35 protein-coding genes and 2 other RNA genes are annotated in these 57,671 nt (G+C 65.0%); 26 read left to right on the plus strand and 11 right to left on the minus strand.

Translation table 11 applies throughout. From position 1 onward, the window contains the following. A partial coding sequence (locus RQH86_RS09140) for an SgcJ/EcaC family oxidoreductase (protein WP_311238896.1) occupies positions 1 to 324 on the minus strand: 324 nt, incomplete at its 3' end. Between the two features lie 452 nt (positions 325 to 776). Here RQH86_RS09140 and gap point away from each other — a divergent pair. The 8 genes from gap (at position 777) to RQH86_RS09180 (ending at position 11,936) form a co-directional block, all read left to right on the plus strand. After that, entirely contained in the window at positions 777 to 1,778 is a 1,002-nt protein-coding gene (gene gap, locus RQH86_RS09145; RefSeq protein WP_005988872.1) for a type I glyceraldehyde-3-phosphate dehydrogenase, read from the plus strand. A 325-nt stretch (positions 1,779 to 2,103) separates the two neighbouring features. Then, positions 2,104 to 4,917 (plus strand): DUF2339 domain-containing protein, encoded by a 2,814-nt coding sequence (locus tag RQH86_RS09150; RefSeq protein WP_311238897.1) that lies wholly within the window; start codon positions 2,104 to 2,106, stop codon positions 4,915 to 4,917. Beyond that, positions 4,914 to 6,260 carry a DUF3999 domain-containing protein gene (locus RQH86_RS09155; RefSeq protein WP_311238898.1) on the plus strand — a complete coding sequence of 449 codons (1,347 nt, stop codon included), beginning with the start codon at positions 4,914 to 4,916 and terminating at the stop codon, positions 6,258 to 6,260. Before RQH86_RS09150 ends, RQH86_RS09155 begins: the two co-directional genes overlap by 4 nt. Before the next feature lie 435 nt (positions 6,261 to 6,695). Continuing rightward, entirely contained in the window at positions 6,696 to 7,871 is a 1,176-nt protein-coding gene (locus tag RQH86_RS09160) for a phosphoglycerate kinase (protein WP_311238899.1), read from the plus strand. After that, positions 7,868 to 8,515 carry an HAD family hydrolase gene (locus RQH86_RS09165; RefSeq protein ID WP_311238900.1) on the plus strand — a complete coding sequence of 216 codons (648 nt, stop codon included), beginning with the start codon at positions 7,868 to 7,870 and terminating at the stop codon, positions 8,513 to 8,515. The genes RQH86_RS09160 and RQH86_RS09165 overlap by 4 nt, the downstream gene beginning before the upstream one ends. A 256-nt stretch (positions 8,516 to 8,771) precedes the next feature. Further along, positions 8,772 to 10,238, plus strand: a complete 1,467-nt coding sequence (pyk, locus tag RQH86_RS09170; protein WP_055848745.1) for a pyruvate kinase — start codon at positions 8,772 to 8,774, stop codon at positions 10,236 to 10,238. 158 nt (positions 10,239 to 10,396) lie between these two features. After that, the gene (locus RQH86_RS09175) at positions 10,397 to 10,723 is read left to right on the plus strand and encodes a hypothetical protein (RefSeq protein WP_311238901.1); all 327 of its coding nucleotides are present in this window, start codon (positions 10,397 to 10,399) and stop codon (positions 10,721 to 10,723) included. A 208-nt stretch (positions 10,724 to 10,931) separates the two neighbouring features. Continuing rightward, positions 10,932 to 11,936 carry a class I fructose-bisphosphate aldolase gene (locus RQH86_RS09180; RefSeq protein ID WP_055848751.1) on the plus strand — a complete coding sequence of 335 codons (1,005 nt, stop codon included), beginning with the start codon at positions 10,932 to 10,934 and terminating at the stop codon, positions 11,934 to 11,936. Between the two features lie 430 nt (positions 11,937 to 12,366). Here RQH86_RS09180 and RQH86_RS09185 read toward each other — a convergent pair whose 3' ends face one another. The 4 genes from RQH86_RS09185 to cobA all read right to left on the minus strand — a co-directional run bounded on the left by RQH86_RS09185 (position 12,367) and on the right by cobA (position 16,545). Beyond that, positions 12,367 to 12,906, minus strand: a complete 540-nt coding sequence (locus tag RQH86_RS09185) for an O-acetyl-ADP-ribose deacetylase (RefSeq protein WP_311238902.1) — start codon at positions 12,904 to 12,906, stop codon at positions 12,367 to 12,369. A gap of 269 nt (positions 12,907 to 13,175) precedes the next feature. Then, complete coding sequence (locus RQH86_RS09190; protein ID WP_055850303.1) at positions 13,176 to 13,682, minus strand: isoprenylcysteine carboxylmethyltransferase family protein; 507 nt, start codon at positions 13,680 to 13,682, stop codon at positions 13,176 to 13,178. Between the two features lie 684 nt (positions 13,683 to 14,366). Further along, positions 14,367 to 15,326: a cysteine synthase A gene (gene cysK / locus RQH86_RS09195; RefSeq protein ID WP_055848757.1), complete on the minus strand. Its 960-nt coding sequence runs from the start codon at positions 15,324 to 15,326 to the stop codon at positions 14,367 to 14,369. Positions 15,327 to 15,342: 16 nt separating this feature from the next. Further along, on the minus strand, positions 15,343 to 16,545 hold the full coding sequence (gene cobA / locus RQH86_RS09200) for a uroporphyrinogen-III C-methyltransferase (protein ID WP_311238903.1): 1,203 nt from the start codon (positions 16,543 to 16,545) through the stop codon (positions 15,343 to 15,345). Between the two features lie 162 nt (positions 16,546 to 16,707). Here cobA and RQH86_RS09205 point away from each other — a divergent pair, with 162 nt between their 5' ends. Beyond that, the gene (locus RQH86_RS09205) at positions 16,708 to 17,688 is read left to right on the plus strand and encodes a LysR family transcriptional regulator (protein ID WP_055848759.1); all 981 of its coding nucleotides are present in this window, start codon (positions 16,708 to 16,710) and stop codon (positions 17,686 to 17,688) included. 10 nt (positions 17,689 to 17,698) lie between these two features. Next, positions 17,699 to 17,983, plus strand: a complete 285-nt coding sequence (locus RQH86_RS09210) for a hypothetical protein (protein ID WP_311238904.1) — start codon at positions 17,699 to 17,701, stop codon at positions 17,981 to 17,983. Between the two features lie 667 nt (positions 17,984 to 18,650). Here the strand turns inward: RQH86_RS09210 and RQH86_RS09215 are convergent. Then, positions 18,651 to 19,847, minus strand: a complete 1,197-nt coding sequence (locus RQH86_RS09215; protein ID WP_055848764.1) for a GAF domain-containing sensor histidine kinase — start codon at positions 19,845 to 19,847, stop codon at positions 18,651 to 18,653. Between the two features lie 304 nt (positions 19,848 to 20,151). Between RQH86_RS09215 and RQH86_RS09220 the strand changes: the two genes are divergently transcribed. The 3 genes from RQH86_RS09220 (at position 20,152) to RQH86_RS09230 (ending at position 24,519) form a co-directional block, all read left to right on the plus strand. Continuing rightward, positions 20,152 to 20,586, plus strand: a complete 435-nt coding sequence (locus RQH86_RS09220; protein ID WP_311238937.1) for a DUF2946 family protein — start codon at positions 20,152 to 20,154, stop codon at positions 20,584 to 20,586. A 190-nt stretch (positions 20,587 to 20,776) separates the two neighbouring features. Further along, complete coding sequence (locus RQH86_RS09225) at positions 20,777 to 22,780, plus strand: TonB-dependent receptor (protein ID WP_311238938.1); 2,004 nt, start codon at positions 20,777 to 20,779, stop codon at positions 22,778 to 22,780. Continuing rightward, positions 22,780 to 24,519, plus strand: coding sequence for a PepSY domain-containing protein (locus RQH86_RS09230; protein WP_311238905.1), 1,740 nt, complete (start codon positions 22,780 to 22,782; stop codon positions 24,517 to 24,519). The genes RQH86_RS09225 and RQH86_RS09230 overlap by 1 nt, the downstream gene beginning before the upstream one ends. A 315-nt stretch (positions 24,520 to 24,834) precedes the next feature. On the opposite strand, the gene RQH86_RS09235 is transcribed toward RQH86_RS09230, so the two are convergent. The 3 genes from RQH86_RS09235 to RQH86_RS09245 all read right to left on the minus strand — a co-directional run bounded on the left by RQH86_RS09235 (position 24,835) and on the right by RQH86_RS09245 (position 29,219). Then, a complete protein-coding gene (locus RQH86_RS09235; RefSeq protein WP_055848769.1) occupies positions 24,835 to 25,560 on the minus strand; it encodes a phosphoadenylyl-sulfate reductase in 726 nt (241 codons plus the stop codon). Continuing rightward, on the minus strand, positions 25,557 to 27,263 hold the full coding sequence (cysI, locus tag RQH86_RS09240; protein WP_311238906.1) for an assimilatory sulfite reductase (NADPH) hemoprotein subunit: 1,707 nt from the start codon (positions 27,261 to 27,263) through the stop codon (positions 25,557 to 25,559). The genes RQH86_RS09235 and cysI overlap by 4 nt, the downstream gene beginning before the upstream one ends. A gap of 108 nt (positions 27,264 to 27,371) precedes the next feature. After that, on the minus strand, positions 27,372 to 29,219 hold the full coding sequence (locus tag RQH86_RS09245) for an assimilatory sulfite reductase (NADPH) flavoprotein subunit (RefSeq protein ID WP_311238907.1): 1,848 nt from the start codon (positions 29,217 to 29,219) through the stop codon (positions 27,372 to 27,374). A 180-nt stretch (positions 29,220 to 29,399) separates the two neighbouring features. Here RQH86_RS09245 and cysD point away from each other — a divergent pair, with 180 nt between their 5' ends. The 10 genes from cysD (at position 29,400) to RQH86_RS09295 (ending at position 44,153) form a co-directional block, all read left to right on the plus strand. Next, positions 29,400 to 30,308: a sulfate adenylyltransferase subunit CysD gene (gene cysD / locus RQH86_RS09250; protein WP_311238908.1), complete on the plus strand. Its 909-nt coding sequence runs from the start codon at positions 29,400 to 29,402 to the stop codon at positions 30,306 to 30,308. A gap of 62 nt (positions 30,309 to 30,370) precedes the next feature. Beyond that, positions 30,371 to 32,284 (plus strand): sulfate adenylyltransferase subunit CysN, encoded by a 1,914-nt coding sequence (cysN, locus tag RQH86_RS09255; protein ID WP_311238939.1) that lies wholly within the window; start codon positions 30,371 to 30,373, stop codon positions 32,282 to 32,284. A gap of 252 nt (positions 32,285 to 32,536) precedes the next feature. Then, positions 32,537 to 33,607, plus strand: a complete 1,071-nt coding sequence (locus RQH86_RS09260) for an efflux RND transporter periplasmic adaptor subunit (RefSeq protein ID WP_055848782.1) — start codon at positions 32,537 to 32,539, stop codon at positions 33,605 to 33,607. Continuing rightward, the gene (locus RQH86_RS09265) at positions 33,604 to 36,729 is read left to right on the plus strand and encodes an efflux RND transporter permease subunit (protein ID WP_311238909.1); all 3,126 of its coding nucleotides are present in this window, start codon (positions 33,604 to 33,606) and stop codon (positions 36,727 to 36,729) included. The genes RQH86_RS09260 and RQH86_RS09265 overlap by 4 nt, the downstream gene beginning before the upstream one ends. A gap of 62 nt (positions 36,730 to 36,791) precedes the next feature. Continuing rightward, positions 36,792 to 36,867, plus strand: a non-coding RNA gene (locus tag RQH86_RS09270) — sX9 sRNA. A gap of 336 nt (positions 36,868 to 37,203) precedes the next feature. Continuing rightward, on the plus strand, positions 37,204 to 39,879 hold the full coding sequence (locus RQH86_RS09275; RefSeq protein WP_311238910.1) for a M1 family metallopeptidase: 2,676 nt from the start codon (positions 37,204 to 37,206) through the stop codon (positions 39,877 to 39,879). Between the two features lie 68 nt (positions 39,880 to 39,947). Then, positions 39,948 to 40,030: non-coding RNA, sX9 sRNA (locus RQH86_RS09280), on the plus strand. 216 nt (positions 40,031 to 40,246) lie between these two features. Continuing rightward, positions 40,247 to 41,740, plus strand: a complete 1,494-nt coding sequence (locus tag RQH86_RS09285) for an alanine/glycine:cation symporter family protein (protein ID WP_055848793.1) — start codon at positions 40,247 to 40,249, stop codon at positions 41,738 to 41,740. Further along, positions 41,737 to 42,642: a TrmH family RNA methyltransferase gene (locus RQH86_RS09290; protein ID WP_311238911.1), complete on the plus strand. Its 906-nt coding sequence runs from the start codon at positions 41,737 to 41,739 to the stop codon at positions 42,640 to 42,642. The genes RQH86_RS09285 and RQH86_RS09290 overlap by 4 nt, the downstream gene beginning before the upstream one ends. After that, a complete protein-coding gene (locus RQH86_RS09295; protein WP_311238912.1) occupies positions 42,639 to 44,153 on the plus strand; it encodes a carboxylesterase family protein in 1,515 nt (504 codons plus the stop codon). Before RQH86_RS09290 ends, RQH86_RS09295 begins: the two co-directional genes overlap by 4 nt. Positions 44,154 to 44,426: 273 nt before the next feature. Here RQH86_RS09295 and RQH86_RS09300 read toward each other — a convergent pair whose 3' ends face one another. After that, entirely contained in the window at positions 44,427 to 45,917 is a 1,491-nt protein-coding gene (locus RQH86_RS09300) for a neprosin family prolyl endopeptidase (protein ID WP_311238913.1), read from the minus strand. Positions 45,918 to 46,369: 452 nt separating this feature from the next. After that, positions 46,370 to 48,334: a glycoside hydrolase family 97 protein gene (locus RQH86_RS09305; protein ID WP_311238914.1), complete on the minus strand. Its 1,965-nt coding sequence runs from the start codon at positions 48,332 to 48,334 to the stop codon at positions 46,370 to 46,372. Between the two features lie 217 nt (positions 48,335 to 48,551). Here RQH86_RS09305 and RQH86_RS09310 point away from each other — a divergent pair, with 217 nt between their 5' ends. The 3 genes from RQH86_RS09310 to RQH86_RS09320 all read left to right on the plus strand — a co-directional run bounded on the left by RQH86_RS09310 (position 48,552) and on the right by RQH86_RS09320 (position 57,492). After that, positions 48,552 to 52,022, plus strand: coding sequence for a LamG-like jellyroll fold domain-containing protein (locus tag RQH86_RS09310; RefSeq protein ID WP_311238915.1), 3,471 nt, complete (start codon positions 48,552 to 48,554; stop codon positions 52,020 to 52,022). A 141-nt stretch (positions 52,023 to 52,163) separates the two neighbouring features. Further along, positions 52,164 to 55,100 (plus strand): TonB-dependent receptor, encoded by a 2,937-nt coding sequence (locus RQH86_RS09315; RefSeq protein ID WP_311238916.1) that lies wholly within the window; start codon positions 52,164 to 52,166, stop codon positions 55,098 to 55,100. 748 nt (positions 55,101 to 55,848) lie between these two features. Then, positions 55,849 to 57,492: a glycoside hydrolase family 6 protein gene (locus tag RQH86_RS09320; protein ID WP_311238940.1), complete on the plus strand. Its 1,644-nt coding sequence runs from the start codon at positions 55,849 to 55,851 to the stop codon at positions 57,490 to 57,492. Positions 57,493 to 57,671 lie beyond the last annotated feature (179 nt).

The raw sequence follows: 57,671 nt of genomic DNA on the forward strand, positions 1-57,671 counted from the left end.
AAGCACACGTACGGTGCGGTAATTGATCACGCCCTTGGGCTTTTTGGTCAGGAACATTTCGAAGTAGTTTTCGATCTGCTCGCGCGAGGCGCGCACCTCGTTGGAGACCGTCGGCAGCAGCACGCCGTCCGGTGCATACAGGTCGGCCACCTTGTGCGGGTTGCCTGTCGCCAGTGCAGCGTTCCAGGTGTCGAACAGCGCGGCGACTTCGCGTGCTTCACCGTCGACGGGCAGCGCTGCCTTTTCGGTGTAATGCATCACGCCAGCGGCCAGCGCCGGGGTGGCAGCCAGAGCCAAAGCCAGAGAGAACAGGGTGCGACGCATGGGAATCTCCGTGTAGTTGATTGGGTGCCTCAGCAGGCAGAGCCAGTATCGAAATCCACGGAGCGCCGAAATGCTGCTGTTCGGCATATGCATGAATACGCTTCTCGGCGTATTTAGTTGAATTGTAAGTATTTGGAAAATAAAGCGTATGCGTTGATTCGGTGCGTTGGATGACGCTTGGCCCCGATGACGCGATTTGCGCGTGGGACGCTGCAGGGGGGGATCAGTGGACAAGGTCGGCGAGCAAGTCGCGACATCAAGCGCAACCCAGAACGCCGTGCGCCGGCGTCCGCCGAACTGGACAAGGGGCGCCGCGGACGGGTTGAAGGCAGGCAATGACCCGGCCCGAACCCCCGCCCACACGCAACAGCACGGCCGTCCAGGGAGGACGCTGTTAGAATGTCATCCCCTTTCCATCCGCCGCGCTGTCGCGGCCGCAGGAGCTAGTGAACATGGCAATCAAGGTTGGCATCAACGGATTCGGTCGCATCGGACGCAACGTGCTGCGCTCTGCGGTGCAGAACTTCGCCAATGACATCGAGATCGTGGCCATCAATGACCTGCTCGAGCCCGACTACCTGGCCTACATGCTGCAGTACGACTCGGTGCACGGCCGCTTCAAGGCCGAGGTGTCGGTCGACGGCAACACGCTGATCGTCAACGGCAAGAAGATCCGCCTGACCCAGGAGCGCGACCCGGCCAACCTCAAGTGGGATGCCGTGGGCGCCGACGTGGTGATCGAGTCCACCGGCCTGTTCCTGACCAAGGAAACCGCGCAGAAGCATATCGACGCGGGCGCCAAGAAGGTGATCCTGTCGGCTCCGTCCAAGGACGACACACCGATGTTCGTCTACGGCGTTAACGACAAGACCTACAAGGGTGAGGCGATCGTCTCCAACGCCTCGTGCACCACCAACTGCCTGGCGCCGTTGGCCAAGGTCATCAACGACAAATGGGGCATCAAGCGCGGCCTGATGACCACCGTGCACGCGGCCACGGCCACGCAGAAGACCGTGGACGGCCCGTCGAACAAAGACTGGCGCGGTGGGCGCGGCATTCTGGAAAACATCATTCCGTCCTCCACCGGCGCTGCCAAGGCTGTGGGCGTGGTGATCCCGGAGCTCAACAAGAAGCTCACCGGCATGAGCTTCCGCGTCCCGACCTCGGACGTCTCGGTGGTCGACCTCACGGTCGAACTGGAAAAGCCGGCCACCTACGCCGAGATCTGCGCCGAAGTGAAGGCACAGAGCGAAGGCGCGCTGAAGGGCATCCTGGGTTACACCGAAGACAAGGTCGTGGCCACCGATTTCCGCGGCGAGACCTGCACCTCGGTGTTCGACGCCGACGCCGGCATCGCGCTGGACTCGACGTTCGTCAAGCTGGTGTCCTGGTACGACAACGAGTGGGGCTACTCCAACAAGTGCCTGGAAATGGTGCGCGTTGTTGCGAAGTAAGTTCTGACGTCGTGCAAAAAACCCCGGTTAGTCCGGGGTTTTTTTATGGGCGTTTCGCTCGTTCCGGTGGCAGGGCGGGTGGGCGTGGATATAAAGCCACAGGTGTCCCGAGATGTGTTGTCCGCCCCATGGCATGCGCAAGCTGCGCGGCTGGCTTTACTGCAAGACGCAGGCACCCGGTATGCGAGCCACCTGCTTTACCGTCCAGGTCGTCTTGGGGGCAGTGTCTTGTCGGGCGCTTATGCGCGGCGATGCCGACTTTCGTGCGTACGCCGAGTAGCATGGCGGCGCTAGAGTCGGCCGGATGCCGGCTAGGGGATAGGCGTTGGAAACGATAATCGTGCTGGTGGCCCTGGTGCTGCTCGCAGTGCCGGTGGGCGTGGTGATCGCGCTGGTGTGGATTGCCGGGCTGCGGCGGCGGGTGGATGCGCTGGAACAGCGGCTTGCGCACTGGCAGGCGGGGAATGTGCCTGCGGATGCAGCAGCGCGTGCGGCCGAGAGGCAGGCCTCTGCGCCGACGGACGCCTGGGCGCAGCCGGGCGACACGTCCGCATTGAACACCTCCACTTCCGACGCGGCGGTGCCTGACGCATTCGATTTGCCGAGTGCGTCGAGTCGCATTTCGCCGTCTGCGTCTGTGATGCAGACGCCGCCAACACTGCCCGCAGACGCGCCTGCAGCGTCGGTAACCAGTCCAACAGCGGAAGATGCGTCTGCGTCCAGCTGGCAAGCGCAATCGTCGCCGTCGGAGCCGCAAGGACTGCCACAGCAAGCGCAGGAATTGCCTGCGCTGCCAGCGCAACCGGACCCGATCACGCGCGCCATCGGCGCGGTGAAGCGCTGGTTCACCGAAGGCAATGTGCCGGTCAAGGTCGGCATGCTGGTATTGCTGGCCGGCGTGGCGTCGTTGTTGAAGTACGCAAGCGATCAGGGCTGGATGCGCATGCCGGTCGAGCTGCGGTTGGCCGGCATCAGCGTGCTGGCGCTTGCCGGTCTGGTATTCGGCTGGAAGCAGCGGTTGCAGCGGCCCGGGTTTGCGTTGGCGTTGCAGGGAGGTGCCATCGGCGGCTTGTTGCTGACGGTGTTTGCGGCATTCAAGTTGTACAGCTTGCTGGGCGCTGGCCTGGCGATGGGCATCAGCGTAGTGCTGATTGCCGGCATGTGCGTGCTGGCGGTGGTGCAGGACTCGCGCACGTTGGCGGTGTTGGGTGTGCTGGCCGGGTTTCTTGCGCCAATCTGGCTGTCCACCGGCAGCGGCAATCATGTCGGGCTGTTTTCGTATTACGCCGTGCTCAACGCCGGCATCGTGGCGATTGCGTGGACGCGGCCGTGGCGGGTGCTCAACCTGCTTGGATTCGCCTTTACCTTCGGCATCGGTACGCTGTGGGGCGCGCTGCAGTACACCCCCGCAAAGTTCGCCAGCACCGAGCCGTTCTTGTTGCTGTTCTTCGCCATGTATGTCGCGATTCCGGTGCTGCATGCGCGGCGCGGCGATGGCAGCGCGGGCAAGCTCATCGATGGCAGCCTGTTGTTCGGCACGCCTTTGGTCGCCTTTGCGTTGCAGGCGCGTTTGCTGGAAGGCGATCGCCTGCCGTTGGCGTTGTGCGCCGTCGCCGTGGCGGCGTTGTATGCCGGTCTTGCGAGCTGGTTGCTGCGGCGTGCCTCCACACGTTTGCTGGGCCAGGCGCACGCGATGCTGGCCGTCGGCTTTGCAACGCTGGCAGTGCCGTTGGCGTTGTCGGCGCGTGCCACCGCCAGCGTGTTCGCGCTGGAAGGCGTGGGGTTGTTGTGGCTGGGCGTGCGTCAGCAGCGACGCATCCCGCAGATCAGCGGCGTGGCCTTGCAGCTGCTTGCGGCGGTGGGTGTGGCCTTCGGTGTGGATGCGTGGCGTTACGACAGCGTGGCGGTGGCCAATGCCACCTGCATGAGCAGCTTGCTGATCGCCATTGCTGGTTGGGCCAGTGGCTGGTTCCTGCGTGATGCGGGTCATCGGCGGAGCGCGCTGGTGGCGTATCTGTGGGGGCTGGGCTGGTGGACCATGTGCGGGGTACACGAAATCCTGCGCTTTGCCGGTGATCTGCGCAGCGAGCCGGATCTGCTGCTGGGCTTTGTCGCGTTCAGCGTGTGGCTGGCGGCCGAGGTGCACCGCCGTCGCCCTGCCGCAGCATTGGTGTGGACGGTCATGGCGGGTCTGGCGCTGGCCGCGCCGTTGGCGCTGTGGCAGAACCATGCGCATACGCAGCCCTTCGCGCATTGGGGTGCTCTGGCCTGGCTGGCGTTTGCGCTGGCAGGCACGCGGGCGTTGTGGTGCCTGCGAATGCAGCCTGGCGCTGGCGCCGTGGTCGCGCAGTTCATCTGGTGGCTGTTGTGGCCGTCGGTGGTGTCGTTGGGTGCGGCCTGGCTGGCCGATGCGTTCGCGCTTGCCAACGGCTGGCGCTGTGCCTTGCTGGCGGTGCCGTGGCTTGCCGTGGCGACCGTGGGCTTGCTGCGCTGGCCGTGGCTGACCTGGCCGCAGGGAGTGCGCTTCGATCCTGCGCGCAGCGGGTTGCTGAGTTGCGTGTTCGCGGTATTGGGTATCGGTTGGCTACTCGCATTGCTGGATCCGGTCAGCGCCGCGCCATTGCCCTGGGTGCCCTTGCTCAATCCGGCCGAACTGGCGCAGCTGGCGGTGCTTGCCTTGGTCGCGCGCTGGGCGTGGTCGACGCACGCGCCGGCGATCCTGCAAGGTCGGCGCGTCACTGCGCTCGGTGTGCTGGGCTGGGTGTTGATCACCGGCAGCACCTTGCACAGCGTGCATCACTGGGGCGATGTGCCGTGGAATGCCGCATTGGTGGGCGCGACGGTGTCGCAGACCAGCCTGACCATCGTCTGGAGCGTGCTGGGTGTGCTGGGTTGGGTGGTCGGCTCGCGTCGCGGGCAGCGCGGACTGTGGCTGGGCGGTGCCCTGCTGATGGGCCTGGTGCTGGCCAAGTTGGTGCTGGTCGATCGCCAGCATCTGGGCAATCTGCTCGGCATCGGCTCGTTCATGGCCTACGGCCTGTTGTGTACGGTGGTGGGGTATCTGGCGCCGGCGCCGCCGCGTCCGGCGATTGAAGAGCGCGCTGTCGACGACGATGGCGCGGCAAAGGATCAGGCATGAGTACGAAACATTGTGGATGGGTGCTGCTGGTGCCGCTGATGGCGCAGGCGGCCGATGTGCGGCAGGACTATCGGCAGCAGTGGCCGCTGCAGGTGGCCGGCTCCGACGCCGGTATGTATCAGCTGACCTTGAACGAAGCGGTCCATCGCAGCGCAGTCGATGCGGAATTAGGCGATGTCACGGTGATCGACGCGCGTGGCGAAGAGATGCCCACCGCGCCGCTGCCCGTCGCCGCTGTGCCATCCGCATCGCGTCTGCAGCGGTTACCGTTGTTCGCATTGCCTGAAGGCGCTGCGCCGGCCAACGGCGATCTGCAGTTGATCGCCGAGCGCGATGCCAGCGGGGCAGTGCGGCGGCTGGAAGGCCGCTTTGCAACCGGTGCACCCGCAGCGCCCGGCGTCGGCGGCAGCTGGTTGATCGACGCCAGCGCATTGCGCGATCGCCCGCGTGCGTTGTTGCTGGACTGGGAGGGCAATACGCCGGTGCAGGCGCAGCTGCGTGTGGAGGGCAGCGACGATCTGCGCGACTGGCGTGTGCTCGCTTCCGATGCAACAGTCATGGCCTTGGACAATCAGGCGCAGCGGCTGCAGCAACGCCGCGTCGCGCTAGACGATGGCGCAAAGTACCTGCGCATCGTGCCGGTATCGGGCAGCTTGCCGACGCTGCGTGCGGTCGATGCGGAAGTGGATGGCGTTGTCGCGCCCACCCAACTGTCCTGGCTGGACTTGCAGGGCACTGCCCAAGACACCGGCGTGACCTATGTCGTGCCGGGTCGCTTCCCGATCACGCAGCTGGATGTGGGCGGCGGTCTGGCCGAAGCGGTGGAATGGATCGTGGAAAGCCGCGATGCCGACGACGCACCGTGGTCGCGTCGCGCCGGGCCATGGTTGGCGTATCGGCTTGGCAATGGCGCCTCGCCACCGCAGCTGTTGTCCGCGCCCGTGCGCGATCGCCAGTGGCGATTGGTGGCTGCCCAGGGCCGCAGCACCGCGGTGCCGACCTTGCGCGCGGGGTATCAACCGGAGCGATTGATGTTTCTTGCGCAGGGGCAGCCGCCGTATGCGCTCGTCGCTGGCAGCGCGCGCGTGCAACGTGGCGACGCGCCATTGGCCTCGATGCTGCAGGCGCTGCGGCAGGAGCGCGGGATGCAGTGGCAGCCTGTGCAGGCCAGCATGGCCGCGCAGGCACAGTCGCTTGCCGGCGATGCGGCACTGCAGCCGGCCGCCACGCCGCGCGACTGGAAACAATGGCTGCTCTGGGCGCTGCTGGTCGGTGGCGCCTTGCTGGTGGGCGGTTTCGCGGTCAGTCTGCTGCGCAAATCCGGCACGGACCGGCCGCTGTAACGCCGCGCTGTCGCGCTGTCGCCAGCGGTGTGCAGGTGATGCGGGTTTGCCGCTTTGCTGCGAAGGCCGGACAATGGGTATCCCCCGTCGCCGAGGCAGCTGCATTGCCCGTCGTGTTCGACCGATCACAGTTGGCGCCATCCGCATGTGCGGCAGCGCCCGTCCAGCGCACTGCCTTGTTGCGGTACGGCGCGCCGATCCCGACTCCTGATGACCCAATCCCCGCCGCCAAGGCGGTCGCATTGCGCGTCGTCTCCGGTCGACTGCCGCTCGTGTCGGCCGCAGTTGCAATGGCGGCATCTTTGCAAGGCGCTGCCCCGTCAAGGCGGCGCAGTAGCGTGATTTCCTCCGCGCACAGAGCGTGCACGCACGCGTCCAACGCAGGCGCGGCGCCGTGTACCAATCCCTAATCCCCAGACTTAGCGAGCCAAGCCCATGTCCATTGTCCGTATGACCGACCTCGATCTCTCCGGCAAGCGCGTGCTGATCCGCCAGGATCTCAACGTGCCGATCGACAACGGCCAGATCACCTCCGAGCAGCGCATCACCGCCTCGGTGCCCACCCTCAAGCTGGCGCTGGAAAAAGGCGCGGCGGTGATGGTCACCTCGCACCTGGGCCGCCCGAAGGAAGGCAGCTGGAGCGAAGAAGATTCGCTGGCGCCGGTCGCTGCGCGGCTGACCACCTTGCTGGGTGTCGAAGTCACCCTGGTGCGCGATTGGGTGGACGGTGTGGAGGTCGCGCCGGGCCAGGTGGTGCTGTTGGAAAATTGCCGCATGAATGTCGGCGAGGGCAAGGACGACGAGACCCTGGCACGCAAATATGCCGCGCTGTGCGATGTGTTCGTCATGGATGCCTTTGGCACCGCGCATCGCGCGCAGGCGTCCACGCATGGTGTGATCCGCTTCGCGCCGGTGGCCGCCGGTGGCCCGCTGCTGATGGCCGAACTCGATGCGCTGGCAAAGGCGCTGGACAACCCGGCCAAGCCGCTGCTGGCGATCGTGGCCGGCAGCAAGGTCTCGACCAAGCTGGAGCTGCTCTCCAACCTGGTCAACAAGGTCGACCAGCTGATCGTCGGTGGCGGTATCGCCAACACCTTCATCGCCGCTGCCGGGCATGACGTGGGCAAGTCCTTGAACGAGCCGGATCTGATTCCGACCGCCAACCAGATCGTGGCCGATGCCAAAACGCGCGGCGCCGAGATTCCGCTGCCCACCGACGTGGTCGTCGCCAAGCAGTTCCTGCCCGATGCGCAAGCCACGGTGAAGTCGCTTGATGCCGTGGAGGCGGACGATCTGATTCTCGACATCGGCCCGCAGACCGCGCAGCACTATGCCGAGATGATCGCCAATGCCGGCACGGTGGTGTGGAACGGCCCGGTCGGTGTGTTCGAATTCGAGCCCTTCAGCCACGGCACCGAAACCCTGGCACGCGCGATCGCCGCATCCAAGGCGTTTTCCATCGCCGGTGGCGGCGACACCCTGGCTGCGGTGGACAAGTACGACATCGCCAAGGACGTCACCTACATCTCCACCGGTGGCGGTGCGTTCCTGGAATTTCTGGAAGGCAAGACCTTGCCGGCCGTGGCCGCACTCGAGGCCCGCGGCAAGTGAGTGCAGCCACGCTGTTCTTCGATCTGGACGGCACGCTGGTGGATTCGGAACCGGGCATCGTCGCCAGCATCGTGCATGCCTTCGATGCCGTGGGCCAGCCGCGTCCATCGCCGCAGACCTTGCGTGCCTGGATCGGCCCGCCGTTGCGCGACAGCTTCACCGAGTGTTTTCCGCAGGATCCGGAGCTGGTGCAGCGCGCGCTGGGTCTCTACCGCGAGCGCTACGACGCGGTGGGCTGGACCGAACTCAGCGTGTTCGATGGCATCGGCGAGGTGGTCACCGGCCTGCAACGCGCCGGCCATCGCCTGGCCGTGGTCACCTCCAAGAACGAGCGTTACGCACGCCGTATCGTCGAGCACCTGCCGTTCGGTGCGTGCTTCGAGAATGTGATCGGTGCCAGCGAAGATGGCGAACGCCGCTTCAAGCCGGACCTGATCGCCGAAGCACTGCGCCGCCTTGAGATCGACAAGACCGGCTGCGTGATGATCGGCGACCGTCGCATGGATATCGATGGCGCCAATCACCACGGCATCCACAGCATCGGTGTGTTGTGGGGCTTTGGCGACGAGGCCGAACTGCGCACCGCAGGCGCCGGCGCGATTGCACACACCCCGGCGCAACTGACCCAGTTTATCCACGCATGAGCGCTGCGCATCGGCCGTTGCGCTCGCTTGGCCGCCGCCGGCGCGCTGCGCAACGTGATGCAACAGATTGCTCTTCACTGCCACCGGGTTAGGGTGGCGACCGCATCGCGTTGCCCAGTGCAACGCGTGCGTAAACGGACGTACTGTCCCGCACTGTCTGTAAGACATGCCGGAATAAGAGGGTGGCTATGCCGCAATGCCATCCTCGGTACGTGACGTGTGTGTTAAGTTTCGCGGCTTTTACAGGGAGGCCATCATGAAAGAACGTCAACGCCGCACCAAGATCCTCGCCACCCTCGGACCGGCAACGGACGCGCCCGGTGTGCTGGACGCTTTGTTCAAGGCGGGCGTCAACGTGGTGCGCCTCAACTTCAGCCACGGCGACCCGTCGGGCCAGGCCAAGCGCGCCGCCGAAGTACGTGCCGCCGCTGCGCGCGCCGGTGCCGAAGTGGGCATCCTGGCCGACCTGCCGGGCCCGAAGATCCGTATCGAACGCTTTGCCGAAGGCAAGATCAAGCTGACCATGGGCGCGCGCTTCGACCTGGTGGCCGATGTCAATGCGCCGGCCGGCGACCAGAATCAGGTGGGCGTGAGCTACCTGGGTCTGCCGCAGGACGTGGTGGCCGGCGACGTGCTGCTGCTCGACGACGGCCTGGTGCAGTTGCAGGTCACCGACGTGCAGGGCGCGCGCATCGTCACCACCGTGCTCAACGATGGTGTGCTGTCCGACCGCAAGGGCTTGAACAAGCAGGGCGGCGGCCTGTCGCTGGGCGCGCTGACCGAGCGCGACAAGGAGCTGATCGGCATCGTCGCCAAGATCGGCGTGGACTTCATCGCGGTGTCGTTCTGCCGCAATGCGCAGGACATGCACGACGCGCGTCAGATCGCCCAGCAGCACGGCTGCGATGCGCAGCTGGTGTCCAAGATCGAGCGCACCGAAGCGATCGAAAATCTGGTCGAAATCGTCGAAGCCTCCGATGTGGTGATGGTGGCGCGCGGCGATCTGGGCGTGGAAATCGGCGATGCCGAATTGCCGGGTCTGCAGAAGAAGATCATTCGCGAGTCGCTGGCGCAGAACAAGGTGGTGATCACCGCCACGCAGATGCTGCAGTCGATGGTCGAAAGCCCGATCCCGACCCGCGCCGAAGTGCTGGACGTGGCCAACGCGGTCATCGACGGTACCGACGCGGTGATGTTGTCGGCCGAAACCGCCGCCGGCGCCTATCCGGTGCGCGCGGTGGAAGCAATGGCACGTATCTGCCTGGGTGCCGAGCACCAGTTCGAATTCGACACCGACTTCGAAGCGGCGCAACGCAACCTGCAGCGCGCCGATCAGGCGATCGCCATGGCGACCATGTTCCTGTCCGAGCACATCGGCCTGGGCGGCGTGGTGGCGTTGACCGAATCCGGCGGCACGCCGCGCTTCCTGTCGCGCTTTCGCTCCAACATGCCGATCTACGCCTTCACCCGTCACGATGGCGCGCGTCGCCAGATGGCGATGATGCGCGGCGTGTTCCCGATCAGCTTCGACAGCCGCGGCCTGACCCCGCGCGAAGCCGCACGTGCGGCCATCCGCCTGCTGGTGGAAAACGAGCGCATGGGCCCGGGCGACCGCGTGGTGTTCACCAGCGGCGAGCACATGGAAATGCACGGCGCCACCAACACGCTGCGTCTGCTGGAAGTGGGCGAAGACGGCCGCGCCACCGGTCTGGGCGAGCTGTAACGCACTGCCGGCCATTCGCGGACGTCGATTGACGTCCCCTGTGTGTTGAACAGCGCGCATCCTGCACAGCGGCGGCCTTCGGGTCGCCGTTGTGCTGTGTGCGGTTCGGTTTGCAGTACTGCACTGCATTGGCCTGCGCTGTGCCACGCGGCGTCTGTATGGCTGGTGCGTTGCATGTCGCTCACCACATCACGCATTCCATCGTGCATGGCGTGATTCAACAGGCCTGGATCGTTGGTGGCATCTGCTTGGCCGCGATCGCGCTCCAGGTGACGACGATGCTGCCGGAAATGCGGTTGTCGCGGCATGTCTTCGCAGGGACGTTCCCTTGGGCCTGCCCGCGTGTGGGCGTAATCGATCAACGTTGCACAACCGCGATGCCGGCACGTTCGACGCACACGATTGTGCATGCAGATCGGATGTTCTACGCGCGCTGCTGCGGTGATCGCGGCGCAAGTGCAGGGCTGCCTGCAATACAGCAGTAATGCATGCCGACGCGATGGCCGCATGCGCTTGTGCAAGCGTTGGCAACCACACACCACAGCGATGGCGCCTTGTGCAACGCGATGCGAGCGGCGCCACACATCCTGTCACGCAGGCAAGGTGTAATCGGTTGCAGGCATTCCGTGAAGGAATGTGTACGACTTTCGTCGCTATACTTTCGTTCTCCCCCGCAGCTGCCACAGGAACTACATGAGCATCGAACAGCTTGCCGAAACCGCCCAGGCCATGGTCGCCCCGGGCAAGGGCATCATCGCCATCGACGAGTCGACCAGCACAATCGCAAAGCGTTTTGCCAGCGTCGGCATCGAGAACATCGAAGAAAACCGCCGCGCTTACCGCGAACTGCTGCTGACCACGCCCAAGCTGAGCGATTACATCTCCGGCGCCATCCTGTTCGACGAGACCATCCGTCAGAAGACCAAGGACGGCGTGCCGTTCGCCAAGTACATGGCCGAGCACGGCATCATCCCGGGCATCAAGGTCGACAAGGGCGCGCAGCCGCTGGCCGGCATGCCGGGCGAACTGGTCACCGAAGGTCTGGACGGCCTGCGTGCACGTCTGGAGGAGTACTACACGCTGGGCGCGCGTTTCGCCAAGTGGCGTGCGGTCATCAACATCGGCGAAGACATCCCGTCCGGCACCTGCATCGAGGCCAACTCGCATGCGCTGGCGCGTTACGCCGCGCTGTGCCAGGAGCAGGGCCTGGTGCCGATGGTGGAGCCGGAAGTGATCATGGACGGCAGCCACGACATCGAGACCTGCTACGAAGTGACCGAAGCCACGCTGCGTTCGCTGTTTGGCGCGCTGTATGAGCAGAACGTCGTGCTCGAAGGCACCATCCTGAAGGCCTCGATGGTCATCTCCGGCAAGGGCTGCGAAGAGCAGGCCAGCGTAGAGGAAGTGGCCGAGTCCACCGTGATGTGCCTGAAGTCGACCGTGCCGGCGATCCTGCCGGGCATCGTGTTCCTGTCCGGCGGCCAGACCGACGAGCAGTCCACCGCGCACCTCAACGAAATGCACCAGCTCGGCAACCTGCCGTGGCCGCTGAGCTTCTCCTACGGCCGCGCGATGCAGCAGGCCGCACTGAAGCTGTGGGCCAAGGACATGACCGGCAACTTCGCCAAGGCGCAGCAGATCATCTATGAGCGCGCCAAGGAAAACGGCCTGGCCGCACTGGGCAAGTGGAAGGGCTGATCGAGTGATGGCGGCCGCAAGGCTGCATCGCGGGTAAGACCAAAGCGCCGGCAGCGATGCCGGCGTTTTTTATTGGGTGTCGACGTGCGGGTTGACTGTGCCCAGGTGCACACCAGCTCTGCGCAACGCAGCCGCAACGCAAAAAGCACTGCGCCGCCGTCGGGCGGGTATGGCCGGCCGGTGCCTGGATCGGCATGCACCTATCCGGGTACCGTAGTTCCTCGGCGCTGTCTGCACTCGCCTGACGCTCGCTCCCTTATCAGCCGCTCCTAGTGTGATCGGGCGAGCTGAGGCCGTGCATCAGGACTGCTGCACAGTAGTGGCGCGGTTGAAGACGACGACGGGATTCCACTGACCAAAACGCAACGAGTGATCAAAACGCAACGAGCGCCTTGCGGCGCTCGTCAGTGCAACCTGCATTGCGTAGCGATCAGGCGGCCGCGGTGTCCTGCGTTGCCAGTGCCTGCTGATAGGCCTTGTAGGTCGCCTCGTTATAGGCCACCAGCACGATGTGCTTGGGCACCTTGTGCGAGCGTTGCCAGTCACGGGTTTCGGTCACTGCAATCCGTGCGGCCTGGTACAGCGGGTAACCGTAGATGCCGCAGCTGATGGCCGGGAACGCGATCGAATGCAGCCTCATCTGCTCGGCAAGTTTGAGCGACTGCCAATAACAGTTGGCCAGTTGCTCCGGCTCGTTGTGCTTGCCGTCGCGCCACACCGGGCCCACGGTATGAAACACGTGGCGCGCCTTCAGATCGAAGCCTTCGGTGATGCGGATTTCGCCGGTGGGGCAGCGTACGCCCGGGCGCACCTGCGGTAGCGCTTCACAAGCGTGCAGCAGACGTGGGCCGGCAGCACGATGGATGGCGCCATCGACGCCGCCGCCACCCAGCAGTGATTCGTTTGCGGCGTTGACGATGACGTCAACGTCGAGTTCGGTGATGTCGCCTTGCCAGACTTCGATTCTCATAGCGCGATAGTTATGGGATTTGAATGATGAACGCGTGACGGGGTCAGGCGTTGCGGAGCCCCACGCTAGGGCCCATTCATCTCACACGCTGCGACAGCCCACGACGGTGCCGGAGGCGCAGCAAAAGATCAGCCAGAATCGGGTTTTCGGACGAAACAGTCGCGGCAACGATTGGAAGAATTTATCGCTGGCGCCAGGGAGTTACTGGCGGCCCTGCCTGCCAAACCGCCGCCGTATTGCGCGACGCGGCGAGACCCGCGCGTTGCGCGTCAGAGCCAGCGGCGGACGCGCGTGCAGTACGCGGTGTAGGCGCGGCCGAATTCGGCGCGCAGGCGGCCTTCTTCGAACGGGATCAGGTAGAACTGCAGCGCCAGCCACGGCAGCGGCAGCAACAGCACGCCCCATAGATAGCCCATCTGCACGGTCAGGCCCAGATAGCTCAGGATCAGGGCCAGATACATCGGATTACGGGTGAAACGGTACGGCCCGGTCAGGACCAGCTGCGAGGGATGCCCGCTGGGCAGGATGGTGGTGCGGCGGCGCGCGAACAGCACAAAGCAATTGATGGCCAGGGCCAAGCCCAGGCAGGCGACGATGCCGCCAAGCAGTTCGATCCAGGCCAACAGGTCGGGCGGCGGCAAGGGCAGATCGAACCGCCGTTGCAGCCAGGCGCCCAGAGCCAGCGTCGCAGCGAAGTGCACGGGCGACGTGATCTTCACCAGCCACGGCGCGCGCGCGCTGCGTGTGCCGCCGTGCCCATACGATTGCTTGCTCACCACACTCTCCCTGCAGAACGGCGGACATCCTAACGTTTCCTTGACAAGGAGGGGAGTGCATCCATCGCAATGCAATGTGTCGCGGGGGAACGGGATAGGGCCGGAGACTTAGGGAGCCGGAAAGCGCGTTTCCGTCGCGGCGCGGTACGGTTGTGCGCTCCTTACAAGGCGTGGAGCGCTGCTCGTATGACGTGCACGCGCAATGCGGCGTCTTTAATCACGCGACGCCATGTTGCGGCGATCTATCAGCGGGCGCGTCACCGTTTTCGATTGCGTGCCCGCCATCAGGGTGTGGCGGCGGGCACTCGCGGTACGGCCGCCGATGCGGCGGGCTGCGTGTGGCTGGCGGCGACGCGAACGCACTGCGGTGCTTGCCTGGTGTGTTGTTCCCGGTTCGGCTGTGATTGTCTTTGCCTAAAGGCGCACGCAATCAGGTGCGCTGGGCGCTGTTGCCATGGTGCGATTGCTTCGGCAACCGTGCCGCCCAGCATGGGTTCCGCAATGCACTGCAAGGTGCTCGATCGCAATGGCGATCCGGCTGTGCTCAGTCCGCTGCCGCGATAAAACAAACAGTGCTGCGGGGGTCTGTCGATCGACCTCGCTTCCCAGGTCCCCATTCCCCGGTCCCAGAACAAAGAAGGCCGCGCTAAACGCGCGGCCTTTCCGTGCCAACCAACCGTCCGCTCAGGGCAGGCCAGCCAGCCAATCGTCATCCGAGCCTTCATTGATGTCGGCGAACAGCGGGGTGGAGAAGTAACGCTCGCCGGTATCGGGCAGCATCGCCAGGATGACCGCGCCGGGTGCGGCAGACTCGGCCACGCGCAGCGCCGTGGAGACGGTGGCACCGCCGGAGATGCCGGTGAAGATGCCTTCTTCGGCGGCCAGGCGGCGGGCGATGGTGATCGCATCGCTGTCTTCCACGCTCAGGACTTCGTGTGCTACCTCGCGATTGAGCACCTCGGGGATGAAGTCCGGGGTCCAGCCCTGGATCTTGTGCGGCTTCCAGTCCTGGCCCTGCAGCAGCGCGGCGCCGGCCGGCTCGCTGGCGGTGATGCGCACTTCCGGGCGGGCAACGCGCAGCACTTCGCCCACGCCGGTGAGCGTGCCGCCGGTGCCCCAGCCGGTGACGAAATGGTCCAGCCGGTGGCCGGCGAAGTCGCGCAGGATTTCGGCGGCGGTGGTGTTGCGGTGATAGGCCGGGTTAGCCGGATTGGCGAACTGGCTGGCCAGGAACCAGCCATGCTGCTCGGCCAGTTCCTTGGCCTTGCGCACCATGCCGCTGCCGCGCTCGGCGGCCGGGGTCAGGATGACCTTGGCGCCGTAGGCGCGCATCAGCTTGCGGCGCTCGATGGAGAAGGTTTCCACCATGGTGGCGACGAACTTGTAGCCGCGCGCTGCCGCGACCATGGCCAACGCCACGCCGGTGTTGCCGGAAGTGGCTTCGACGATGGTATCGCCGGGTTTGAGCAGGCCGCGCTGCTCGGCGTCGAGGATGATCGCCAGCGCCAGGCGGTCCTTGACCGAGCCGCCCGGATTGAACGCCTCGACCTTGACGTACAAGGTGACGTTGTCCGGGGCGAGGCGGTGAAGTTTGACCACCGGGGTGCGGCCGATGGTGTCGAGGATGTTGTCGTACAGGGCCATGGGGTCTCCGTCGAATTCAGGCTGCGTGGGCGAGTGTGGGCGTGTCGGGCGTTGCGATGGGTGAGTGTGGCAGCGGCGCGCTTAGCGGTGCAGCGCCGAACCAGTGCAGTGTCGGCGCGAGCGCGGTCACTTCGCCCAGGATCAGCAGAGCGGGCGCCTGCACCTTGAACTGCCGTGCGCTGCTGGCCAGGGTGGCGAGCGTGCCGGTGATCACCCGCTGCTGCGGGCGCGAGCCGTTTTCCACCAGGGCGAATGGCGTGGTGGGTGCGCGGCCGGCCTGCAGCAGGCGCTGCTGGATACCGTCCAGGCCCGCCACGCCCATGTAAAAGGCCAGCGTCTGGCGCTCCTGGCCCAGCGCGTGCCAGTCCAGCGTGTCCAGCGAATCCTTGCAGTGCGCGGTGATCAGGCGCAGCGATTGCGCGTGATCGCGATGGGTGAGCGGGATGCCGGCATAGGCCGCGCAGGCGACCGCGGCGGTGATGCCGGGGACAACCTGGAAGCCGATGCCGTGGGCGCGCAGGAATTCCAGCTCTTCGCCGCCACGGCCGAACACGAACGGGTCGCCACCCTTCAGCCGCACCACCCGGCGCCCGGCGCGGGCGTGTTCCAGCATCAGCGCATGGATCTGTTCCTGGCGGGTGCTATGGCCTTGCGCGGCCTTGCCGACTTCCACGCGCACTGCGCCGCGGCGGGCCAGTTGCAGTATCTGCGGGCTGACCAGCCGGTCGTACAGCACCACCTCGGCCTGCCGGAGCGCGCGCACCGCGTGGCGCGTGAGCAGGCCGGGATCGCCGGGGCCGGCACCGACCAGGGTCACGCTGCCGGGGGAGAGCGGTGCGACACCTGCCTGCGGCGCGGGGGAGGGCGCCGGCGCAGTTGCGGATGTGGCCGGCGCCGCGCTGTGGGTCAACAAGCGCTGGCTGCTCGCTGCGGCGCGCAGGGCGTCGTTGTGTTCCGGCTGCTCGCTGGCGGCGACGGTGAGCCAGACGGGGGTATCCGGCAGCGCCAGCCAGGCGCGGTCGAAGTGCCCGTGCAGCCATCGAAGCCGGCCAGCCCGCGCCCACTGCTGCAACTGTGGGGTCAGTTGCGGGGCGCCAACCAGCGGCAGCGCGCCGGCCTGCAGCAGGTTGGCGGTGGCGCATTCGGCATCGGCACCGCCACCGACCACCAGGACGGCACGGCCACGCAGGTCGGCAAGGAGCGGGAACGCAGCAGTCACGGACCGGGCATCGAAAGGGAGGGCCAGACCGTAACGCCGGCTTATAGCCGTCGGAAATGACTTCATGCGCCCTAAAAATAGCGTTCGGTTATAAGCTGGGCCGTCGAACTCCTCTACAGTCCAAGTCCTTGTGGCGCCTCGCGCTTTTTTGGACATAAGCCCATGACGCTGACCCAACTTCGCTACCTGGTGGCCATCGCCGATGCCGAGCTGAACATCACGCTGGCGGCAGCGCGTGTGCACGCGACCCAGCCCGGCCTGTCCAAGCAGCTCAAGCAGCTGGAAGACGAGCTGGGCTTTTTGTTGTTCGTGCGCAAGGGACGCAGCCTGGACGCGGTGACGCCGGCCGGGGTGGAAGTGATCGAGCGGGCACGCGCAGTGCTGTCGGAAGCCAACAACATCCGTACCTACGCCGCCAACCAGCGCCGCGAAAGTCAGGGCCAGCTGACCCTGACCACCACCCACACCCAGGCGCGCTTCGTGCTGCCGCCGGCGGTGGCGCAGATCAAGCACGCCTACCCGCAGGTAAGCGTGCATCTGCAGCAGGCGGCCGAAAGTGCGGCGCTGGATCTGCTCAGCCAGGGCGATGCGGATATTGCCGTGGTCAGCACCGCTGGCGGCGAGCCGAGCGCCGGCATTGCGGTGCCGTTGTATCGCTGGCGGCGGCTGGTGGTGGTGCCGCGCGGGCATGCGCTGGACACGCGGGTGGCGCCGGACATGCAGGCGCTGTCCGAGCACCCGCTGATCAGCTACGAATCGTCCACCCGGCCGGGCTCGTCGCTGCAGCGGGCGTTTGCGCAGGTCGGGCTAGAGCCGAGCATCGCGCTAACTGCGCTGGATGCGGACCTGATCAAGACCTATGTGCGCGCCGGGCTCGGTGTGGGGTTGGTGGCCGAGATGGCGGTCAACGCTCAGGACGAAGATCTGCGTTCCTGGCCGGCGCCGGCGCCGATCGCCGAGTGCATCGCCTGGGCGGTGCTGCCGCGCGACCGCGTGCTGCGCGACTACGCGCTGGATCTGGTGCATGTGCTGGCGCCGCAGATCGACAAGCGCGACCTGCGCCGTGTACTGGACGGCAATCAGGCGCCGAACTGGCCGCTGCCGCCGACCTGGGAATCGCTGACCCAGACCATCACCAGTTGAGCGCTACGCGATGACAAAGCCAGTACGCCCGTCGCTCAGCAGACTGTGGTCGCCCGAACCCGATGGCGGCATGTCGTTGCAACTGTCGGCAAACATCGACGGACGCGAGCACGCCATGCTGACGGTACTGGCCGACCCGCAGGACGAATCGCTGTGGGTGGCGCTGCAGGCCGGCGCAACGCCGGTGCAGATTCCGCTGGCCGTGTTGCGTCAGCTACTGGAAGTGGCGGCCGAGGACGTGCATTCGGCGGCGTGGTTTGCGCAGCAGGGGGATGAGGCCGGGATTGGAGATTAGGGAGTTGGAATTCCTAACAGCGGTTTCTGCCACGTCGTCGTGCGCTGGGTGTGTTGCATGCTCTTGTTGTCGTGTCCGCTAACGCAGAATCGCATGTTGCACTGCAGCGTAGAGTGGCCCGCAAATCCTCTTTGCAATCAATGCCATGCAAGCGCTGGTCGATGCGCCGTGCGTGTTGCTGTCAGTGATTCTCCCTACACGTGTCAGGGCCGTCTTAGCCGCGTTGTCGGCACCCATCAAGTTGGGCGCGGCGCTGTCGTAAACCCTTATAGCAACCATGACGCGACACTTCGGACGTCTAGGGGTGGACGGCGCAGGACCGGCGATGCAGGTATCGCTTCACCGGTGTGATCAGTGGTGTCGTCGAAAGGTTGCTAGCGCTGTCGCATCACTGTTGCGCGAGGCTGCGCACACAGCGCGGCTGGCGCACCCGGGTCCCTGGGGAGAGGCCTGGAGTGTTTGGCGGCGGATCCGGGTCGGGAGCTCGGGTCCGCCTTTTTTTGCCGATTTTTCGCCGAAACAAGCGCAGCACGCGCCGGCGGCCGAGCTGGGTTGGCCGCTCATGGCGAGCGCCGGATACTTGAATCAACGCCTGTGAAGCGACGTGCGCCAGGCCTGCTGTACAGCTGCGCGGTCGCACATCGCCACGCAGTTGCGTGCGAGCGCGTCAGGCCAACGGAATGCGAACCGAAAAACAGGTGCCGCCTTCCGAACGTGGGCGTACCTTCACCTCGCACCCCAGCGTCTCGGCGGTGCGGTGCACGATCCATAGCCCGATGCCCAGACCGTCGCTGCGTGGGTCGGCCTGGCGAAACGCCTGAAAGACCTGCTCGGGCTGCTCAAGATTCAGGCCGATGCCGCTGTCGATGATTTCCACCACCGCATAGCCTGGCCGGCGGCGGGTGCCGACCAGCACGCGTCCACGCTCGGTGTATTTGATCGCGTTGCCGACCAGATTGCCGATCAGGGTGGTCAACAAGGTCGGGTGGCTGCGCACGCGCAGCGAGGTCGGTACGTGCCGCAGCGACAGGCACTTGTCGATGGCCGGCTGGCGCCAGACGCCGAGCACCGAATGCAGCACGTCTTCCAGCTGCAGCGGCTGCAGATCCGGCATGGCGGACTTGCTTGCGGCGGCCAGCGTGGCCAGTTCGTCCAGGCTGCGACCGACCAAGCTGATCGCGTCGCGCGCAGTCACCAAGGTCGGGATGGAATCGACATTGGCATGCCGGCGCATCTTGTCGATGGCGTAGGCAGCGGTGCGCAGCGGGGTCTTCAGATCGTGCCCGGCAATGGCCATCAGCCGGCTGCGATAGCGGTCGGATTCTTCCGCGATCAGCAGCGCACGGCGCAATTCCAGCTGCGCCATGGTCTGGCGCGCGAGCGCGCGCAGCGCCTCGACCTGTTCATCGGTGAGCTTGCGCGGCTGCCGGTCGAGGACGCAGACGGTGCCTAACGGCAGGCCGTCTGGCGTCTTCAACAGCGCACCGGCATAGAAGTACAGCGGCGCTTCGCCGGTCACCAGCGGGTTGCGCGAAAAACGGATGTCTTCGCGCGTGTCGGGCACCACCAGCACGTCGCTGTCGAGCAGCGCATGCGCGCACATCGACTTGAACAGCGGCGTCTCGCGCTCGCCCATGCCGAGTTCGCTCTTGAACCACTGGCGGTCGGCATCCACCAGGCTGATCAGGGCGATCGGGGTCTGGCAGATGATCGACGCCAGCCGGGTGATGTCTTCGAAGGCCGCCTCGCGCGGCGTATCAAGGATGCCGTAGCTGCGCAGGGCCTGGAGGCGCAGCGCCTCGCTGGGCGGCTTGGGCGCGCAGGGAAGTGGCTCAGCCGCTGGATCGGACAGGACAGGACTCATGCGCGCGCTGGATGAATGGGATGAAGTCCAAGCATAGGGCATGGCGACGCCTCGCATGCGCGCGGTCTTATACGCACCGGTAGAACTGTGACTGCCGGCCTGGACAATGGGGCGGCAGTGATATTCAGGTGATGGGCTGCGCTTCATCGACTCGGCCGTGGCGATGGCTGGCGGGGCCCAGGTCGACAGGCGGCAGCGGGCGATGCCAGTCCGCCCGGACGCCTGCGCGGGTTTGGGTGCGACATCCGGTCGCGCACCGGCCGCTCCCATCGCTCCTGCCGACATGGCGGCTTACACTGCGGCGATGCCCGCGCTTCATCGCCATCGTCTGTTGCACCTGCTCGCCTGCCTGGCAGTGGCGCTGATGCTGTTGGCGCCGTTGATCAGCCGCTGGAGCCAGGTGCGCATGCTCGAGCCGATGTGCATGAGCGGCCCGGCGCTTGGCACCAGCGCTGCAGTGCATGCGAGCCACGCGCCTGCGCAAGCGCACCGCGCAGTGCCTCGGGATCACGGCATGCTCGGTGCCCCGCAACGCGCCGGCGACCATGACGCCGCGCTGCATGGCGAAGCGTGCGACTACTGCATGTTGGCCGCGCGCCTGCTGCCTTGGCTGGCACTGCTGGTGCTGTGTCTGCTGCAGCGACGCCCGGTGCCGATGCCGCTGCCCGCCGCGGTGCGGGCATGGTCGGCCTTGCGCTGGACCGCCCTCGGAGCGCGTGGGCCACCGTTGTACGCCTGAGCCTTGCCCCGTTGCGGGCGTCCATTCTGCTGCAGCCTGCTTGCGCCTGATGCGTTGGCGTGCCTGCACACTCGATGGACGACGCATTCCTTGAATGAAGCCGGTGCTCGCCCTGTGGGGGCGGCGCACGGCGGCATTGCCGTGGTGTCGCGGCAAAGGGTTGGTCATGCGGTTACGGTTGTTGAAAACGATGTGGTACGCGCCGTCGTTGGCGCTGGTGTGTGGCCACCCCTGGCAGGTGCAGGCGCAGGATGCGGCATTGACGCTGGGCAAGGTACAGGTGAGCGAGCACGTGCAGCGCACGCCAAGTACCGCGCGCGTGCTGAGTTCGGTGGATGTGATCGGTGGTGCGCTGCTGCACGATCAGCACGTGGATTACAGCTGGGAACTGCTGATGCGCGCGCCCGGCGTGCAGGTGACCCAATTCCGCATGGGCACCGATGCAGGGCGGTTTTCGTTCCGTGGCTTCAACGGCGAAGGGCGGATCAACGCGGTCAAGCTGCTGATCGACGGCATCCCCAGCAACGACAACGCCGGTGGCATGCCCTATCTGGATGCGGTGTTTCCGCAGGACATCAGTGCGATCGAAATCGTGCGCGGCACCAACGATGCGCGGTATGGCTTGAACGCCATCGCCGGCAGCGTGGATGTGCTGACCCGCACCGGTGGCAACGATGGCCGCCTCAGCGTGACCGCGGGCAGTTTCGGTGCGCGCGAAGTGCAGTTGGGCAAGGGCGTCGAGCGGGGTCCGTGGAGCCAGAACTATGTGCTGGCCTGGCGCGATTCCGATGGCTATCGCGCGCACGCCGATGCGCGCAAACGCAGCGTCGCCGGCAAGTGGTTCTACACCGACCCGGATGGCGCCTTCCGTGCCGGGCTGACCACGCGCTACTACGACAATCACGCGCTGGAGGCGGGGTATCTGGACGCGGCCAGCGCGCGTGCGGCGCCGCGCAGTTCGCCGGCCTATGCGCAGGACGATCGCAGCGAGCGCCGTGTGCGTCAGACCGCATTGCATGCCGATGGCACGCTGGGCGCGGATGCGCAGTGGAGCGCAAAGGCTTATCAGAACAACTACCGCAATCAACGCTGGGTCCGTTTTTCCGCCGCCGGCCTGCAGCAGGAGCGCGATACCGATGAAACCCATCGCGGCGTGCTGCTGCGTGGCAACTGGCAGCCCGACTGGGGCGTGTGGAATGCGGCGCTGGAAGCCGGTGCGGATGCGCAGTGGCAGGACAACCAGTCGCAGCGCTACCGCACCGTCGCACGCGTGCGCGGCGCGCAACTGCGCGACTGGAACTACGATCTGCACACCCAAGGTGCCTATGTGCAGGCGGTGCTGAGCCCGGTCGACCGTTTGCAACTGGTGCCGGGGTATCGCATCGATCGTGTCGATGGCACCTTGCACGACCTGCTGGCCGGTGTCTGGGTGCCGAGCTACGACTACGGCACCATCAAGCAACCCAAGTTCAGTGCCAGCTACCGTGTGGGCGAACAGAGCAGCGTGTACGCCAACTGGGGACGCACCTTCCAGATCGGCAGCGGCGATGGTGCGTACCGTCGCCAGCCGGGCAATCTTGGGCCATCGATCAACGATGGCTGGGAAGCCGGTTTCAAGTTCGCTCCGTCGGCACTGCTGGATGGGCGGGTGGCGTATTGGGAACAACGTGCGTCTGGCGAAGTGGCCACCATTCTCGGTGTCAACGGCGTGGCCGGCATCGGCGATGTAGCCAATGTCGGCCGGACGCTGCGGCGCGGGTGGGATGCGCAACTGAACCTGCAGCCTGCCGAGCATTGGCGTGCGTGGATGTCGTATTCGCGGCAGAAGGCCAGCATCGCCACGCCCGATCCCAGTGCGCCGGCCACGCGCGGCAAGGAGATCGAGAACGTGCCGCACTGGTTGGCCACCGCCGGGCTGGAGTGGCAGGTGAGTGCAGCCGTGCAGCTCAGCGCCTGGGGCAATGCGCAGGGCGATTACTACCTGGAGCGCAGCAATATCCTGGGTCGTACCGGCGGCTATGCCTTGCTCAATCTTGGCGCGCGCTGGAACGTGGATGCGCGTAATGCGCTCAGCGTGCAACTGCGCAATGTCACCGATCGCGCCTATGTGTATGCGTGGTACGACAGCGGTAGTTCCGGCTATTCGCCAGGCGATGACCGCGCGCTGTCGGTGTCCTGGGATTGGAGTTTCTGATGCGGACACGCACTAGCACTGCCAGCGTCGACTTACCGCAGCGGGATGGCCGCTGGCGGTTCTATCGGGCCGTGTGGCGCTGGCATTTCTATGCCGGGCTGCTGGTGCTGCCTTTCATCATCTGGCTGGCGCTGACCGGCGCGGCGTTTCTGTATCAGGACGCTATCGATCGCACCGTGCACCACGGCTTGAAAGTGGTGCCGGTGGGTGCGGCGCGCGCATCCGCACAGCAACTGGTGGAGGTGGCGCAGCGCGAGCATGGCGGCACGTTGTTCCGCTACACCACGCCCAAACGTGCCGATGCCAGTGCCGAGATCGGCCTGGTGGACGCGCATGGCACCCGCACGGTGGTGTATGTCGACCCGTATCGCGTGCGTGTGCTGGGCTGCTTGCCCGAGCAAGGCACGCTGGCCTGGACGATTCGCCGGCTGCACAGCCTGGAGTTGATCGGCCCGTTTGCACAGGGGCTGATCGAAATGGCGGCGGGGTGGGCGATCGTGCTGGTGCTCACGGGTGTGTACCTGTGGTGGCCGCGCGGGCGGCGTGGTGGCGTGGTCAACGTCCGTGGTACGCCGACTCGGCGGCTGTTCTGGCGCGACCTGCACGCGGTGACCGGCGCCGGTGTGGGTACGATCCTGTTGTTTCTGGCGCTGACCGGCATGCCGTGGTCGTGGTTGTGGGGTGCGCAGGTCAATCGTTGGGCCAACGGGCATGATTTTGGTTATCCGGCGGGGCTGCGTGTGCAGCAGCCGATGTCGGAGCAGCGCCTGACCGACAGTGGCGAGCCTGCGTGGTCGCTGCGGCAGGCGCGGTCGCCGGAATCTGCTGTGCCTGTGCCTGCTGAGCTTGATGAGCGATTGCATGACGGACAATCGGGTGGGCCGCACGCGGCTGCAGTGCGTGCGGCCCACCCGCACCCCAACCCCCGGCCCGCGCTAGCGACGTGGGCGCTCCAAGGCACGCGCGCCAGTGGCGCACAAACAGTGCTTTCTCGCCCCGAGGAGAGAGGGGCTAACTTCGACCGTGCTCATGCACAACATTCGGAGCACTCAGAGCACTCAGAGCACTCGCAGCATTCGGATCACTCAGAACATTCAGCTCACTCAGAGCATTCGGAACACTCACAGCATTCGGTGCACTCAGAACATTCAAGCCAGTCAGAATATTCAGTCCATGCAGCGCACGGTGGCGCCGGCAATGTCGCTGCGCCGGGCATTGGCGCGATTGGTCTGGATGCGGCGATGGCGCGGTTCGATGCGCTCGGCATTGCGTCGGGCTATAGCGTGTCGCCGCCGCGTGGCGTGCGCGGTGTCTATACCGCGACAGTTTATCCGGCCGATCTGCAGCAGCAGCGGGTGATCCATCTGGATCAGTACAGCGGTGCGGTGCTGCTGGACATGGGATACCGCGATTACGGGCCGGTGGCCAAGACGCTGGAATGGGGCATCAATGTGCACCTGGGGCAGCAATACGGCACTGCCAATCAGCTGATCCTGCTGCTGGCGTGCGCGTTGATCGTGCTGTTGTGCGTCAGTGCCGTGGTGATGTGGTGGAAGCGGCGGCCGGTGGGTGGCTTGGGCGTGCCGCCATTGCCCGCCGACCCACGCACCCTGCGCGGGCTGCTAGCGCTGCTGGTGCTGTGCGGGTTGCTCTTTCCGCTGGTCGGGCTGTCGTTGTTGCTGATGTGGTTGTTTGATCGTTACTGGATGCAACGTGCGCAAGCGAATGCGGTGGCGTGATGCGATGGCTGCGCGTGTCGCTATCGCTGCACATGTCGCGATTGCATCTCTCAGCCGCTGCAGCGGCAGCTCGCGTCGATGTCGTCTGTGTTCGCGGTGCTGGGACCAGCATTGCCGCGCTCCTCGGCAAAGAGCGCGCCTTTCTCGATCCTGCGATCTTGCTGCAACGCCGGCACGATGCCTCGCACGTGTTACTGCCACCACAGCCCACCAGAAAGATCTCCAGGCGTTGCGCTGTCTGCCACGCGCACAGCACGCAGAAACCAGACATCTCGCGTCGCGATGCTCTACAAAGCGCGCGATGCGTAGCTCAACTCAGATGTCCTCGTGAATCCCGCACTCGCGTTTGAGGCCGAAAAAGCGGGTGTCTTCTTCGCGCATGCCCGGTTCCCAGCGGCGGGTGGTGTGGAAGTCGCCGATCGAGACGTAGCCCTGTTCCCACAGTGGGTGATAGGGCAGGTCGTGCGCCTGCAGGTATTGCCACACATCGCGGTCGGTCCAGTCGGCGATCGGGCTGATCTTGTAGCGGTCGCCACGCTTCTGCACGATTGGCGTCTGTGCGCGTCCGCCGGACTGGCTGCGGCGCAGGCCGGTGAACCAGGTGCCGACGTCGAGCTCGTCCAGTGCGCGGCGCATCGGCTCGACCTTGCGCAGGTTGTTGTACTGGTCGATGCCGACCATGCCCTGTTCCCACAACCGGCCATGGCGCGCTTCCATCCAGGCGCGGCTGACCAGCGGGCGATACACCTTGAGATTGAGTTTGAGCCGATCGGTCAACGCGTCGGCAAAGCGATAGGTTTCCGGAAACAGATACCCGGTATCGATCAGGATCACCGGAATGTCCGGGCGCTGCCGGGTGAGCAGATGCAGCGTCACCGCCGATTGCGCGCCGAAACTGGACGACAGCGCGACGTCCTGCGGGCCATGCTCTAGCGCCCACGCCACGCGTTCGTCGGCACGCAGGGTTTCCAGGTGTGCGTTGAGCGCGTCCAGATCGTCCAACGCGGAAGAGGTGATCGATGCGACAGGCAGCGCGGTCATGCGAGCAATTCCAGGTCGAGGTGACGGTGCGTGGGGTAGGGCGGCAGGGCGATCAGGCCACTGCGGTGCAGGAAATCGCCAAAGCCTTCATCGCCTACCTGGTCGCGTTCTGCGGCGTAACGAGCCAGTAGTGGCTCCAGCGCGGCCAGGATCTCTGCTTCAGTGATGTTTTCGCGATACAAGGTGTTGAGCCGCTGGCCGCGACGGTCGCCGCCCAGCATCAGGTTGTAGCGACCGGGCGCCTTGCCCACCAGTGCGATCTCCGCCAGGTACGGTCGCGAACATCCATTGGGGCAACCGGACAGGCGCAGCACGATGGGCGTGTCGGCCAGGCCGTGCTGCTGCAACAACGGCTGCAGCGCAGCACTGAAATCGGGCAGATAGCGCTCGGCCTCGGCCATCGCCAGGCCGCAGGTCGGCAATGCCACGCAGGCCATCGCGCCGCGTGCCAAGGCGGTGCCGGCATGGTTGCCCGCATCCAGCGCGTACTGCGCAGCCAGCGCATCGATCTGCGCGCGCTGCTGTGCAGGGACGCCGGCGATCACCAGGTTCTGATTGGGCGTCATCCGGAACTCGCCCACGTTCAACTGCGCAATCGCGCGCAGCCCGCTCAGATGCGCGGCGGTGTCGGTGTCGGCAATGCGGCCGGCCGGTAGCGACAGGGTCAGATGCCACAGGCCGTCTTCGCCTGCGACCCAGCCATAGCGGTCGCCGTTGTGGTCGAACGCAAACTGCCGCGCAGGCTGCAACGAAAAACCGGCACGGCGTTGGATCTCGGCCACGATGGTGTCCAGGCCATGATCGTCGATGGTGTACTTGAAGCGCGCGCGCTTGCGCACTGCGCGGTTGCCGAAGTCGCGCTGCGTGGTGACCACGGCGGTTGCGAGCTCCAGCAATTGATCGCGGGTGATAAACCCGATGACGTTGGCCACGCGCGGCCAGGTCTCCGCATCGCCGTGGCTGGCGCCCATGCCGCCGCCGATGCTGACGTTGTAGCCGAGCAACTCGCCGTCGCGCAGGATGGCGATGAAGCCCAGATCATTGGCGAACACGTCCACGTCGTTGAGCGGCGGTGCGGCGAAGCCGATCTTGAACTTGCGCGGCAGATACCGGTCGCCGTAGATCGGCTCGTCCTCGCTGCCGGAGCCGGATACGCGTTCTTCGTCCAGCCAGATTTCGTAGTACGCACGCGTGTTCGGCAGCAGATGCTCGGACACGCGCGCCGCATCGGCGTACAACGTGGCATGCGCCTGCGACAACAAGGGGTTCGCCGCCACCTGCACATTGCGATTGACGTCGCCGCACGCCGCCAGCGTATCGACCAAGGTGGCGTTGATCGCCTGCATGGTCGCCTTGAGTTCGCGCTTGATCACGCCATGGAACTGGAACGCCTGGCGCGTGGTGATACGCAGTGAATGGTTGGCGTACCGCGTGGCGATGCCATCCAGCGCCAGCCACTGGCTTGGCGAAATCACCCCGCCCGGCGTGCGCGTGCGGATCATGAACTGATACGCCGGCTCGAGCTTCTGCCGACGCCGCTCATCGCGGATATCGCGATCGTCCTGCTGGTAGCTGCCGTGGTACTTGATCAGCGTCTGATCATCCTCGCGCAGCGCCCCGGTGACAGGATCGGCCAGGCTCTGCTCCAGCGACCCGCGCAGACGGCGGCTTTCGGATTTGATGTCTTCGACAGAGTGGCTCATGGGAATCGGAAATGGGGAATAGGGAATCGTAAAAAGCTGCCTGGTCTGCCAGGAAAAGTCAGGTGAGGGCTGTACCAATTCCCGATTCCCCACTCCCGATTCCCGGCACTAATACACATCGCGCGCATATCGCCCCTCCACCTGCAGCTGAGTGAGATATGCGGCGGCGTCTTCGGCGCTGCGGGCGCCGTGGGTGGTGACGATGTCCAGCAATGCGGCGTGCACATCCTTGCCCATGCCGATGGCGCCACAGACATAGAGATGCGCGCCGCCCTGCAGCCAGGCATAGACCTCGGCGCCGCGTTCGCGCAGGCGGTGTTGCACGTAGATTTTTTCGGCATGGTCGCGCGAGAACGCCAGGTCCAGCGCGTGCAACTCGCCGCGTTGCAAGGCCTGCTGCCACTCGGCCTGATACAGGAAATCGGTATTGAAATGCTGGGCGCCGAAGAACAGCCAGTTACGGCCCTTGGCGCCGGTTTCGGCGCGTTCCTGCACGAAACCGCGGAACGGCGCCACGCCGGTGCCCGGGCCGATCATCAGGATGTCGCGGTCTGCGTCGGCCGGCACGCGGAAGCGTGTGTTGGGTTCGATGTAGACCGGGGCGGTATCGCCTTCGGCAAGCGCGGCGAGAAAACCGCTGGCCGAGCCTAAATGCGCATGCCCGTGCGCCTGATAATTGAGTTCATCCACCGCAAGATGCACTTCATCGCCCACGCGCTTGCGGCTGGAGGCGATGGAATACAGCCGCGGGGTGAGCGGGCGCAGCGTGTCCAGCAGGCTGGCGTGGTCCCAATCCGCCGGCCAGCGTCGCAGCACGTCGATCACTTGATGATCGGAGAGCAACGACGCCAGGCCGGCAGTCTGGGTGGGGGTGAGCAGCGCCTGCAGATCGTCTGCGCGTGCGCGCTCGGCATGGGCGGTGAGGAACGGCCGCGACAGCTTGGTCAGTTCGCGCCGGGTGGTCAGCCACTCGTTCAAGGCCAGAGTCTCTTCGCCGACGGTGACCGCGGCATGACCATCCAGCTGCAAGGTCTGCAGTACCGCATCCACCAGCGCGGGCGGATTGCGATGACGGATGCCCAGGGCATCGCCGGGTTCGTAACTCAGGCCGCTGCCTTCCAGCGAAAATTCCAGATGCCGCACGCGCTTGCCTGGCTGCGCATAGACGCGAAAGCCCGGGCCCTTGAAGTCGCGCCCGCTGATGATCTGGTTGGCCAGCAACTCGGCAGCAAACGGATGCTGATGCGACCACACCGGCGCCACCGGGTTGCTGCGCAGGGGAGTGACCGTGGCCGAGTGCGGGGCGCTCTTGAGCTGCTCGCGCGCATGCTTGAGCGCTTGCGCGCGCCACGGGTCGGCGATGCTGTCGATGTCCAGGTCGGCTTCGCCACGCGGCTGCACACGGCTGGCGCCGAGCTCGGCTAGACGGTCGTCGATGCGCCGCGCAATGCCGCAAAACTCCGCATAACTGGAATCGCCCAGGCCCAGCACCGCGTACTTGAGCTCGGGCAGCTTGGGCGCGCGGCGGCCGGTCAGAAATTCGACCAGGCCGATCGCATCGTCCGGCGGGTCGCCTTCGCCCTGGGTGCTGATCACCACGTACAACAGGCGTTCGCTGGCGAGTTCGCGGGTGGGGTAGGCATCGGCGCGCAGCAACCGCACGCTCAGCCCGGCGGCCTCGGCATCGGCGGCCAGCTGCTCGGCCTGGCGGCGCGCGTTGCCGGTCTGGCTGCCGTACACCACGGTCAAGCGCTGGCTGTCCTGCGCGGCCGCCTGCGGTTGCCCGCCCGGCAGCACCGCCAGCGAGCGCGGCGGATGACCCTGCGCCAGCCCGGCGGTGTAGCCGGACAGCCACCACAGTGAGGCGGTATCCAGGCCGTCGACCAACCGTTCCAGCAGCGCCTTGCGCTCGTCGGGCAAGGGGCTGGGCGGTAGCGCGGAACTGGCGGCGGTCATTCGGATCCAGGGGCGGGGATTGGATGAACGATGTTAGGGAAGCGTTCGCTCGTCCAGAAAGGATCACCGGTTATCGCGTTATGCCGGCCGCTTATTTCAAGCAGACATCTGCCCGCCACACACTGCGCTGCCTTGGCCTACCATCGGCTGGTCTTGCCTGCCGCCGCTCCCGACATCCTGATGACCCTGCCCCCGCTGTCCCATCTCGACCGGCTCGAAGCCGAAAGCATCCACATCCTGCGCGAGGTCGCCGCCGAGTTCCGGGCACCGGTAATGCTGTATTCGGTCGGCAAGGACAGCTCGGTGCTGCTGCATCTGTTGCTCAAGGCGTTTGCGCCGTCGCCCCCACCGATCCCGCTGCTGCATGTGGACACGCGCTGGAAATTCCGCGAGATGATCGCCTTCCGCGACCGCCGCGCGGCCGAAACCGGGGTGGATCTGCGCGTGCACATCAACCCCGATGGCATCGCGCAGGACATCGGCCCGATCAGCCACGGCGCCGCGGTGCACACCGACATCATGAAGACCCAGGGCCTGAAGCAGGCGCTGGAGCAGGGCGCGTTCGATGCGGCGATCGGCGGGGCACGGCGCGACGAAGAAAAATCGCGCGCAAAGGAGCGGGTGTTTTCGTTCCGCAATGCACGCCATCGCTGGGACCCGAAAAACCAGCGTCCGGAACTGTGGAACCTCTACAACGCCCGTACCAAACCCGGCGAGAGCGTGCGCGTGTTTCCGTTGTCCAACTGGACCGAGCTGGATATCTGGCTGTACATCTACCGCGAAAAGATCCCGGTGGTGCCGCTGTATTTCGCCGCAGCGCGCCCGGTGGTGGAGCGCGACGGTGCGTTGATCATGGTCGACGACGAACGCTTGCCGCTGCAGCCGGGCGAAACCCCGCAGCTGCGCTCGGTGCGCTTCCGCACGCTGGGCTGCTACCCGCTGACCGGCGCGATCGACTCCACGGCCGACACCCTGGAAGCGGTGATCGCCGAAATGCTGGTCAGCACCAGCTCCGAGCGTCAGGGCCGCATGATCGACCACGCACCCGGCGCATCGATGGAACAGAAAAAGCTTGAGGGGTATTTCTGATGGGCAGTGAATGGGGAAGCGGGAATGGGGAATCGCAACAGCGGTTCGCTGCGTCTACATCGATCGAGGATGCGGCTTGTGCCATTCCCGATTCCCCATTCCCGATTCCCGGCACCATCGACACTTACCTGCAGCAGCACGAATCCAAACCGCTGCTGCGCTTCATCACCTGCGGCAGCGTGGACGATGGCAAGAGCACCTTGATCGGGCGCTTGCTGTACGACAGCAAGCGCTTGTTCGACGATCAGCTGGCGGCGCTGGAAAGCGATAGCCGGCGGCATGGCACGCAAGGCGAGGGTATCGATTACGCGTTGCTGATGGACGGGCTGGCAGCCGAACGCGAGCAGGGCATCACCATCGATGTGGCGTATCGCTATTTCGATACCGACCAACGCAAGTTCATCGTCGCCGACTGCCCAGGCCACGAGCAGTACACGCGCAACATGGCCACCGGTGCGTCCAGCGCCGATGTGGCGGTGGTGCTGGTGGATGCGCGCAAGGGCTTGCTCGTGCAGACGCGCCGCCACAGCTACATCGTGTCGCTGCTGGGCATCCGCCACGTGGTACTGGCGGTCAACAAGATGGATCTGGTGGACTACGACGCCGACGTCTTCAGCGCCATCGCCGAGAGCTACTGCGCACTGGCGGCGCAGTTGGGCATTGCCGATGTGCAGTGCATCCCGTTGTCGGCGCTGGCTGGCGAAAACCTGTCCAGCGCCTCCACCCGCATGCCGTGGTACAGCGGCCCGCATCTGCTGCAGCATCTGGACAGTGTGCAACTGGAGCCGCCCGACGCCGATAGCGGCCTGCGCCTGCCGGTGCAGTGGGTCAACCGCCCCAACTCACAGTTCCGCGGCTATGCCGGCACCATCGCGGCGGGGCAGGTGCGCGTGGGCGATGCCGTGGTGGTGGTGCCATCGGGACGACGTTCGCAGGTGGCTGCGGTGCTGGATGCCAATGGCGCGGTGGCCAGCGCACGCGCAGGGCAGGCGGTGACGCTGACGCTACGCGATGAGATCGATATCAGCCGTGGCGACATCATCGCCGCCATCGACGACCCGCCGGAAGTGGCCGACCAGTTCGCTGCACATTTGCTGTGGATGGACGATGCCGCGCTGCTGCCCGGCCGCCCGTACTGGCTCAAGATCGGCACGCGCACGGTCACCGTGAGCGTCAGCGAGATCAAGCACAAAGTCGATGTGAATACGCAAGAGCGGCTGGCGGCCAAGCGGCTGGAGCTCAACGAAGTGGGCTACTGCAATCTCGCCTTGGACGAACCCATCGCCTTCGCGCCGTACGCCCGCAACCGCGTGCTCGGCGGGTTCATCCTGATCGACCGGCAGAGCAATGCCACCGTGGCCGCGGGCACGCTGGAGTTTGCGTTGCGCCGCGCCGGTAACGTGCATTGGCAGCATCTGGACGTGGACCGCGGCGCCCGTGCGCGCATCAAGGGCCAGGCGCCGCGCGTGCTGTGGTTCACCGGCCTGTCGGGGGCGGGCAAATCCACCGTTGCCAACCTGGTCGACAAGCGCCTGCATGCCTTGGGCTATCACACCTTCATCCTGGATGGCGACAACGTGCGCCATGGGCTCAACCGCGATCTGGGCTTTACCGACGAAGACCGCGTGGAAAACATCCGCCGCGTGGCCGAAGTGGCGCGCCTGATGGCCGACGCGGGGCTGATCGTGCTGGTCAGTTTTATTTCGCCGTTCCGCGCCGAGCGGCAACTGGCGCGCGAGCGTTTCGATACGGGCGAGTTTGTCGAAGTGTTTGTGGATGTGCCGCTGGCGGTGGCGGAAGCGCGCGACGTGAAGGGGTTATACCGCAAGGCGCGGGCCGGGCAGATTCCCAATTTCACCGGGATCGACTCGCCGTACGAGGCGCCCGAGACGCCGGAGATCCATCTTCACGCCGATGGTGAGAATGTAGAGGCGCTGGCGCGCCACGTGCTCGAGTTTCTGGGGCTGGAGCGCTGAGCGCAGGCATCAGGACGTGGCACCCAGTCTCCCGCGTAGTGCGCGTGGCGGCAGACCCTATCGTGGAGTGACCGCGCGGGTTTGCGCCATCGGGCTTTCCCGGGCGGTGGTTGCAGTGTCGAGGGCCGCGCCGGCCAGCGCATCATGACGACGACGGCAAGGGTCTTTGGTCATGGTGCAAAGCGCGCCCTTTCTGTCAACGCTTGGCGGTGAGGTCGGTAAACTTTCGCGGTACCCCGCCAGGATGTTCTGATGCTTGTTCTGCCCAGCGCGCGCAATTGCGCCGCGCTCTTGTTGGCCGTGTGGCTGTCCGGTTGTGCCCGTCAGGCCAGCGCGCCGGCCGCTGCCAAGCCCATCCCGGTGGTCGTGCAGCCGGTTGCGGTGCAGCCCTGGAACTCCACCGTGCAATCGATCGCCACCGTACGTGCGCGCGAATCGGTCGCGCTCACTGCGGCGGTCAGCGATGTGGTCGAGCAGGTCAATTTCGACAGCGGCGATGAGGTCAAGGCCGGGCAGTTGCTGCTGCGGCTGCGCGGCAATTCGCAGCAGGCCGCGTTGACCGCCGCGCAAGCCACCTTCGAGGAAACCGACCAGCTCTATCGTCGCCAGTTGAGCCTGGTTGGGCAGCAATTGGTCGCCAAGTCCACGGTCGACACCCAGCGCGCCCTGCGCGATGCAGCGCAGGCGCGGGTGCAGCAGATGCGCGCGGAAATCACCGACCGCGAAGTGCGCGCGCCGTTTTCCGGTGTGCTGGGCATCCGCCAGATCAGCCCCGGGTCGCTGATCACCTCGAGCACCGTGATCGCCACGCTGGACGATGTGGCGCGCATGTACGTGGATTTTCAGGTGCCGGAATCGCAGTTCGGTCTGGTGCAGCTCGGCAATACCGTCAATGGCACCGCGGCGGCGTATCCGGGTGCGCGCTTCGACGGCATCGTTGCCGCGATCGATTCGCGCATCGACGAGACCACCCGCTCGGTGACCGTGCGTGCGGACTTCCCCAACGACGATCGCCGCCTGCGCCCGGGCATGTTGCTGGATGTGCGGCTGCTGCAGCCGGCGCGGCAGGCGGTGGTGATCCCGGAGATTGCGGTGGTGCAGGTGGGCCGCGAGTCGTACGTGTTCCGGGTCAAACCCGACAGCAGCGTGGAGCGTGCCGATGTGCGGCTGGGCGAGCGGCGCGATGGCAAGGTGGAGATTCTGGAAGGCGTCAAGGCTGGTGAGCGCATCGTGGTGGACGGCACCGGCAAGCTGCGTCCGGGCCTGAAGGTGGTCGACCAGGCCGCGCCCGCGTCGACGCGTCCGCAGGCCGCAGCACAATGAAACTCTCCGACCTGTCCATTACCCGCCCGGTGATGGCGGTGGTGATGAGCCTGTTGCTGATCGTGCTGGGAGTCATGTCGTTCACCCGCCTCACGCTGCGCGAACTGCCGGCGATCGACCCGCCCATCGTCTCGGTGGATGTGGAATACACCGGCGCCTCGGCAGCGGTGGTGGAAAGCCGCATCACCCAGGTGCTGGAAGACGCGCTGGCCGGTATCGAGGGCATTGCCACCATCGAAGCGCGCAGTCGTAACGGTTCGTCGGATATCAGTATCGAGTTCGTGCAATCGCGCGATGTGGAAGCGGCAGCCAACGACGTGCGCGATGCGGTGAGCCGCGTTTCCGACCGCATGCCCGACCAGGCGCGCCCGCCGGAAATCTCCAAGGTCGAAGCCGACGCCGACCCCATCCTGTGGCTCAACATGAGCTCCAGCACGATGGACACGCTGCAGCTGTCCGACTACGCCGAGCGCTATGTCGTTGACCGCTTCTCCAGCCTGGATGGCGTGGCGCAGGTGCGCATCGGCGGACGCCAGCGCTATGCGATGCGCATCTGGCTGGACCGCGACCAACTGGCCGCACGCGCACTCACCGTGGCCGATGTCGAAACGGCGCTGCAGAACGAAAACGTGGAGTTGCCGGCCGGCAGCATCGAATCGGCGCAGCGCGACTTCACCTTGCGTGTGGAGCGCAGCTACCTCAAGCCGGAAGACTTCGCCAAGTTGCCGTTGAGCAAGGGCGAGGGCGGCTATGTGGTGCGCTTGGGCGATGTGGCCAAGGTCGAGTTGACCTCGGCCGAACGGCGCGCCTATTTCCAGAGCAATGGCGTGCCCAACGTGGGCCTGGGCATCGTGCGCAATTCCACCGCCAACGCGCTGGATGTGGCGCGCGAGGCGCGCGCGCAGGCCGAAGAAGTGCAGAAGTCGCTGCCGCAAGGCACCAACATCTTTGTCGCTTTCGACACCACCACCTTCATCGATGCAGCGGTGGAGCGCGTCTATCACACCCTGGTCGAAGCGGTGGTGCTGGTGCTGGTGGTGATCTGGGTGTTTCTGGGCAGCGCACGTGCGGCGCTGATTCCGGCGGTCACCGTGCCGGTGTGTCTGATCGCTGCGTTCATTGCGCTGTACGCGTTCGATTTCTCGATCAACCTGCTCACCTTGCTGGCGCTGGTGCTGTGTATCGGCCTGGTGGTGGACGACGCCATCGTGGTGGTGGAAAACATCCAGCGCCGTATCGATCTGGGCGAGCCGCCTTTGGTGGCCGCCAGGCGCGGTACCGGCCAGGTGGCATTCGCGGTGATCGCGACCACCGCTGTGTTGGTGGCGGTGTTCCTGCCGGTGGGATTTCTGGAAGGCAATACCGGGCGCTTGTTCCGCGAGTTGGCGGTGGCACTGGCTGCGGCGGTGGCGATCTCGGCTTTCGTGGCGCTGACGCTGACGCCGATGATGTCGTCCAAGCTGCTGCGCTCGCACAGCGTGGCCAAACCCAATCGGTTCCATCATTGGTTCAACGGCCGCATGCAGGCGGTGTCCGGCGCGTACGGGCGCTCGCTGGAGCGGCATGTGCACCGCACCTGGATCTTCGCGCTGCTCATGCTGCTGGCCTTGGGCGCGAGCGCCTGGTTGATGAGCCGTATTCCGTCCGAACTGGCGCCGGCGGAAGATCGCGGCAATTTTCAGATCATGATCGACGGGCCCGAAGGCGCCGGCTTCGATTACACCGTCGGGCAGATGCATCAGGTCGAAGATATCCTGCGCCCGTACGTGGGCCTGGACAAACCCATCGTGCGTGCCAATCCGCGCGTGCCTGGCGGCTTCGGCAGCAGCGAGGAAATGCACACCGGCCGCGTCAGCGTGTTCTTGCAGGACTGGGAAAAACGCACACGCCCCACCACCGAAGTGGCCGACGAGCTGCAACAAAAGCTCAGCGTGCTCAGTGGCGTGCGTGCACGCACGCAGGTCAGTGGCGGCCTGGTGCGCAGCCGCGGCCAACCATTCCAATTGGTGCTCGGTGGCCCGGACTATGCCGAGATCGCGCAGTGGCGCGACCGCATCCTGCAGCGCATGGAAGCCAACCCCGGCTTGGTCGGCCCGGATTCGGATTACAAGGAAACCCGCCCGCAGATGCGCGTCAACATCGACCGTTTGCGCGCGGCCGACCTGGGCGTGCCAGTCACCGCCATCGGTGGCGCGTTGGAGGCGATGATGGGCTCGCGTCGCGTCACCACTTTCGTCGACAACGGCGAGGAATACGACGTGATGTTGCAGGCCGGGCGTGAAGGTCGCATGTCGCCGGAAGATCTCACCGCCATCCGCGTGCGCTCTACCCGTGGCGAGCTGATTCCGCTATCCAACCTGGTGAGCTTGAGCGAAGTGGCCGAAGCCGGCACCTTGAACCGCTTCAATCGCCTGCGCGCGATCACCATCACCGCCGGTCTGGCGCCGGGCTACCCGTTGGGCGATGCCATCGCCTGGGCGCAGCAGGCCGCGCAGGAAGAACTGCCGGAATACGCCCAGTTGGACTGGAAGGGCGAATCGCGCGAATACCAGCAATCCGGTAGCGCGGTGTTGCTGACCTTCGGCATGGCCTTGCTGGTGGTGTATCTGGTGCTGGCTGCGCAGTTCGAAAGCTTCGCGCATCCGCTGGTGATCATGCTCACCGTGCCGCTGGCGGTGCTGGGTGCATTGGTCGGTTTGTGGCTCACCGGCGGCACGCTCAACCTGTTCAGTCAGATCGGCATCGTGATGCTGGTGGGCCTGGCGGCGAAGAACGGCATTTTGATCGTGGAGTTCGCCAATCAGTTGCGCGACGAAGGCCGCAGCGTGCATCAGGCCATCGTCGAATCGGCCTCGGTGCGGTTGCGCCCAATCCTGATGACTTCGATCGCCACGGTGGTCGGCGCGATACCGCTGGTGGTGGCCGGCGGACCCGGCTCGGCCAGCCGCGCCACTATCGGCGTGGTAGTGATCTTCGGTGTGTCGCTGTCCACGCTGCTGTCGCTGTACGTGGTGCCGGCGTTCTACAGTTTGATCGCCCCGTACACCAAGTCGCCGGAAGCGGTCGCACGCGAGCTGGAAACCCTGGAGGCAACCACGCCATCGGTGGGCGGGCACGCGTAAGCGCTGCCGTCAAAACGACTGCGCTCGCCGCCTGGCGGGCGTGGGCCGGTGCCCGGTGCGGCATGTGTGACTCATGCACTCTGGGTTTGAGCGCGCCGTCCACGCCTACCTGACGACTGCGCGCCAGGCGTTTTAGCCGCTCTAAGCGCTGCTCGACACGCGTGCGCGATTGCAGCATTGCGCCTTCGCGAGCGGCCGGCATCCCGCAGTTCCGCTGATTGGCGATGTTGGCTGCAGGACCCGGATGCCGGGCGCCGCTACGTTGTGCGCGTGTGCGGATGGCTGCACGCGGCGCATGCGTGCCAGTCACGGTCACGCCTGTAGCGCAACTGTGCCTAGTATGGCCACTGCGTTTATCGCAGCCGCCAGCGTCGGCATCGACAGCCTTCGCTGCGCTGGTGCAGTGACTAAGGTCACATGACAGTCATCCCCGGCTGTGGTCGACTTCGGCGGTTACCCTGACCGGAATTGCCCATGCGTCGTCTTGCCTGCCTGCTTGCTCCTTCCCTCCTTGCGCTGTGCTGCGGTAACGCACTCGCGCAGACGTCCGGCGAGCCGGTACCCAATGGCCGATTGCCGACCTGGGCGGTGCCCGAGCGCTACAGCCTGGCGATCAAGGTTGACCCCGAGCAGGCGCAGTTCAGTGGCCGCACCACCATCCGCGTGCAGCTCAAACAGGCATCCGACCATCTGTGGCTGCACGGCAAGGAGCTGAAGGTCAGCAAGGCCACGGTCAAGCCGGCCAAGGGCAAGGCGCTCACCGCGCGCTATGTGGATGCCGATGCGCAGACCGGTGTGGTTCGCCTGGAGTTCGGGCGCACGCTCAAGCCGCAGACGCTCACCGTGGAGATCACCTACAGCGCGCCGCTTAACCAGCAGCTGCAGGGCCTGTATCAGGTGAAATACCAGGGCAAGGCGTATGCGATGACGCAGATGGAGCCGATCAGTGCGCGCTACGCGTTCCCGGGCTTCGATGAGCCGGCCTTCAAGACCCCGTTCGACCTGAGCCTGACCGTGCCCAGCGACGATCAGGCGCTGGCCAATACCATCGCCACCTCGACCAAGCCGGCGGGCAAGGGCTGGAAGACGGTGACCTTTGCGCCGACCGTGCCGTTGCCGACCTACCTGGTCGCCTACGCCGCCGGCCCGTGGGATGTGGTGGACGTGCCGCCCATGCCGGCCACTCCGCAGCGCCCCAACGCCACGCCGCTGCGCGGCATCGCCGCCCAGGGCCAGGGCCCGCGCATCACCCCGGCGCTGGACCAGACCCCGGCGATCATCGCCGCGCTGGAGGACTACTACGCCTTCGGTTATCCGTTCGACAAACTCGATCTGGTCGCCGCCCCGGATTTCAGCGCCGGCGCGATGGAAAACCCCGGGTTTGTCACCTTCCGCGACTGGTTGCTGTTGCTGGACAAGGATTCGCCGGCCGAAAACGTGCAGCGCTCTTTCAACACCAACGCGCACGAGCTGGCGCATCAGTGGACCGGCGACACCGTGACCATGGAATGGTGGGACGACCTGTGGCTCAACGAAGCCTTCGCCACCTGGATGCAGCAGAAAATCACCATGCAGCTGCACCCGGAATATCACGCCAACCTGGATCGCATCGGCGGCGCGCAATACGCGATGAATAACGACAGCCTGGTCAGCGCACGCAAGATCCGCCAGCCGATCACCGGTAACGGCGATATCGAAACTGCCTTCGACGGCATCACCTATCAGAAGGGTGCGGCGGTGCTGGCGATGTTCGAAGCCTTCGTTGGCGAGGACGTGTTCCGCGAAGGCATGCGCGCCTACATCGCCAAGCATCAGTTCGGCAGCGCCACCGCCGACGATCTGGTCGATGCGATCGCCGAAGCCGCCGGCAAGGGCGAAGACTTCAAGGCGGCATTCCGCAGCTTCTTGAATCAGCCGGGTGTGCCGTACTTGCAGACCCAGGTGGCGCGCGAAGGCGGCAAGACTGTGGTCAAGCTGCAGCAGCAGCGGTATTTGCCGCTGGGTTCGACCGGCTCCACCGCGCAGCAGTGGGGCGTGCCGGTGTGCGTGAAGTACGGCAAGGGCAAGAACCAGGTCGGTACCGCCTGCCAGCTGCTGGAAGACGGCAGCGGCAGCATCCTGCTGGACGGCGCCGGCAAGAACACCTGGGTGTTCCCGAACGCGCATGGCGCCGGCTATTACCGTTTCAGCCTGCCGAAGAAGCAGCTGGCCGCACTCGGCAAGCAGGTTGCTCAGCTCGACGATAACGAGCAGTTGGCCTACGCCGATGCCATCGATGCGGCCTACCGCCACGGCGATGCCGACAGCGATGCGGTGTTGATGGCGCTCAAGCAGCTGGCACCGTCCGCATCGGCCGATGTCTCGACCGCGCTGGTGGATCGCTTCGGGTGGATCTGGCGCTACCAGGCCAGCACCGAGGCGCAGCGTGGCGCGTTGCGCAAGGCCGCCGAACAGGCGTATCTGCCGCGTCTGCGCCAGCTGGGTTACGTACGGCGTAGCGGCGAATCGGTCGACGACACCGCGCTGCGGTCGTCGCTGGCCGGGCTGTTTGGGTTACGTCTGCAGAACGCGGAAGTGCGCAAGGCGTTGCTTGCCCAGGGCGATGCGGTGCTGGCCGGTGGCAACGGGGCGCTGGACTTTTCTGCGGCCAACCCGGATCTGCTCGGCACCGTGCTGGCGGTCACCGCGCAGGAACGCGGCGCCCCCGCGGTGCAGACCCTGATCGAGGCGTTGCGCACGCACGCCGACCCCGCACAGCGCAACGCCATGATCGCTGCACTGGGCGCGGTGCAGGACCCGGCGTTGCTCAAGCAGGTGCGCGATTTTGCGTTGACCGATGCCATCAAGGTCGGCGAGATGAAGAGCATGCTGACGCGTGGGAACAGCTACGAGGGTTCGCATGCGTCGATGTGGCCGTGGTTCACCGCCAACTTCGACCGCATCGTGCAGCGCAGCGGGTCGTTCGACGGCGGCGGTCTGCCGGCGCTTGGCGCATCCGGTGGCTGCAGCGTGGAAGAGGCCGACCGCCTGGATGCCTTCTTCCAGCCGCGCCTGGCCAAACTCAGCGGCGCCGACCGCGGCCTGGCGCAGACCGGCGAAACCATCCGCTTGTGCGCCGCGCTCAAGCAGGCGCAGACCGCCAAGCGCTGAGCTCCAGAAGCGGCCAGCAACGCGACTGCGCGGCCGCCAGGCGGCTGCGGTCGTTGCTCGGAACCGGCATGTGCCCTGCGCACACGCCGGTTCTGAGCGCACCGTCCACCGCTATCCGATGACCGCTCGCGACGTGCATCCGGTCTCGGCCAAGCTCGCGCACACCACTGGCGTCGTTGCACAGGGCATGCGGCGTGCAGCGCCGATGCCCCACGATGGTGCGCACGATTCGCACATGCGCAGCCGGCACGTTGTCGCGCGCTGACGGCGCAACTCGCATGCACGTCGCATCGAGCGGCGCTTTCGGCCAGAATCGACCCACTCCCCACGGCGCTGGGGTTCACGATCCAGCACTCGGGGAGATTGCGTGGAAGCACTCATCAATGGCATCAACGGCATCGTCTGGAGCAAGGCACTGATTTTCATGTGCCTGGGCGCAGGCGTTTACTTCACCATCCGCACCCGTTTCATGCAGGTACGCGGGTTCGTGGAAATGATTCGCCTCACCGTGGGCGGGCAGAAGTCCGATGCCGGGGTGTCCTCGTTCCAGGCATTGGCGATGTCGATGGCGGGGCGTATCGGCATCGGCAACATCGCTGGCGTCGCCACCGCCATCGCCTTCGGTGGGCCGGGCGCGATCTTCTGGATGTGGGTGATGGGCTTTCTCGGTGCGTCCACGTCCTACGTGGAATCCACGCTGGCGCAGATCTACAAGATCAAGGATGCCGATGGCCGCTATCGCGGCGGCCCGGCGTACTACATCGAAAAGGCGATGGGTCTGAAGTGGTACGCGCTCACCTTCGCGGTGGCCACCATCATCGCCACCGGCTTTCTGATGCCGGGCGTCCAGGCCAATGCGATTGCCGACAGCGCCATCAACGCCTGCCGGGGCACCAGCCTGTGCGGTGCGATGGACGGGCAGTGGATGGGCCTGCCAATGCGCGATGCGGCCAAGCTGGGCATCGGCATCCTGGTGGCATGCATGCTGGCGGTGATCATCTTCGGCGGCGTCAAGCGCATCGCCAACTTCGCCGAAATCGTGGTGCCGTTCATGGCGATGGGCTACATCCTGATGGCGCTGGTCATCATGGTGCTCAACGCCGAGCGCGTGCCGGACATGTTCGTCACCATCTTCAGCAGTGCGTTCGGTAGCCATGCCGCGTTCGGCGCCTTGCTGGGGCTGGCGGTGGAATGGGGCGTCAAGCGCGGCATCTACGCCAACGAAGCCGGGCAGGGCACCGGGCCGCATGCAGCGGCAGCGGCAGAGGTGTCGCATCCGGCCAAGCAGGGCTACGTGCAGGCGTTTGCGATCTACTTCGACACCATGATGGTGTGCACCGCCACCGCGTTCCTGATCCTCACCACCGGCAAGTACAACGTGTACGCGCCCGACGGTGCCAAGCCGGGCCTGTACGCCGGCCTGATCGGGGTGGAAGAAGGCCCCGGTTATGCGCAGGCGGCGGTGGAATCGGTGCTACCGGGCTGGGGCGCGGGCTTTGTGGCGGTGGCGCTGTTCTTCTTCGCCTTCACCACCATCATGGCCTATTACTACATGGCCGAAACCAACCTGAGCTACATCAATGGCAGCCGCCGCCGACCGCTCACCGTGCTGCTGCTGCGCCTGGGCATCATGGGCATGGTGATCTTCGGCGCGTTCCACAATGCGCAGCTGGCCTGGGCGCTGGGCGACATCGGCGTCGGCGTCATGGCCTGGCTCAACATCATCGCCATCCTGATCCTGCACAAGCCGGCCATGCTGGCCTTGAAGGATTACGAACGGCAAAAACGCCAGGGGCTGGATCCGGTCTTCGATCCGGTGTCGCTCGGCATCAAGAACGCGGATTTCTGGACACAACGATGAAACAGCATGATGGACGTGGCTCACGGCCGCCACGCGACAACACCGGCAGCGGCGCTGCGCCGCTCAACCCTTGGGGCCGTGCGGCGCCACGTGCGCCGGCACCGGCTGCGCCTGCGGCACGCACCGCCGCCGCCGCACCAGCCGCCGCCAACGCCAACACCGCGCGCGAGCTGCGTCTGTACGGCATCAATGCCATCCAGGCGGTGTTCGACGCGCGTCCGCAGGCGCTGCGCAAGCTCTACCTGACCGAGGCGCGCATTCCGCAGTTCAAGGCCTTGCTGGCCTGGTGCGTCACCCAGCGCATCGGTTACCGCGTGGTGGAGGAGGCCGACCTCACCAAGCTGGCGGCCAGTACGCATCACGAAGGCATCGTGGCCGAGGTGTTGCGGGTATCGCCGCAGCCCTTGCAGGAGTGGCTGGCGGCATTGCCGCATGGCCCGGTGCTGGCGCTGTGGCTGGATGGCGTGGGCAACCCGCATAACTTCGGTGCGATCTTGCGCTCGTCGGCACATTTCGGCGTTGCCGGTTTGCTGCTGTCGGCCGGCTCCACGCTGGGCCTGTCCGGCGCCGCCGCGCGCGTTGCCGAAGGCGGTGCCGAAGCCGTGCCGCTGGTGCAATTGCCCGAGACCGCTGTGGCGATGACGCAGCTGCGCCAGGCCGGCTTCGCGATCGCGGCCACGCTGGTCGACGGTGGGCACGATGTCTTCGCCGCCGCGTTGCCGCAGCGTCTGGTGTATGTGATGGGTGCGGAAAGCGCAGGCATGGATCGCCAGTTCGCACGCGAGTGCGATCTGCAGTTATCCATCCGTGGCAGCGGCAAGGTCGAAAGCCTCAATGTGGCGTCGGCCACCGCCGTGTTTCAGGCGGCCTGGCGCGCCCGCGTCGACACCGGAGCGCTGTGATGCGTCCATCGGCCTGGTTGCTTGCTGCCCTCTGCACACTGAGCGGCAGCGCGTTTGCTGCCGCGTCTACGCTTCCTGCGACGCCGCCGGAAGCGCGCACCGATCACGGTGTAGTGCGTGGGCAATGGCAGGCCGACGGCAGTGCGGTGTTTCGTGGCATCCCCTTCGCGGCGCCGCCGCTGGGCGCATTGCGCTGGCGCCCGCCGCAACCGGTTGCCGCATGGACGCAGGTGCGTGACGCCACCCAGGCGGCCACACCGTGCGTGCAGCCCGCGCTGGGCTGGAACGATGCGATGGCCAGGCGCGGCAGCGAAGACTGCCTCTACGTCGAAGTGCAGACACCCACGCTGAAGCCGGCAACCCCGTTGCCGGTGTTTGTGTGGATCCATGGCGGCGCCAATGTCGCCGGCGGTGCAGATGGGCATCTGCCCACCAATCTTGTCGCGCAGAACATGCTGGTGGTGACGCTGCAGTACCGGCTGGGCGCGTTGGGCTTCCTGTCGCTGCCGGAACTGCGCGATGGCGACAACCAAGCGGCCGGTAACTACGCATTGCTCGACCAGATCGCCGCGCTGCGCTGGGTGCGCGACAACATCGCGCAGTTCGGCGGCGACCCTGCGCGGGTCACCATCGCCGGGCAGTCGGCCGGTGGCCAGGATGTGGGCTTGCTGATGCTCAGCCCACTCGCGCGCGGGCTGTTTTCTGCAGCGATCGAACAAAGCGGCACCGCCGGTTTCGGGCTGCCGGCGCGCAGCCTGGAAGACAATCGCGCGTTGGGCGTTGCCATCGCCAAACGTGCAGGTATCGACGATGCCGCAACGCGCCTGAGCCAATTACGCGCGTTACCGGTGAAGCAGTTGCTCAAGGCCGGGCAGGGCGTGGATGTGCCAGCGTTGGATGACGATGGCTACATCTGGTTGCAAGCCGTTGTCGATGGCCGCGTGCTGCCGCGCGCCCCGGCCGAGCTGCTGGCCAGTGGCGCACAGGCCAAGGTGCCGCTGTTGATCGGCTATGTAGTGCAGGAGCTCACCTACGGCGGCGACCAGGGCGCACAGGCGCGTCTGCGTCGCGATTATCCCGACCGCGCCGAGGCGGTGTTGCAGGCGCAACGTAAGCATGCAGCGCAACGTGCCGAGCGCCAGGGCAATGCCGCGATGCAGTTGTCCACCGATCTCACTTTCCGCTGCCCGGCGGTGACTGTGGCGCAGCGCCAGGCCGCGCTCGGCGTGCCGGTGTGGCATTACGTGTTCGACACCGCAGCGCCGGGTGGGCAGGTGACCCACAGCGCCGAACTGCCGTTCCTGTTCAAGAACCTGCCCATCGGCCAGCCAGCGGTGAGCCTGCAAAAATATTGGGCGGCATTCGTGCAGCGAGGGAATCCCAACGCCAAGGGCTTGCCTGCATGGCCGGCATTTGCGCCGAAACATGCGGCGCTGCAGTTCGATGCGCGCGGCGTGCAGCAGATCAAGGACGCGCGCCCGGCCGTGTGCGCAGGCGTGGATTTGCCGTAAGCCGGCGTCCATTGCCATGGCGAGTGGCGTGGTGAGTCCTTGCTGGCTGTGTGTCGCTTGCAAGGACCACCAGACAGCGTGGGCGCGCCTGCCGTGGTGAGTATTCTGCATTGGGCGGGCCGATAAACCACCACCACTTGGCCGCACGCTGCAGTGGTGCTGGCAGTTCTGACGTTTCAGCATGCACCGCACAACTGCGCAACTGCGTGCGGGTTCGTGTCGTGGCCAACAAGCGAACGCGCGCGCTGCAGCAGTGCGCGCGTTCGCAGCGACTCAGCGGGCGCAGCCCGGCCCGCCGAAGTAGATGCCGCCGTTCTGCATCTCCGGCGACAGGCTGGTGCGGGAGACGCCGGCTCCCAACGCATACGGATAGCTGTAGCCGGCAATCGCCAACGTGTAGCACGACGGCTGCTCCACACTCATCGATGACAACCGTTGTGCAGGCCAGGTGGCCATGGCCGCATCGCGATAAAAGTGGTTGGCCTGGAACGCGGCCTGCCGGTAGCCTGCTGATGCGAACCGCCCGCTGCCCATTGGTGTGCTGGGGCGACCATCCCAGGTGGAAATTTCGCCACCGGCCGAGATGAAGATGTTGGCGCTGCCTTCGGCAATGTCGCCGGCATACAGCTCGGCCTTGTAGTAGCCGATCCATTCGCCATTCAAGCCGAACCACCAATAGCCGTCGGCATTGCGTTGGAATTCCACATGCAACATGGCCTGCTTGCCGCCCGCCGTGCTGAAGCCGCCGGCAGGCGCTGCGCCGAGCACATTCGCCGTGCTGGTCTGCACGAAGTCGGCGCAATCCAGGTTATGGCAACCGGTGTTGATATAGCCGTCCTGCGTGGAATAGATAAACAGGATCGGGGTGTTGCCCCAGCCTGCGCCAGGTTGGGTTTGCCAACCGGCTTCCAGGGTCTGGATCTGCCGTTGCGCCGTGTACCCAGCCAGCCAGATCTGGCTGATCGACTGCGCATCGTTGGCGCGCACGGCCGGCACCCAGGTGTTGAGATCGGCACCGGCGCCGGTCACTGGCGAGCCGGCGGTGTCCAGGTAAATGGTGGAGTAGTAATGCACCACCGACGCGGCATCCTGCGCGGCGGGTAGCAGAGTGGGGCGGTCGGGTGCCGTCGCCTGCGGTGTGGTGCCGCGCAAGAACGCCCGCAGCGTTGCGTGTTGGCTCATGTCAGCCAGGCCAATACGCTGCAACGGCACACTGCCAGCGTCGCAGCGTTGCGCCGCATCGAGTGGAGCGCTGCTGCTGACACCGGCGGCAATGCTGGGCGGCATGGCAAGCGCGCCGCCATCACGCAACGCGGGCTGCTGCGCGAGCGGAATGCAGTCGAACACCTTGCCGCGCTGATGCACGCTGCGCAGCACGGTCAGGCCGTTGTAGCGATTGAACAGATAACGCTGCATCTGCGCGAAGGCCGCTGGGTCGCGGACCTTGGCAGTGACCTCGCGTGTGGCGTAGCTGCGCTGTGCCTGCGCATCCAAAAATTGCTTGAATTCCTGCGTGACCAACGGAAATGCACGCGATACCGCAGCAGTGCTGTGCTGCATGCCGGCACGCTGCTCGGGCGCAACACGTGCGGTGGCAGGTGTGCGCAGCAGCGGCGGCATCAGCGCATCGATACGTTGATCATCTGCAGCCGAGATGGAGGGCGATAGCAAGGTGCCTGCAAGGCTCGCGGGCGCTGCTGTGCAAATGGCAAGCGCGACAACGGCGCGGCCGATCGACATCGGTCGCTTGGAACGAAACGTCATGGGAGTATTTCCTGGCGCCGGAATGAAACGGCCCCGCATGCGGCGAACCATGCAGGCCGCGCCATCACGTCACAGGGCGAGCCGGGAAATAGCTGGCAACGCACACCTGCGGTGAAGGTGCGCGCATCCTAAAACGTATGCTTTGCAAAAGTATTCGAAGATATTGATTGCGTGACGCCAGGCACACGCCAAGCGCAATGCGCTAAGCGGATGTCCGGTACAAACATGTACTTGGCGATGTGCGGTGCAGTGCCGCTGCGCAACAGTGCCCACGGTCACGGTCACGGGTATGGAGCTGTGGTGTTGCAGCAATGCCCGGCTGCTATCGATCTGTCATCCCACAGGTCGAGCGCACCTGCGGGAATCGTCGCTGCACAGCATCGTCGTATCCTCACTCACCCCCTCTCAAGATGAGAGAGGGGGTGTGTTGCATCGCGCCCCGAGCGCTGCGCTTATTTCTTCTGCAGCCGCACCGCTGCGCCGCCGCTTGCAGCCAGTTCCAGTTGCAGGCTGTCGTCACGGGTGAGCTTGCGGGTCTCGATGCGGACCTCGGTCGGCGCCTGGCCGTCGGCGTAGATCGTTGCGGTCCAGCTGCCCTTGCCCAGGAACGACAACGGCAAGCGCAAAGTGCGCGCTTGCTCGTTGGTCATCGCACCGACGTACCAGTCCTTGCCGCTGCGTCGTGCCAGCGCGATGTGCTCGCCGATCGCACCTTCCAGTGCGCGTGTTTCGTCCCAGCTTGCCGGGACATCGCGCAGAAACTGCGCTGCGGGCACGTTTTCGTATTGCTCGGGGCTATCTGCCACCACTGCGAACGGGCTCTCATACACCACATACATCGCCAGCTGCTGCGCACGTGTGGTCATCACTTGCGGTGCGATGTGCTGCATCTTGAATTCGGCCGGGCGCACATTGCGAAAGCCGCCCGGCGTGTAGTCCATCGGCCCGAGCAACATGCGGGTAAACGGCAGCGTCAGGTTATGCGTGGCGGTGATGCGCGTGGTCCACTTGTTGTACTCGGCGCCGAGCACGCCTTCTTGCGTCAGATAATTGGGATAGGTGCGGGTCAGGCCGGTCGGGTGATACGCACCATGCAGGTCCACCAGCAGTTTGTGTTCGGCGGCCTTGCTCAGCAGGCGGTGATAGAAGTCCACCATCTGCTGGTCGTCGCGGTCCATGAAGTCGACCTTGATGCCCTTGATGCCGAGTTGCTGGTACCACGCCAGCGCTTCGTCCATGTGCGCATCGAGTGCACGCCAGTGCGCCCATAACCACAACCCGACATCGCGCTTGCGTGCATAGGTCACCAGACCCTGCAGGTCGAGTTGCTCTACGGGGCGCCGGATATCGGCATCGCTGTTGTATTGCCCGTCGCCGGTGCTGCCGTAGTACCAGCCGTCGTCGATCAACATGTATTGCAGCTTCAACTGCTGCGCGTGATCGATGTAACGTTGGATCGTGGCGGTATTCATGCCAGGATGTTCCACCCCGCCGGCAAGGTTGCCCGACCACCAATCCCACGCCGATTTGCCCGCGCGCACCCAGCGCGCATCGAAGGCCGGCGGCGGGTTGAGCGCAGAAATCAGATTGGATTCGATCAGGCTCGCCGGGCTGTCGCCCAGCATGATCACGCGCCACGGTGTTGCGAAATCGCGTCCCTTCGCGTCGAACGTGACCGCCATCTTCGGTTCGTCCAGGCGCGGCGACAACTTTGCCGACACGCCCAGTCCACCATCGGCGCGGCCGGTGAGATACAGGCCTGCGTAGTCGCGCAGATTCGCCTCGCCGATCGCCAGCGTGGTGCCGCGTGCATCGATCTGGCACACCAGCGGTAACTCAAGCAAGTTGTGCGGGCGCAATTTGGACGCGGCGATAGCGTCGTACTCGCCCTCGTGGCTGGTTCCGAACCGGCCCAGGTTCAAGGTCCAGCATGGGTAGTCGCGCGGAAACGCAAAGCTGGTGAGTTCGTCGCGGATGCGTACCTCGCCGGCATCGGGCAACACGTAGCGCAGCGCCACGCCATCGTCGTACGCGCGCAGTTCCACGGTGAGTCGGCGTTGTTGTTGATCGGTCAACTGCACGCGCAATTGATGATAGTGATCGCGCACCTGTTGGGTCTTGCCAACCGGTAACGTAAACGTGCTGTCGTGCGTGTCGGTGCTGCTGCCCTGCACGGTCATGTTGCGGCCGAGTTTGCCGGCCTTGCCAAGATCCAGTCCGAGCGGTGCGTCGTCGAGCACCAACGTGTTGCGGTACAGCACACGATAGCTGGGGACGCCACCGTCGCGTAGCGTGAATTCCACTTCGGTACGTGCATCGGGCGATTGCACACGCAGGCTCTGCGCGGTTGCTGGCGTTGCGATCACACACAGCAATGCGCATGCCGCCGGTAGTGCGGACTGGATCAGGTTTCGCATAAGTCCCTCCTCCTGGGAACGCCAACCCTAACGCAGAAAGTGTTGTCGTCGATATCGCCTTGGGGTAACGTTACCTCGCACCATGGTCGCTGAAACAGGGGCGGCAGCCACGGGCGGCATCACCGGATACAACTGCGCTACGTCGATTGGATGTATGCCGGTTGCACAGATGTGGTGTGCACCGTTGTGTGGCAGTAGAGCTTGGGAGAGGCCTCTAATGCTGATGGTTCGCAAGGCGTTCCGCCGTGGAGCGCTGTGGCTGTTGTGTGGGTGCATCGGTTGGACCGCAGTGGAGGCTGCCCCTGCCGAGATGGCTCCGCCAGGTCCTTACGATGTCCGCGTGCTTGCGGGCGGGATGGGGTTGGCAAAGAAGTTTGCCGCCGATACGCCATTGCTCGCCGCCAACGCGGACTGGAGCATGTCGGGCTGGGTGCGCCCATCGCGTGCAATGACCGGTGCAGCGTTGATTGCCGGCATTGGCGATCCGCGTGGTGCGGGCCGTTACTTTGCGATCGACAACGGCATGCTTGGCTTTGTGCAGGGCGCCGACACCGTGCTGCGCAGCAAGCAGGCGCTGTCTTTAGGCACGTGGACGCAGGTGACTGCGGTGGCACAAGGTGGCCGTTTGACGCTGTATGCCAACGGGCGAAAGGTCGCCAGTGGTGCAGTGCGTCAAGTGGTGGCTGCGCCGATGCTGATGTTTGGCCCGCGCGAGCAACCTGCGGCGTACACGCAGCACTTCGGTGGTGAGATTGCCGACTTCGTCGCGCGATCTGGCGCGTTGGAGACAGCGGCCATTGCGCAGCTTGCAGCGCACGCGCCCGACCCGGCGCTGCAACGGTTTGAAGATGCATCGCCGGCATGGCCGGTGCAGGTCAAGCAGATGGCCGGCCAGTTGGCGCCGCAGGCCGCATCCACCTTGCCGCGCAGCACCGCTGGGTTTTCTGCACCGGTTGCCAAGCCGGCGCCGGCCGCGCCTGCATTGCAGCCGCTGGACGATGCAGCCTGGCGCGTCGGTGCGTGGCAGTTGGCCGCTGCGCCGCAGCTTGGGCAGGCAACGGGTGCGACGCTGTCGCACAGTGATACGGACGCCGGCAATGCGGCCTGGCGTGTTGCGACGGTGCCGGGCACGGTGCTCACCACGCTGGTCGATCGCGGCGTGTATCCGGACCCGGATATCGGCCTCAATAACATGGCCATTCCCGAATCGCTGAGCCGGCACGACTGGTGGTACCGCAGCAGTTTCGATCTGCCTGCAGCCGCGCAAGGCAAGCGGCTGGAGTTGCTGTTCAACGGCATCAACTATGCCGGCGAAATCTGGGTCAACGGCACCCAGGTCGGGCGCACCCGCGGTGCATTTGCACGCGGTCGCTTCGATGTCAGCAAGCAGCTCAGAGCCGGCCGCAATGTCATTGCGGTGCGTGTCTCGCCGCCGCCGCATCCGGGCATTGCGCATGAGCAATCGATGACTGCGGGCGTTGGCGAAAACGGCGGTATGCAGGCGCTGGACGGTCCCACGTTCATTGCCAGTGAGGGCTGGGACTGGATTCCTGCGGTGCGCGATCGCAATGCTGGTCTGTGGCAGGACGTGCAACTGCACGCCAGCGGGCCGGTGACCATCGGCGACACCCAGGTAGTGACGGCGCGCCTGGCGCCGGATCATCGTCGTGCCGAACTCGAAGTCACTGTGCCGCTGCGCAACGAGAGTGGCGCTACCGTGCAAGGCAATGTGCAGTTGGCCATCGGCGATGTGCGCATCCAGCGCCAGGTCAACGTGCCCGCTGGCGGCAGCACGCTCACGTTCACTGCGGCCGACACGCCGCAGCTGGTCATCGCCAACCCGCGCTTGTGGTGGCCCAACGGTTATGGTGAGCCGGCGCTGTATTCGCTGCAGGTTGGCGTCGATGTGGCCGGTGCGCCATCGGATGCGCAGCAGCTGCGCTTCGGCATTCGCGAGGTGACCTACGAACTGTCCCTGTTCGACGAAGACGGCGCGCTGCGCCGGGTGCTTGTCGATCTCAACCAGGCACGCCAACGTGGCGAGCGCATCGTCGATATACGGCATGAGGCGATCCGCGCGGTACCGGGCGGCAAGGCGCAATCGTTGTATCCGGGCGCACTGGCTTCGCCGGCAGTGCAGCAACTGCAAGACACCACGCTGGCGCCGCATCTGGTGCTGCGCATCAACGGGGTGCGTATTGCAGTCAAGGGCGGTAACTGGGGTATGGACGACTGGCGCAAGCGCGTCTCGCGCGAGCGGCTGGAGCCGTACTTCCGCCTGCAACGCGACGCGCATTTCAACGTGGTGCGCAATTGGGTGGGGCAGAACACCGAAGCCAGCTTTTTCGATCTGGCCGACGAATACGGCATGTTGGTGCTCAACGACTTCTGGCAGTCCACCCAGAACTACAACATGGAGCCGGCCGATGCGGCCCTGTTCCTGGACAACGCCGCAGAGGTGATCAAACGTTTCCGCAATCATCCGTCCATCGTGTTGTGGTTCGGACGCAATGAGGGCGTGCCTGCGCCCATCCTCAACGAAGGCTTGGACAAACTGGTTGCCGACCTCGATGGCACGCGCTGGTATACCGGCAGCTCCAACGAGGTGAATCTGCAGGGCAGCGGGCCGTACAACTATCGCGAGCCGGTGGCCTACTTCACTGCGTTGGCGCAGGGCTTTTCGGTGGAAGTGGGCACGCCGTCGTTCTCCACGTTGGAGTCGTTCAAGGCGTCGGTGCCTGCAGTCGGCGACCAGTGGCCGATCAGCGATGCCTGGGCGTATCACGACTGGCATCAGTCCGGTAATGGCGACACCGCAAGTTTCATGCGGTCGCTGACCGACAAGCTGGGCGCGCCGACCAGCCTGGAGGATTTCGAACGCAAGGCGCAGCTGCTCAACTACGACACCCACCGCGCGGTCTTCGAAGGCTTCAATGCGCAGCTGTGGACCAAGAACAGTGGGCGCCTGTTGTGGATGAGTCACCCGGCGTGGCCCAGCAACATATGGCAAATCTATAGCCACGATTACGACACCCATGCCGCCTACTACGGCGTGCGCAATGCCGCGGAAACCTTGCATGTGCAGATGAATCTGCCTGGTCACGAGGTAGTGGTGGTCAACAACGCGGCCGAGCCGGTGCGCGGCTTGCGCGTGCGTGCAGAGGTCTACGGCAGCGACGGCAAACTGCTGCAGCAGCGCGAACAGGCAGTGGATGCGGCCGCAGTTGCAGTCTCTGCGCCGGTGCTGCAATTGGCACCGTTGCTCAAGGACACCAATGGCCTGGGGTTTGTGCGCCTGCAATTGCTCGATCGTGACGCGGTGGTGCGCTCGCGCAACTTCTATTGGGTGGCGCGCGATGCTGCCGCCATGCGCGGGCTGGATGCGCTGGCCAAGGTGCCGGTGCAGCTCACTACGCAAGTACGCGACGCGGCCGAGCCGGTGTTGCGCGCCAGCGTGCGCAATGCATCGCAACAGGTGGCACTCAACACCAAGTTGACCCTGGTGGATGCGCAAGGCCAACGCATCCTGCCGGCGTACTACAGCGACAACTACCTGAGCCTGGTGCCGGGCGAGCAGCGCGAGGTGGAAATCCGTGGCCCGTCTGCGGACACCTTGCGCAACGCCACGCTGCAAATGCGTGGCTGGAATGTCGAACCATCAACCGGCGCTGCCAACGGGCTTCCGTAGCAGCGCCAGCACGTTGCCACGCCGTGCACGTGCACGGCGTCTGCACTGACCCGCCGATCGGCGCGTCTTCCAACACTGCAGTGCCCCCCGGCATTGCCATTCGAAACGCTCGTGGATTGTCGTCATCCCTGGGAGGGGACTATGAACAAGCTGCATCGCAGTACGCGTCACACCCCGCTGGCCGCCGCGCTGGCGGCTGCACTCACTTTGGTCGCGGCAACTGCCGCAGCGCAGGAAGCCGGTAGCACCGCCGGCGTCACCGAGTTGGACAAGGTCATGGTCAAGGGCGTGCGCGGCGCGCAGGCCGAAGCCATCGAAAACAAGCGCACCGCCGCGCAGATCATCGACTCGATCTCGGCCGAAGATATCGGCAAGCTGCCTGACGTGACCATCACCGATTCGCTGCAGCGTGTGCCCGGCGTGCAGATCCGGCGTTCGGCCGGCGAGGGCTCGCAGCTCAACATCCGCGGCATGCCGCAGGTGCAGACCACGATGAACGGCGAACTGTATCTGAGCGCCGGCGGTGGCGACCAGTTCGGTCAACCGAATATCGGCCGCGCCCAACCGGATTTTGTCGACATTCCGCCGACGCTGTTCAGCGGCGTGGATGTGATCAAGTCGCCCACCGCCGCCGATCTGGATGGCGGCATCAGCGGCACGGTGTCGCTCAAGACACGCCGCCCGTTCGATCTGCCCGAAGGCTGGACCTTCAGCGGCCAGGCCGAAGGGTCCTACGGCGATCGCGTGCAGGAACTCAACGAGTTGTACTCGGGGCTGGCCAGCTTCCGCACCGAGCGCTGGGGGGCGTTGCTGGCGGTGTCGTACTCGGATGCCACGCTGGAAAACAAGCACCCCAGCGTGTATTCCAACGGCGCGCAGAAATCGACCGAGCAGAACGTAGGCTTCGACTTCAACGGCGACGGCCGCATCGGCAGCAACACCGATCCGTCCAACCTGCCACGCGATTATTTCTACAACTGGGTCGCCACCGAACTGGATAACCGCAGCACCGACCGCCAGCGCACCGGCGTCAACGGCTCGTTCCAGTTCAACATCAACGACTCCTGGACGGTGCTGGCCGATGCGGCCTACACCAAGCTCGAAGACCACGACACGTCGGTGGCCGCGCAGCTGCACACCGGCTGGGCAACCAATCAGTTGCAGCCGGGATCGGTGGTCGATTCCAATGGCGTGCTCGAGTACGGCCAGTTCCGCTACAACCGCTTCCAGGCGCACTCGATGGCGGGCGTCGCCGATTCGGATTCGCTCAACACCAACCTGGAGCTGCGCTTCGATGACGGCGGACCGTTCCGTGCGTCGTTCCGCTGGGTGCATGGCGATGCGCAGCGCACCTACGACGAAGCGCGCGCCGATGCGGTGGTGACACGTGGCGATCAGATCACGCGTGCCGGCGGCGTCACCCAATGGGCGAACGCGAATGGCTTGCCGGTGGTCGATGCTTCGGTGGATTTCCGCGGCAGCTATCCGGCGGTCAACCTCGGCACCGATGTGTCCAACCCGGACAACTGGCAGCTGATGTCCACCTGGGCGCAGGGCAACAAGATCGAAGCCACGATGGATGCATTCCGCGCCGATGGCACCTTCGAGTTCGACGAAGGCGTGGTGCGCGGCTTCCAGTTCGGCATTCGCTATGGCGAGCGCGAGGTTAAGCTGGACACCTATCGCTACCTGTCGCCGGTGTCGACTACCTGTGCAGACCCCAACCGCTCGCTGTACTACTTCAAGGACCCGCTGATTGTCGACACCTGCAGCGGCGTGTCCGAAGCGCGCCTGCTGCCGTTCAATTCGATCCCCGGCTACTGGGCATACTTCAACGACTTCGATCCGCTCAAGGTCACCGGCCTGGGCAGCCAAGGCTTGCCGGCGATCAACCCACAGGTCATGAAGGACCCGGTGGCCTATCTCAATAGCCTGTATCCGGGCAACGTGGCCTATCAGCAGGCTGCCGATTCGTACAAGGTCACCGAAAAAAGCACCGCGGCGTATTTTCTGGTGAATCTGGAAGGCGGTACCGGCAGTGCCGTGCCGTGGACGGCCAATATCGGCGCACGCATCGTGCAGACCAAACTCGCCATCGATCAGTATCTGAGCAGCGGCAATGTGTTTATCGGCAATGTCGAATGGAACGGCGTTAGCCCGGCGATCGGTACCAATCGTCTGAATCGTCAGTACACCGACGTGTTGCCCACCGCCAACCTGTCGCTGGATATCACCGACGCGCAGAAGCTGCGCTTTGCCTACAACAAGGCGGTGGCGCGTCAGGATCTGCCCGACCTTGGCCGCGGCCTGGTGAGCTTCTACGCCGTCAATGGCACACCGCCGCGTAACCCGTCGCTGCCTTCCGATGCGGTGCTGTTCCTCAATGGCCGTTCGGGTAATCCGGATCTGGATCCGTATCGCGCCACCAACTACAACGCATCGTGGGAATGGTATTTCTCCGATGCGTCGTTGCTCAGCGTGGGCGCGTTCCTGATCGACGTGAAGTCGTTCCCCACCACGGTGACCAACATCGAACTGTTGCCCGACGCCGATGGCGTGGCGCGGCTTGGCGGCCCGGTGGAGCGCATCGTCAATGGCGGTGGCGGCAAGATCAAGGGCTTCGAAATCGGCTATCAACAGGCTTTCGATTTTCTGCCGGGTTGGTTGAGCGGTTTCGGTACCAACATCAACTACACCTTTTCCGATGCCGATACCGACAACACCGATATCGAAGGCAATACGCTTCCGATCGGCGACAACTCCAAGCATCAGGCCAACGCGGTGCTGTGGTATCAGAAGGACAAGTTGCAGGCGCGCGTGGCCTACAACTGGCGCAGCAAGCGTTTCAGTCAGGTCAACAGCGGTGCGTGGGGCGACGAGCTGGCGATCTGGAACGACGATGTCGGCTATCTGGATGCATCCCTCAGCTACGACGTCAACGATCATCTGACGCTGTATGCCCAGGCCACCAACCTCACCGGCGAAAGCGAGCGGCGTTACGCGCAGTGGACCAACCACTACTACGATCAAAACATCTTCGAGCGTCGTTACTACGCAGGTCTGCGTCTGCGCTTTTGATGTGATGTCCTGATGTGATGTCTCGATGTGCGACACGGCGCACCCCCGCCTCGTGTCGCACATGATCTTCTGTTGTCCCTCTCCAAGCGGTCATTTCGCTTTCTTCCCGTCACCGGCATGCCGGTGCTGTAAGACGCCCGACGGCAACGTCGAGCACCCTCCCATTCGGCTGCATCGTCGGGAAGCGATGCGGCCGTTTTTTTTGTGCGTGATGGCACATACATTTGTGTAGTAATGCCTGCAGTCGAAATATGAGTGCGGGCATTATCTGGATCTGTGCCCAAACGCAATGTTTGGCGATTGCGTCTACCAGATATGCAGCGTAGTTTCCGCATGGCGAACTCACCACCCCGTTCGCAGGCACAGCATCCCATGCTGATCGCTCATTCGCTCCCTGGAGATACTCCGCAAATCACGGAGGCAACTGTCGCAACGAGAATATCGATGCGAGTGCGTTAGCTTCCAACGAATCCGAGGTCTTAGGTAATGTCTCGGACACAAGCGAGCCATTGGCTTGAGTGTCTTTGTGTGGACATTACTGACGTCATGCCATGCAAATGCTCTTCGGCGGGACGCCGACGGAGCGTGTTTGAGTGGCTCTAGACATCTCTGATGGGTGCCCTGAAGAGGAACAAAGCAGGCCAAAAAAGGCAGTGCTTCATTGATTTTCGAATAAAAACCATCCGATAAAAATAAGGTGAATCTCATGAAATCCAGTCAGGGCATCCGTCATAACCTCACGCGCTCGATGGCGTTATCGCTGTTGGCATTAAATCCGTTATTTGTCGCCAGCGTCTGCGCGCAGGTGCATGTCGATAACCCCTTCGTCGGCGCGAGCGGTTATGTGAATCCCGATTACGCCAAGAAAGTCGATGCATCGATTGCGAAGGTGAAAGGCGCACCGCTGAAGGCCAAGATGGGCGTGGTGAAGGCCGTTCCCACCGCAGTCTGGCTGGATCGCATTGCCGCGATTGCCGGCGGATCGCAGAATGCCGGGCGGCTTGGCTTGAGGGGGCATCTGGATGCCGCACTGGCACAGAAAAAAGCCAACACGCCGATTACTGCCAGCTTTGTCATCTACGATTTGCCAGGCCGCGATTGTCACGCATTGGCGTCCAATGGCGAATTGCCGCTGACCCCGGCGGCGCTGGAACGCTACAAGAAAGAATATATCGACGTCATTGCAGCGATCTTCGCAGATCCGAAATACAAGGATATCCGCATCGTCAATGTGATCGAGCCCGATAGCCTGCCTAATCTGGTCACCAATTTGAATGACATGCGTTGCGCGCTGGCCAATTCCACGGGAATTTACGAAGAAGGCATCAAGTACGCACTCAATAAGCTGCATGCCGTTCCCAATACCTACAACTACCTGGATATCGGTCACTCGGGTTGGTTGGGCTGGGATAGCAACCGCGGCCCATCGATTTCGCTATATACCCGTGTGGTCCAGGGAACGAACGCCGGGCTGGCAAGCGTCGACGGCTTTGTCACCAATACCGCCAATACCACGCCATTGAACGAACCCAATTTGCCCAATCCCGATTTGAGCGTGAATGGGCAGCCGATCAAGTCGTCGAAATACTACGAATGGAATCCGTATTTCGACGAGGCCGATTTTACCCAGGCGCTGTACAACGGTTTTGTCGGCGCGGGTTGGCCCAGCACGATCGGTTTTATCGTCGATACCGGCCGGAATGGGTGGGGCGGTCCGAATCGTCCTGCCAGCGCGTCCGGCAGCGACATCAATACGTACGTCAATACCGGTCGCATCGATCGTCGCCTCCATCGCGGCAACTGGTGCAATCAAAGCGGAGCAGGGATCGGGGTGCTCCCCGTCGCAGCGCCTGGGCCGCATCTGGATGCGTATGCGTGGGTCAAGCCGCCGGGTGAGTCCGATGGCTCCAGTACCCTCATTTCGAATAACGAGGGCAAGGGCTTCGATCGGATGTGCGACCCAACCTACACCACGGCCGATGGCGTGTTGACCGGCTCACTCGCCGGCGCGCCGATCTCCGGCGCGTGGTTCCATAACCAGTTCGTCGAGCTGGTGAACAACGCCTACCCGGTGATCGCAACCGCCAGCACCGCGGTGGCTACCTTCGCACCGATTGCGGCACCGAGCGCAACGCGCGGCCTCACCGCCACCGTCGGCGACAGCCGGGTCAAGCTGAGCTGGTCGCCGGTGCTGGGAGCAACCAGCTACACGGTGCTGCGTCGCGCAGGTGCCGCGGGTGCGTTCACCACGGTCGGTTCCAATGTTGCAGCGGCCTCGTATGTCGATCAGTCCGTCGCCAATGGCGCGGACTACGACTACGTGGTCACCGCAAACAGCGCGGCCGGGACCAGTGCGCCATCGGCTGTGGTGCGTGCCAAGCCGACCAGGTAATGTGCGCGGTGGACACCGGTACGCCGGTGTCCACCCGTCATGGGCGGCACGCGTGGCCGCGATGACAGCATCGCTGTGGTGACCTGATGATGTGTTGAACCCATGGCGGCCATCTGGCCGCCATGGTCGTTTGTGCGAAATGCGAAGTCATGTGCGTCAAAGCGTGCAGTGCGGCAATG

It is taken from the genome of Xanthomonas sp. WCS2018Noco2-27, assembly GCF_031843525.1.
In the GTDB taxonomy this organism is placed as follows: domain Bacteria; phylum Pseudomonadota; class Gammaproteobacteria; order Xanthomonadales; family Xanthomonadaceae; genus Xanthomonas.

What these genes read in the sequence shown, in the direction of transcription:
- gap (WP_005988872.1), top strand. Translation starts at nt 777, where the DNA reads ATGGCAATCAAGGTTGGCATCAACGGATTCGGTCGCATCGGACGCAAC.
- RQH86_RS09155 (WP_311238898.1), top strand. Translation starts at nt 4,914, where the DNA reads ATGAGTACGAAACATTGTGGATGGGTGCTGCTGGTGCCGCTGATGGCG.
- RQH86_RS09160 (WP_311238899.1), top strand. Translation starts at nt 6,696, where the DNA reads ATGTCCATTGTCCGTATGACCGACCTCGATCTCTCCGGCAAGCGCGTG.
- pyk (WP_055848745.1), top strand. Translation starts at nt 8,772, where the DNA reads ATGAAAGAACGTCAACGCCGCACCAAGATCCTCGCCACCCTCGGACCG.
- RQH86_RS09175 (WP_311238901.1), top strand. Translation starts at nt 10,397, where the DNA reads ATGGCTGGTGCGTTGCATGTCGCTCACCACATCACGCATTCCATCGTG.
- RQH86_RS09180 (WP_055848751.1), top strand. Translation starts at nt 10,932, where the DNA reads ATGAGCATCGAACAGCTTGCCGAAACCGCCCAGGCCATGGTCGCCCCG.
- RQH86_RS09185 (WP_311238902.1), bottom strand. Translation starts at nt 12,906, where the DNA reads ATGAGAATCGAAGTCTGGCAAGGCGACATCACCGAACTCGACGTTGAC.
- cysK (WP_055848757.1), bottom strand. Translation starts at nt 15,326, where the DNA reads ATGGCCCTGTACGACAACATCCTCGACACCATCGGCCGCACCCCGGTG.
- RQH86_RS09205 (WP_055848759.1), top strand. Translation starts at nt 16,708, where the DNA reads ATGACGCTGACCCAACTTCGCTACCTGGTGGCCATCGCCGATGCCGAG.
- RQH86_RS09210 (WP_311238904.1), top strand. Translation starts at nt 17,699, where the DNA reads ATGACAAAGCCAGTACGCCCGTCGCTCAGCAGACTGTGGTCGCCCGAA.
- RQH86_RS09215 (WP_055848764.1), bottom strand. Translation starts at nt 19,847, where the DNA reads ATGAGTCCTGTCCTGTCCGATCCAGCGGCTGAGCCACTTCCCTGCGCG.
- RQH86_RS09220 (WP_311238937.1), top strand. Translation starts at nt 20,152, where the DNA reads ATGCCCGCGCTTCATCGCCATCGTCTGTTGCACCTGCTCGCCTGCCTG.
- RQH86_RS09225 (WP_311238938.1), top strand. Translation starts at nt 20,777, where the DNA reads ATGTGGTACGCGCCGTCGTTGGCGCTGGTGTGTGGCCACCCCTGGCAG.
- RQH86_RS09230 (WP_311238905.1), top strand. Translation starts at nt 22,780, where the DNA reads ATGCGGACACGCACTAGCACTGCCAGCGTCGACTTACCGCAGCGGGAT.
- RQH86_RS09235 (WP_055848769.1), bottom strand. Translation starts at nt 25,560, where the DNA reads ATGACCGCGCTGCCTGTCGCATCGATCACCTCTTCCGCGTTGGACGAT.
- cysI (WP_311238906.1), bottom strand. Translation starts at nt 27,263, where the DNA reads ATGAGCCACTCTGTCGAAGACATCAAATCCGAAAGCCGCCGTCTGCGC.
- RQH86_RS09245 (WP_311238907.1), bottom strand. Translation starts at nt 29,219, where the DNA reads ATGACCGCCGCCAGTTCCGCGCTACCGCCCAGCCCCTTGCCCGACGAG.
- cysD (WP_311238908.1), top strand. Translation starts at nt 29,400, where the DNA reads ATGACCCTGCCCCCGCTGTCCCATCTCGACCGGCTCGAAGCCGAAAGC.
- RQH86_RS09260 (WP_055848782.1), top strand. Translation starts at nt 32,537, where the DNA reads ATGCTTGTTCTGCCCAGCGCGCGCAATTGCGCCGCGCTCTTGTTGGCC.
- RQH86_RS09265 (WP_311238909.1), top strand. Translation starts at nt 33,604, where the DNA reads ATGAAACTCTCCGACCTGTCCATTACCCGCCCGGTGATGGCGGTGGTG.
- RQH86_RS09275 (WP_311238910.1), top strand. Translation starts at nt 37,204, where the DNA reads ATGCGTCGTCTTGCCTGCCTGCTTGCTCCTTCCCTCCTTGCGCTGTGC.
- RQH86_RS09290 (WP_311238911.1), top strand. Translation starts at nt 41,737, where the DNA reads ATGAAACAGCATGATGGACGTGGCTCACGGCCGCCACGCGACAACACC.
- RQH86_RS09300 (WP_311238913.1), bottom strand. Translation starts at nt 45,917, where the DNA reads ATGACGTTTCGTTCCAAGCGACCGATGTCGATCGGCCGCGCCGTTGTC.
- RQH86_RS09305 (WP_311238914.1), bottom strand. Translation starts at nt 48,334, where the DNA reads ATGCGAAACCTGATCCAGTCCGCACTACCGGCGGCATGCGCATTGCTG.
- RQH86_RS09310 (WP_311238915.1), top strand. Translation starts at nt 48,552, where the DNA reads ATGCTGATGGTTCGCAAGGCGTTCCGCCGTGGAGCGCTGTGGCTGTTG.
- RQH86_RS09315 (WP_311238916.1), top strand. Translation starts at nt 52,164, where the DNA reads ATGAACAAGCTGCATCGCAGTACGCGTCACACCCCGCTGGCCGCCGCG.
- RQH86_RS09320 (WP_311238940.1), top strand. Translation starts at nt 55,849, where the DNA reads ATGGCGTTATCGCTGTTGGCATTAAATCCGTTATTTGTCGCCAGCGTC.